The organism is Ruegeria sp. CE9 (genome assembly GCF_056537425.1).
In genome coordinates this window covers 1-56,365 of sequence record NZ_JBQFRO010000001.1, presented here as the reverse complement: position 1 = coordinate 56,365, position 56,365 = coordinate 1, and the positions used below count along the sequence as shown (strand labels likewise).

At 57.7% G+C, this 56,365-nt stretch carries 53 protein-coding genes and 1 pseudogene (1 of these 54 cut by a window edge); 37 read left to right on the top strand and 17 right to left on the bottom strand.

What is annotated here, in order from left to right:
- On the bottom strand, window positions 1-367 hold the 5' portion of the coding sequence (locus tag ACR0B3_RS00270; protein WP_480807360.1) for a cobalt-precorrin-6A reductase. It extends 365 nt beyond the left edge of the window; only the first 367 of its 732 coding nucleotides appear in the window; it begins with the start codon at window positions 365-367; its stop codon lies off the left edge, out of view.
- On the opposite strand from ACR0B3_RS00270, the gene cbiE reads away from it, so the two are divergent.
- From cbiE to mdoH, 13 genes are all read left to right on the top strand, one after another.
- On the top strand, window positions 366-1,565 hold the full coding sequence (cbiE, locus tag ACR0B3_RS00265; protein ID WP_480807359.1) for a precorrin-6y C5,15-methyltransferase (decarboxylating) subunit CbiE: 1,200 nt from the start codon (window positions 366-368) through the stop codon (window positions 1,563-1,565). The two genes, ACR0B3_RS00270 and cbiE, sit on opposite strands and share 2 nt — an antisense overlap.
- Window positions 1,562-1,930, top strand: a complete 369-nt coding sequence (locus ACR0B3_RS00260; RefSeq protein WP_480808001.1) for a cobalamin biosynthesis protein — start codon at window positions 1,562-1,564, stop codon at window positions 1,928-1,930. Before cbiE ends, ACR0B3_RS00260 begins: the two co-directional genes overlap by 4 nt.
- Complete coding sequence (cobM, locus tag ACR0B3_RS00255) at window positions 1,927-2,721, top strand: precorrin-4 C(11)-methyltransferase (RefSeq protein ID WP_170720047.1); 795 nt, start codon at window positions 1,927-1,929, stop codon at window positions 2,719-2,721. The genes ACR0B3_RS00260 and cobM overlap by 4 nt, the downstream gene beginning before the upstream one ends.
- Window positions 2,714-4,042, top strand: coding sequence for a cobyrinic acid a,c-diamide synthase CobB (locus tag ACR0B3_RS00250; protein WP_480807358.1), 1,329 nt, complete (start codon window positions 2,714-2,716; stop codon window positions 4,040-4,042). Before cobM ends, ACR0B3_RS00250 begins: the two co-directional genes overlap by 8 nt.
- On the top strand, window positions 4,039-4,767 hold the full coding sequence (gene cobA / locus ACR0B3_RS00245) for a uroporphyrinogen-III C-methyltransferase (protein ID WP_480807357.1): 729 nt from the start codon (window positions 4,039-4,041) through the stop codon (window positions 4,765-4,767). Before ACR0B3_RS00250 ends, cobA begins: the two co-directional genes overlap by 4 nt.
- Complete coding sequence (cobF, locus tag ACR0B3_RS00240; RefSeq protein WP_480807356.1) at window positions 4,760-5,503, top strand: precorrin-6A synthase (deacetylating); 744 nt, start codon at window positions 4,760-4,762, stop codon at window positions 5,501-5,503. Before cobA ends, cobF begins: the two co-directional genes overlap by 8 nt.
- Before the next feature lie 78 nt (window positions 5,504-5,581).
- Window positions 5,582-6,046, top strand: coding sequence for a DUF302 domain-containing protein (locus tag ACR0B3_RS00235; RefSeq protein ID WP_480807355.1), 465 nt, complete (start codon window positions 5,582-5,584; stop codon window positions 6,044-6,046).
- 79 nt (window positions 6,047-6,125) lie between these two features.
- The gene (locus tag ACR0B3_RS00230) at window positions 6,126-7,745 is read left to right on the top strand and encodes a thiamine pyrophosphate-binding protein (RefSeq protein ID WP_480807354.1); all 1,620 of its coding nucleotides are present in this window, start codon (window positions 6,126-6,128) and stop codon (window positions 7,743-7,745) included.
- Window positions 7,732-8,916, top strand: coding sequence for a CaiB/BaiF CoA transferase family protein (locus tag ACR0B3_RS00225; protein WP_480807353.1), 1,185 nt, complete (start codon window positions 7,732-7,734; stop codon window positions 8,914-8,916). Before ACR0B3_RS00230 ends, ACR0B3_RS00225 begins: the two co-directional genes overlap by 14 nt.
- A 180-nt stretch (window positions 8,917-9,096) precedes the next feature.
- Window positions 9,097-10,467 (top strand): tetratricopeptide repeat protein, encoded by a 1,371-nt coding sequence (locus ACR0B3_RS00220; protein WP_480807352.1) that lies wholly within the window; start codon window positions 9,097-9,099, stop codon window positions 10,465-10,467.
- 32 nt (window positions 10,468-10,499) lie between these two features.
- Window positions 10,500-11,717 carry an OpgC family protein gene (locus tag ACR0B3_RS00215; protein WP_480807351.1) on the top strand — a complete coding sequence of 406 codons (1,218 nt, stop codon included), beginning with the start codon at window positions 10,500-10,502 and terminating at the stop codon, window positions 11,715-11,717.
- The gene (locus ACR0B3_RS00210; protein ID WP_480807350.1) at window positions 11,714-13,213 is read left to right on the top strand and encodes an OpgD/OpgG family glucan biosynthesis protein; all 1,500 of its coding nucleotides are present in this window, start codon (window positions 11,714-11,716) and stop codon (window positions 13,211-13,213) included. Before ACR0B3_RS00215 ends, ACR0B3_RS00210 begins: the two co-directional genes overlap by 4 nt.
- The gene (mdoH, locus tag ACR0B3_RS00205; protein ID WP_480807349.1) at window positions 13,210-15,081 is read left to right on the top strand and encodes a glucans biosynthesis glucosyltransferase MdoH; all 1,872 of its coding nucleotides are present in this window, start codon (window positions 13,210-13,212) and stop codon (window positions 15,079-15,081) included. The genes ACR0B3_RS00210 and mdoH overlap by 4 nt, the downstream gene beginning before the upstream one ends.
- Here the strand turns inward: mdoH and ACR0B3_RS00200 are convergent, their stop codons facing one another.
- Window positions 15,082-15,906: a CE1 family esterase gene (locus ACR0B3_RS00200; RefSeq protein WP_480808000.1), complete on the bottom strand. Its 825-nt coding sequence runs from the start codon at window positions 15,904-15,906 to the stop codon at window positions 15,082-15,084.
- Complete coding sequence (locus tag ACR0B3_RS00195; protein WP_480807348.1) at window positions 15,906-16,376, bottom strand: rhodanese-like domain-containing protein; 471 nt, start codon at window positions 16,374-16,376, stop codon at window positions 15,906-15,908. Before ACR0B3_RS00195 ends, ACR0B3_RS00200 begins: the two co-directional genes overlap by 1 nt.
- Before the next feature lie 219 nt (window positions 16,377-16,595).
- Here ACR0B3_RS00195 and ACR0B3_RS00190 point away from each other — a divergent pair, with 219 nt between their 5' ends.
- The 7 genes from ACR0B3_RS00190 to selD are packed head-to-tail and all read left to right on the top strand — an operon-like array spanning window position 16,596 to window position 24,688.
- Window positions 16,596-19,466: a monovalent cation/H+ antiporter subunit A gene (locus ACR0B3_RS00190; RefSeq protein ID WP_480807347.1), complete on the top strand. Its 2,871-nt coding sequence runs from the start codon at window positions 16,596-16,598 to the stop codon at window positions 19,464-19,466.
- The gene (locus ACR0B3_RS00185; protein ID WP_170683154.1) at window positions 19,466-19,825 is read left to right on the top strand and encodes a Na+/H+ antiporter subunit C; all 360 of its coding nucleotides are present in this window, start codon (window positions 19,466-19,468) and stop codon (window positions 19,823-19,825) included. The genes ACR0B3_RS00190 and ACR0B3_RS00185 overlap by 1 nt, the downstream gene beginning before the upstream one ends.
- Complete coding sequence (locus ACR0B3_RS00180) at window positions 19,822-21,363, top strand: monovalent cation/H+ antiporter subunit D (RefSeq protein WP_480807346.1); 1,542 nt, start codon at window positions 19,822-19,824, stop codon at window positions 21,361-21,363. The genes ACR0B3_RS00185 and ACR0B3_RS00180 overlap by 4 nt, the downstream gene beginning before the upstream one ends.
- Complete coding sequence (locus tag ACR0B3_RS00175) at window positions 21,363-21,860, top strand: Na+/H+ antiporter subunit E (protein WP_480807999.1); 498 nt, start codon at window positions 21,363-21,365, stop codon at window positions 21,858-21,860. The genes ACR0B3_RS00180 and ACR0B3_RS00175 overlap by 1 nt, the downstream gene beginning before the upstream one ends.
- A complete protein-coding gene (locus tag ACR0B3_RS00170; protein WP_480683970.1) occupies window positions 21,857-22,129 on the top strand; it encodes a K+/H+ antiporter subunit F in 273 nt (90 codons plus the stop codon). Before ACR0B3_RS00175 ends, ACR0B3_RS00170 begins: the two co-directional genes overlap by 4 nt.
- Before the next feature lie 7 nt (window positions 22,130-22,136).
- Entirely contained in the window at window positions 22,137-22,523 is a 387-nt protein-coding gene (locus ACR0B3_RS00165) for a Na+/H+ antiporter subunit G (protein ID WP_170720081.1), read from the top strand.
- 5 nt (window positions 22,524-22,528) lie between these two features.
- Complete coding sequence (selD, locus tag ACR0B3_RS00160) at window positions 22,529-24,688, top strand: selenide, water dikinase SelD (RefSeq protein ID WP_480807345.1); 2,160 nt, start codon at window positions 22,529-22,531, stop codon at window positions 24,686-24,688.
- Here the strand turns inward: selD and mnmH are convergent.
- Both mnmH and ACR0B3_RS00150 read right to left on the bottom strand, forming a co-directional pair.
- Window positions 24,679-25,731: a tRNA 2-selenouridine(34) synthase MnmH gene (gene mnmH / locus ACR0B3_RS00155; RefSeq protein ID WP_480807344.1), complete on the bottom strand. Its 1,053-nt coding sequence runs from the start codon at window positions 25,729-25,731 to the stop codon at window positions 24,679-24,681. The genes selD and mnmH overlap by 10 nt on opposite strands.
- A 177-nt stretch (window positions 25,732-25,908) precedes the next feature.
- Window positions 25,909-27,492, bottom strand: coding sequence for a bifunctional metallophosphatase/5'-nucleotidase (locus ACR0B3_RS00150; protein ID WP_480807343.1), 1,584 nt, complete (start codon window positions 27,490-27,492; stop codon window positions 25,909-25,911).
- A gap of 108 nt (window positions 27,493-27,600) precedes the next feature.
- Here ACR0B3_RS00150 and ACR0B3_RS00145 point away from each other — a divergent pair, with 108 nt between their 5' ends.
- Genes ACR0B3_RS00145 through arsC form a run of 4 tightly spaced genes read left to right on the top strand, consistent with a single transcriptional unit; the run spans window position 27,601 to window position 29,760 of the window.
- Window positions 27,601-27,939, top strand: coding sequence for a DUF952 domain-containing protein (locus ACR0B3_RS00145; RefSeq protein WP_480807998.1), 339 nt, complete (start codon window positions 27,601-27,603; stop codon window positions 27,937-27,939).
- Window positions 27,936-28,367 carry a DUF1330 domain-containing protein gene (locus ACR0B3_RS00140; protein ID WP_480807342.1) on the top strand — a complete coding sequence of 144 codons (432 nt, stop codon included), beginning with the start codon at window positions 27,936-27,938 and terminating at the stop codon, window positions 28,365-28,367. The genes ACR0B3_RS00145 and ACR0B3_RS00140 overlap by 4 nt, the downstream gene beginning before the upstream one ends.
- Complete coding sequence (locus tag ACR0B3_RS00135) at window positions 28,364-29,422, top strand: quinone-dependent dihydroorotate dehydrogenase (RefSeq protein WP_480807341.1); 1,059 nt, start codon at window positions 28,364-28,366, stop codon at window positions 29,420-29,422. The genes ACR0B3_RS00140 and ACR0B3_RS00135 overlap by 4 nt, the downstream gene beginning before the upstream one ends.
- Window positions 29,419-29,760, top strand: a complete 342-nt coding sequence (gene arsC / locus ACR0B3_RS00130) for an arsenate reductase (glutaredoxin) (protein ID WP_480807340.1) — start codon at window positions 29,419-29,421, stop codon at window positions 29,758-29,760. The genes ACR0B3_RS00135 and arsC overlap by 4 nt, the downstream gene beginning before the upstream one ends.
- Here arsC and ACR0B3_RS00125 read toward each other — a convergent pair.
- Genes ACR0B3_RS00125 through ACR0B3_RS00115 form a run of 3 tightly spaced genes read right to left on the bottom strand, consistent with a single transcriptional unit; the run spans window position 29,757 to window position 32,012 of the window.
- A complete protein-coding gene (locus ACR0B3_RS00125) occupies window positions 29,757-31,073 on the bottom strand; it encodes an MATE family efflux transporter (RefSeq protein WP_480807339.1) in 1,317 nt (438 codons plus the stop codon). The two genes, arsC and ACR0B3_RS00125, sit on opposite strands and share 4 nt — an antisense overlap.
- Window positions 31,074-31,075: 2 nt before the next feature.
- Window positions 31,076-31,591 carry a PaaI family thioesterase gene (locus tag ACR0B3_RS00120; RefSeq protein ID WP_170683164.1) on the bottom strand — a complete coding sequence of 172 codons (516 nt, stop codon included), beginning with the start codon at window positions 31,589-31,591 and terminating at the stop codon, window positions 31,076-31,078.
- Window position 31,592: 1 nt separating this feature from the next.
- Entirely contained in the window at window positions 31,593-32,012 is a 420-nt protein-coding gene (locus ACR0B3_RS00115) for a PaaI family thioesterase (protein ID WP_170683165.1), read from the bottom strand.
- 117 nt (window positions 32,013-32,129) lie between these two features.
- On the opposite strand from ACR0B3_RS00115, the gene ACR0B3_RS00110 reads away from it, so the two are divergent.
- The 8 genes from ACR0B3_RS00110 (at window position 32,130) to ACR0B3_RS00075 (ending at window position 39,769) form a co-directional block, all read left to right on the top strand.
- Window positions 32,130-32,498: a MerR family transcriptional regulator gene (locus tag ACR0B3_RS00110; RefSeq protein WP_480807338.1), complete on the top strand. Its 369-nt coding sequence runs from the start codon at window positions 32,130-32,132 to the stop codon at window positions 32,496-32,498.
- A gap of 173 nt (window positions 32,499-32,671) precedes the next feature.
- Window positions 32,672-33,073, top strand: coding sequence for a MerR family transcriptional regulator (locus ACR0B3_RS00105; protein WP_039536426.1), 402 nt, complete (start codon window positions 32,672-32,674; stop codon window positions 33,071-33,073).
- Window positions 33,074-33,110: 37 nt separating this feature from the next.
- Complete coding sequence (locus ACR0B3_RS00100; RefSeq protein ID WP_480807337.1) at window positions 33,111-34,892, top strand: acyl-CoA dehydrogenase C-terminal domain-containing protein; 1,782 nt, start codon at window positions 33,111-33,113, stop codon at window positions 34,890-34,892.
- A gap of 53 nt (window positions 34,893-34,945) precedes the next feature.
- Window positions 34,946-35,158, top strand: a complete 213-nt coding sequence (locus ACR0B3_RS00095) for a hypothetical protein (protein ID WP_010438892.1) — start codon at window positions 34,946-34,948, stop codon at window positions 35,156-35,158.
- A gap of 66 nt (window positions 35,159-35,224) precedes the next feature.
- The gene (locus tag ACR0B3_RS00090; protein WP_480807336.1) at window positions 35,225-35,863 is read left to right on the top strand and encodes a glutathione S-transferase family protein; all 639 of its coding nucleotides are present in this window, start codon (window positions 35,225-35,227) and stop codon (window positions 35,861-35,863) included.
- 12 nt (window positions 35,864-35,875) lie between these two features.
- The gene (locus ACR0B3_RS00085) at window positions 35,876-37,087 is read left to right on the top strand and encodes an acetyl-CoA C-acetyltransferase (RefSeq protein ID WP_480807335.1); all 1,212 of its coding nucleotides are present in this window, start codon (window positions 35,876-35,878) and stop codon (window positions 37,085-37,087) included.
- Window positions 37,087-37,575 carry a cupin domain-containing protein gene (locus ACR0B3_RS00080; RefSeq protein WP_480807334.1) on the top strand — a complete coding sequence of 163 codons (489 nt, stop codon included), beginning with the start codon at window positions 37,087-37,089 and terminating at the stop codon, window positions 37,573-37,575. Before ACR0B3_RS00085 ends, ACR0B3_RS00080 begins: the two co-directional genes overlap by 1 nt.
- Window positions 37,568-39,769 (top strand): 3-hydroxyacyl-CoA dehydrogenase NAD-binding domain-containing protein, encoded by a 2,202-nt coding sequence (locus ACR0B3_RS00075; RefSeq protein ID WP_480807333.1) that lies wholly within the window; start codon window positions 37,568-37,570, stop codon window positions 39,767-39,769. Before ACR0B3_RS00080 ends, ACR0B3_RS00075 begins: the two co-directional genes overlap by 8 nt.
- A gap of 53 nt (window positions 39,770-39,822) precedes the next feature.
- Here ACR0B3_RS00075 and ACR0B3_RS00070 read toward each other — a convergent pair whose 3' ends face one another.
- Both ACR0B3_RS00070 and ACR0B3_RS00065 read right to left on the bottom strand, forming a co-directional pair.
- The gene (locus tag ACR0B3_RS00070) at window positions 39,823-40,599 is read right to left on the bottom strand and encodes a Hint domain-containing protein (RefSeq protein ID WP_480807332.1); all 777 of its coding nucleotides are present in this window, start codon (window positions 40,597-40,599) and stop codon (window positions 39,823-39,825) included.
- A 219-nt stretch (window positions 40,600-40,818) separates the two neighbouring features.
- Window positions 40,819-41,757, bottom strand: coding sequence for a DMT family transporter (locus ACR0B3_RS00065; protein ID WP_480807331.1), 939 nt, complete (start codon window positions 41,755-41,757; stop codon window positions 40,819-40,821).
- A gap of 148 nt (window positions 41,758-41,905) precedes the next feature.
- Between ACR0B3_RS00065 and ACR0B3_RS00060 the strand changes: the two genes are divergently transcribed.
- Window positions 41,906-42,919, top strand: a complete 1,014-nt coding sequence (locus ACR0B3_RS00060) for a hypothetical protein (RefSeq protein ID WP_480807330.1) — start codon at window positions 41,906-41,908, stop codon at window positions 42,917-42,919.
- 3 nt (window positions 42,920-42,922) lie between these two features.
- Here ACR0B3_RS00060 and upp read toward each other — a convergent pair whose 3' ends face one another.
- The 6 genes from upp to ACR0B3_RS00030 all read right to left on the bottom strand — a co-directional run bounded on the left by upp (window position 42,923) and on the right by ACR0B3_RS00030 (window position 48,654).
- On the bottom strand, window positions 42,923-43,555 hold the full coding sequence (upp, locus tag ACR0B3_RS00055; RefSeq protein ID WP_170591381.1) for a uracil phosphoribosyltransferase: 633 nt from the start codon (window positions 43,553-43,555) through the stop codon (window positions 42,923-42,925).
- Window positions 43,552-44,538 (bottom strand): adenosine deaminase, encoded by a 987-nt coding sequence (locus ACR0B3_RS00050; protein WP_480807329.1) that lies wholly within the window; start codon window positions 44,536-44,538, stop codon window positions 43,552-43,554. Before ACR0B3_RS00050 ends, upp begins: the two co-directional genes overlap by 4 nt.
- Window positions 44,535-45,746 (bottom strand): phosphopentomutase, encoded by a 1,212-nt coding sequence (locus ACR0B3_RS00045; RefSeq protein WP_480807328.1) that lies wholly within the window; start codon window positions 45,744-45,746, stop codon window positions 44,535-44,537. The genes ACR0B3_RS00050 and ACR0B3_RS00045 overlap by 4 nt, the downstream gene beginning before the upstream one ends.
- Window positions 45,743-47,050 (bottom strand): thymidine phosphorylase, encoded by a 1,308-nt coding sequence (locus tag ACR0B3_RS00040; protein ID WP_480807327.1) that lies wholly within the window; start codon window positions 47,048-47,050, stop codon window positions 45,743-45,745. Before ACR0B3_RS00040 ends, ACR0B3_RS00045 begins: the two co-directional genes overlap by 4 nt.
- Window positions 47,051-47,054: 4 nt before the next feature.
- On the bottom strand, window positions 47,055-47,447 hold the full coding sequence (locus ACR0B3_RS00035; RefSeq protein ID WP_480807326.1) for a cytidine deaminase: 393 nt from the start codon (window positions 47,445-47,447) through the stop codon (window positions 47,055-47,057).
- 103 nt (window positions 47,448-47,550) lie between these two features.
- Window positions 47,551-48,654, bottom strand: a complete 1,104-nt coding sequence (locus ACR0B3_RS00030) for a cupin domain-containing protein (RefSeq protein ID WP_480807325.1) — start codon at window positions 48,652-48,654, stop codon at window positions 47,551-47,553.
- Between the two features lie 346 nt (window positions 48,655-49,000).
- On the opposite strand from ACR0B3_RS00030, the gene ACR0B3_RS00025 reads away from it, so the two are divergent.
- The 3 genes from ACR0B3_RS00025 to ACR0B3_RS00015 all read left to right on the top strand — a co-directional run bounded on the left by ACR0B3_RS00025 (window position 49,001) and on the right by ACR0B3_RS00015 (window position 54,976).
- Window positions 49,001-51,274, top strand: coding sequence for an NADP-dependent malic enzyme (locus ACR0B3_RS00025; RefSeq protein WP_480807324.1), 2,274 nt, complete (start codon window positions 49,001-49,003; stop codon window positions 51,272-51,274).
- Between the two features lie 285 nt (window positions 51,275-51,559).
- On the top strand, window positions 51,560-53,449 hold the full coding sequence (gene prpE / locus ACR0B3_RS00020) for a propionate-CoA ligase PrpE (RefSeq protein ID WP_480807323.1): 1,890 nt from the start codon (window positions 51,560-51,562) through the stop codon (window positions 53,447-53,449).
- A 93-nt stretch (window positions 53,450-53,542) separates the two neighbouring features.
- Window positions 53,543-54,976 carry an amidase family protein gene (locus tag ACR0B3_RS00015; RefSeq protein WP_480807322.1) on the top strand — a complete coding sequence of 478 codons (1,434 nt, stop codon included), beginning with the start codon at window positions 53,543-53,545 and terminating at the stop codon, window positions 54,974-54,976.
- A gap of 280 nt (window positions 54,977-55,256) precedes the next feature.
- On the opposite strand, the gene ACR0B3_RS00010 is transcribed toward ACR0B3_RS00015, so the two are convergent.
- Entirely contained in the window at window positions 55,257-56,018 is a 762-nt protein-coding gene (locus ACR0B3_RS00010) for an NAD kinase (protein ID WP_480807321.1), read from the bottom strand.
- A 168-nt stretch (window positions 56,019-56,186) separates the two neighbouring features.
- On the opposite strand from ACR0B3_RS00010, the pseudogene glyA reads away from it, so the two are divergent.
- Window positions 56,187-56,365, top strand: a pseudogene (glyA, locus tag ACR0B3_RS00005) (serine hydroxymethyltransferase); the annotation flags it as partial.

Sequence of the window (56,365 nt, the reverse complement as noted above, 5' to 3'; positions counted from 1 at the left end):
AGGCGCTGACCGCTGCGTCGATATCCGGCACGTGCAGCCAGTTGTCTCCATTTTCCGCGGTCCAGGCAGGCCGTGTCAGCACCGCCAACGGCGTCGCGGATTTAGTACAGGCTTCAATCGCGTTGCGGCTCATCTGCGCGGCAAAGGGATGAGTTGCGTCAACAACATGGCTGATCCCATGGTCGCGAACATAGCGTGTCAGCCCGTCTACACCGCCGAAACCGCCCACACGCGTTGGCACTGGCTGATGGCGGGGCGCGTCAACACGACCTGCATAGGAGTAGGTCGCCGGAATGCCTTGTTCGGCGACAGATTTTGCCAGAGCATTCGCCTCGGTCGTGCCACCAAGAATCAGGAGGTTGGGCATGTCTAAAGCTCCGTGGCTGACCGTTCTGGGTTTGGGCGAAGATGGACTGGATGGCCTGTCACCCGCAAGCCGTCAAGTGCTTGATCGGGCCGAAGTCATCATGGGCCCACCGCGCCATCTATCGTTGATCCCGGACAGCACGGCGGAACAGATTGAATGGCCGGTTCCGTTTGCTGATGGACTGCCTATCCTGACCGGGTTGCGTGGAAGACGCACCGTTGTTCTTGCTTCGGGCGATCCGTTCTGGTTCGGGGCCGGCTCGGTGATTGCACGAAATTTCGACGCGGGCGAATGGACCGCCCTGCCCGGGCAATCGACCTTTTCGCTGGCCGCCGCTCGGCTGGGCTGGCCGCTTGAAAGCACGTTGACCTTCGGATTGCATGCCGCCCCCCTGACGCGCCTGCGTCCACATCTGGCGCCCGGCCTGCGCGCGATACTGCTGCTGCGCGACGGTAAAGCTGTGGCTGAGCTTGCAACATATCTTGGCGAAACAGGTTTCACCGATTGCGCGCTGCACGTAATGGAGGCCCTTGGAGGCCCGCGTGAGCGCGCGCGCAGCGTATCGATGACCGAGGCGCTGTTAGACACGTTCGAACATCCCGTCTGTGTCGGGCTGGACGTCGCGGGTGCCGGGCGTGCGTTTCCCAAAGCCTCAGGTAAACCGGATGATATTTTCGAGACAGACGGTCAGATCACCAAGCGCCCCATTCGCGCGCTAACCCTATCGGCCCTCGCGCCCCAACGCGGTGAGCATTTGTGGGATATCGGCGGAGGCACCGGATCGATCAGCATCGAGTGGCTGATGTGTGACCCCACGCTGACCGCCACCACCATTGAGCCGCGCGCAGATCGCGCCGAGCGTATTCGCCGAAACGCCGATGCGCTTGGGCAAGATCGACTGAAGGTAGTCCAAGGCACTGCGCCCGAGGCGCTGGCAGACCTTGACCAACCCGATGCAGTCTTCATCGGTGGCGGTCTAAGTGTGGATCTGCTGAACTGGCTGCAAGAGAACCTTAGTGCGGGCACCAGGCTTGTCGCCAATGCGGTAACGCTGGAAAGCGAAGCTCTATTGGCTGAGTGGCAGACCAAACTGGGTGGCGACCTTCTTCGTATCGAACTATCGCAGGCTTCGGCATTAGGCGACCGGCGCGGTTGGAAATCTGCCTATCCGGTGGTGCAGTGGAGCGCGAGGCTATGATCGTGGCCGGGTTCGGGTTTTCTTCATCGGCGACGGTGGCGAGCCTGCGGTCTGCGCTGGAACAGGCCGCGGATGGGCAAAGCGTCGACGCTTTGGCGACCGTCTCAGACAAAGACGGTCACGCGGCGCTTTCAGCTTTTGCTGAAACGGTCGCATTAAGAATTCACTTCATCCCGGCAGATCAACTCGCCGGGCAACGCACCCTCACCTGCTCGCCCAGCAGCCGTGCCACATATGGCACCGGCAGCGTGGCCGAAGCATCCGCTCTTGCTGCAGCCGGGCACGGCGCGCGGCTGATTTCACCCAGACAAATCTCGGACGACCGGCTTGCGACCTGCGCCGTCGCCATCGGAGGACAAACATGACCGTTCATTTCATCGGCGCCGGGCCGGGTGCCGCCGACCTGCTGACCTTGCGCGGGCGCGATATCATCGCATCTTGCCCAGTGTGCCTCTACGCAGGTTCATTGGTTCCTGAGGAGATTTTGGGCCATTGCCCCGAAGGCGCGAAGATCGTGAACACCGCTCCGCTGGATTTGGATCAGATCATGGCCGAAATCGAAGCGGCTCATAGTGCGGGGCAAGACGTAGCGCGGCTGCATTCCGGCGATCTGTCTGTCTGGTCGGCTATGGGAGAACAAATCAGGCGGTTGAAAGAAATGGGTATCCCGGTCAGCGTCACGCCTGGTGTTCCCTCGTTCGCGGCTGCGGCTGCGGCGCTCGGGACCGAGCTTACACTTCCCGGACTGGCGCAATCGGTTGTGTTGACCCGGACGCCCGGACGCGCATCTTCGATGCCTGCCGGTGAAACGCTGGAAAACTTCGCGCGCACAGGGGCCACGCTGGCGATCCATCTGTCGATCGGCAATCTGGATACCGTTATCGCAGACCTGACGCCCGCCTATGGCGCCGACTGCCCGGTTGCTGTGGTTTATCGTGCCAGTTGGCCGGATGAACAGATCATCCGGGCGACGCTGGCCACCTTAAAAGATGCACTGGATGAACGCATTTCGCGTACGGCGTTGATCATGGTTGGTCCGGCGCTTGCAGGCGAAGGGTTTGATGAAAGCTGTCTGTATTCCAAAACATACGACCGCCGCTATCGCCCGCAAAGCGCTGATAGCCCGTGGTCGAGTTGGAGCCCCGAGAATGAATGAATCGATCACTAACCCCCCGGGAATACTAATTTCCGCGCCGTCTTCGGGCACGGGTAAGACCACGGTCATGCTGGGATTGCTTAGGGCGCTGGCCGAGGACGGACTGACGGTACAGCCGTTCAAGAGCGGGCCAGACTATATCGACCCAGCGTTCCACCGTGCTGCGGCGGGCCGAGCCTCGTTCAATCTGGATAGCTGGGCGATGGGAGAGCCCCTGCTGAGCGCGATCTCTGCACAGGCGACGGGCGCGGATATTGTGGTGGCCGAAGGCTCGATGGGCTTGTTCGACGGCGTCGCCAAGCCCGGAGAACTGGGCCATGGATCGAGCGCTGAAACAGCGCTGCGCATGGGATGGCCGGTGGTGCTGGTTCTGGATGTCGGAGGACAAGCACAATCAGCAGCCGCGACGGCGCTGGGGTTTCGGATGTATAATCCTGATCTACCTTTTGCAGGTGTGATCCTGAATCGCTGCGCCAGTCCGCGCCATGAACGTCTGACGCGGTTGGGCATGGAACGTGCCGGATTGCCGGTACTTGGGGTTCTGCCTCGCCGGGGTGATCTGACCTTGCCCGAACGGCATCTGGGCCTGATCCAGGCGGTTGAGCATCCCGATCTGGAAACAGCAATCGCCGGATACGCCGCATTTCTGCGCGAGCACGTCGATCTCGAGACAATCAAAACGGCGGCTTCCTCATGCCCCGATGGGCCATCGTCAACCGCGCTGCCGCGCCCTCCAGCCCAGCGTATTGCCTTGGCTCAGGATGCCGCATTTTCGTTCACCTATCCGCATCTTCTGGAAGGGTGGCGCAGTGCTGGCGCCGAGATTTCGCCCTTTTCTCCGCTGGCAAACGAAGCACCTGCTGAAGATGCCGATCTGGTCTGGCTGCCAGGCGGCTATCCTGAGCTACATGCCGGGACATTGGCTTCAGCGGATAACTTCCTGACTGGGCTGCGGAAACACGCAGATAGCCGACCTGTACATGGCGAATGCGGGGGCTACATGGCGTTGGGAGAGGTCCTGATTGATAAGGATGGCACCCCGCACCAGATGGCAGGATTGTTGGGTCTGCAGACTTCATACCAAAAGCGCAAATTCAATCTGGGCTATCGTAAGGCAGAACTTTTGACTCCGATGCCCGGCTTTGCGGCAGGTACAGCCTTGCGGGGGCACGAATTCCACTATTCTTCGATTGTCGAACAACCGGATGCGCCGCTGGCTCGCGTGTTCGATGCCGAGGGCGCAGAAGGTCCACAGACAGGGTCACGGCACGGCAATGTCACCGGCACGTTCTTTCATTTGATTGCTGAGGCCTCGGCATGAGCGGGTTTGTCTCTTTCATCGGCTCCGGTCCGGGCGATCCGGAACTGTTGACTCTCAAGGCTGTGGACCGGATGCAGAAGGCAGACGCGGTGCTGTTTGATGATCTCAGCAGTGGGCCGATCCTGACCCATGCGCGTGACGATGCTGATCTGGTTGGTGTTGGCAAACGCGCCGGTCGCCCCTCGCCCAAGCAGGATCATGTCAGTCGACTACTGGTCGAATACGCGCAAACCGGTCAGCGGGTGGTGCGGCTCAAATCCGGTGATGGCGGGTTATTCGGACGGCTGGAAGAAGAATTGGTCGCATTGCAGGCCGCCGGTATCGAATATGAGATCATACCTGGCATCCCCTCGGCGATCGCCGCAGCTGCAGCGGCTGGTATCCCTTTGACCCGACGGCTGACTGCACGTCGTGTGCAGTTCGTCACAGGGCATGACGTAAGTGGCAAACTGCCGGCTGATCTGAACTTGCCCGCTTTGGCTGACGCGACGGCGACGACCGTTGTCTTCATGGGCAAGCGCACATTTCCACTGCTTGTCGAAGCCCTGCATGCGAACGGGCTGCCGCTGGATACACCTGCGCTGATGGCCGAGTCCGTCTCGACCCCCGAACAGTCTTTGCATCGCTCGACGGTCGGAGAGTTGTCCGAGAAGCTTCAGGCCGAGATCGGAACCGCCCCGGCGTTGATCCTCTATGGCCCGCTAGCGGAGTTCGAAGATGTTTGACCTGACCCTGATCGGGATTGGGACCGGCAACCCGGATCACCTGACATTTCAGGGCGCGCAGGCGATCAGGACTGCTGATCTGATCCTGATCCCGCGCAAGGGTGAGAACAAAGCCGATCTAGCCGGGCTGCGCGAAGACATCATCGCGCGGGTCACCGAAACGCCTCCTCAGATCACGTATTTCGACGTACCCAAACGTCGGGCCGATGATGGCTATCTGCAAGGTGTCGACGACTGGCACGACGCAATCGCGCTACGTTGGCAAGAGGCGATCTCGGCCCACCCAAATGCGCGGAACATAGCGCTGTTGATTTGGGGCGATCCGTCGCTTTATGACAGCTCGTTGCGGATTGCGTCGCGCCTTGACCCGCAGCCGAATGTCACAGTTGTGCCGGGCATTACGGCGTTGCAGGCGCTGACGGCCGCCCATGCGATTCCGATCAACGATCTGGGGGCTCCTTATGTTGTGACAACAGGCCGCCGCATCCGCAATGAGGGCTGGCCTAATGCGGCTTCAAAGGTGGCTGTTATGCTGGATGGCGAATGCTCGTTTCAAAGCCTCGAGATGACCGACTATGACATCTGGTGGGGGGCCTATGTGGGCATGAAAGAGGAAATCCTGATTAAAGGCCCACTTGCGGATGTGGCGCAGAAGATTTTGGAAACGCGTGCACAGGCCCGATCAGATCACGGCTGGATCATGGACATCTATTTGCTAAAGAAACGCGCCGCCTGACTTGTATGCACAGGATTGTGAGGACGGTTTCAACGCTTTTCTGCCAATTATTGCCAATCCAACAGGGAAGGTAAGTTGATGAAAGCGTTCTGGGCCATGATGTGTCTGCTGGCGTTACCTGCATGGGCTGACGGCATTGAACCCCTTTCTGGGTGGGCGGTTTACTCGAGCAACAAAAGCTACGAGAGCCTTGTTGAAGACACAAAAGCTGCCGTCAAGGAAAACGGCCTGATTGTTGTAACGCAGGCCGGGCCAACCAAAGCGGCGGCTTCGCGCGGCATTACCATACCGGGCAATCGTGTAATCGGCGCGTTCAACAATGACTACGCTGTTCGGGTTCTTGAAACCTCGACCAACGCAATGATCGAAGCGCCTATCCGGTTTTATGTGACCGAGAACAAGGACGGCACCGCGACCTTGTCTTACAAAACACCCGGCTTTGTATTTGCTCCCTATGCAGATGAGGGCGGTGAAGCGCTGCACGAAATTGCCGTTGAACTTGACGCAAAGTTTCAGGCCGTGGCGGAAAGCGCCGTCAAATAGTCACACTGACGTGAAGCTGCTTGCGTCCGGGCGCGTCCTCCGCAATCTGCTGAAAGATAAACTTGTCGGAGCTTGATTGATGCAGGACCTGTCCCCCCGCGCTGCGGATCTGTTGGCACAACGCCTTTATGAGGCCGGATGCCGCCACGCGTTCGGAATGCCCGGTGGCGAGGTCCTGACCTTGGTGGATGCGCTGGAAAATGTGGGCATCACCTTTCATCTGACCAAGCATGAAAACGCAGCCGGTTTCATGGCCGAAGCCGTTCACCATCGCGATGGCGCGCCCGCGATTCTGGTGGCAACCCTTGGCCCGGGTGCGATGAATGGGATCAATGTGGTCGCGAACGCACTGCAAGATCGAGTGCCGATGATCGTGTTGACCGGATGCGTCGATGCCGATGAGGCGCTGACTTACACCCATCAGGTAATGGATCACGCGCAAGTCTATCGCTCAATCACCAAGGGTACCTTCATGCTGACGGCGGATGGGGCACATATCATCGCCGACAAGGCGGTATCGCTCGCCAATCAGCCGCGCCCGGGCCCGGTGCACATTGATGTGCCGATCTCGGTGGCCGATACGCGCGTATCAGGGGTTAAACGTCGTCGACTGGCGAAAGTCGCCCCTGTTGCACCCGGCGCGGAATGTCTGGAAAAGGCCCGCCGCTGGATGGCTGAGGCCGAGCGCCCTTTGGCTATCATCGGTCTTGATGTTCTGTACGACGACTCTCGTTGCGTTGTGCGGGCGTTTTTAGAGCATTTCAACATTCCCTTTGTCACCACCTACAAGGCCAAAGGGGTGGTGCCTGAGGATCATCCGCTGTGCCTGGGCGGGGCGGGCTTGTCTCCGCTGGCCGATAAACATCTGATCCCGCTGATAGAACAGGCTGATCTGGTGCTGTGTCTGGGCTATGACCCCATAGAAATGCGCCCTGGCTGGCGCGAGATCTGGGACCCCGAAACCAAACGCGTGATCGACATATCAGCCGTCGTGAATGATCACTACATGCATCAGGCCGGTTTGAATTTGGTGGCAGATACCGGTGCAACGCTTGAGGCCATCGCCAAAGGCAACCCTGCCCGCAAGACATGGCCGAGCGGTGAACCGGAACTGGTCAAAGCCGCGCTGGCGAAAGCCTTCCCGACAGATGAAGACTGGGGACCAGCCGCTATCATCGCAGAGACCCGTGCTGCGCTGCCTGCCGAAACACTCGCCACCGCTGACAGCGGTGCGCACCGTATCCTGCTCAGCCAGATGTGGGAGTGTTCAGAGGAACGCGGTTTGATCCAGTCTTCGGCGCTTTGCACAATGGGCTGCGCCGTTCCGATGGCCATCGGTTTGAAGCTGGTCGAACCGGACCGCCCGGTGATCAGCTTTTCCGGTGATGCCGGATTTCTGATGGTCGCCGGAGAGCTTTCGACCGCCGCCGAAATGGGTGGCAACCCGATTTTCCTCGTGTTCGTTGACGCCAGCCTGGCTCTGATCGAGCTGAAGCAGCGCCAGCGCCAGATGGGCAATCGCGGAGTAGACTTTGACCGCCACGACTTTGCCGCCATGGGCCGTGCCTTTGGTGGGTACGGTCACACTGTGCGCAATCGCAAGGAATTGCGTGCCTCGCTGGATCAGGCGTTGAAAGCCGACAAATTCACTGTCATTGCTGCGGAAATTGACCGTGGAGGATATGATGGCCGCATCTGAAGGACCGCTGAAAGGCGTCAAGGTACTGGACTTGTCGCGCATTCTGGCGGGGCCCACTTGCACACAGCTGCTGGGCGATCTCGGGGCCACCGTCATCAAAATTGAAAACCCGGCGACCGGAGGCGATGATACACGGCAATGGGGTCCTCCTTACGTTGAGGATGCGGATGGCAACCGCTCGGATCTGAGCGCTTATTTCATGTCGTCCAACCGCAACAAGAAATCGGTTGCTTTGGATATCGCAACACCAGAGGGTCAGGCGGAAATCAGGCGGCTGGCGTCGCACGCGGATATTCTGATCGAGAATTTCAAGCCCGGTGGGCTGGCAAAATACGGGCTCGATTATGCGAGCTTATCCAAGGAGTTTCCCAGTCTGGTCTATTGCTCGATCTCAGGCTACGGACAGACAGGCCCGAATGCGTCGAAACCCGGTTACGACCTGATGGCGCAAGGCTATGGCGGGATCATGTCGCTGACTGGTGATCCCGACGGCGCACCAATGAAAGTGGGCGTGGGAATCGCTGATGTGATGTGTGGTATGTATGCCTGCGTCGCTATTCTGGCTGCTCTGCGTCACCGCGACCTGACCGGCGAAGGTCAGCAGATCGATCTTGCGCTGGTGGACGCCCAGATCGCCTGGTTGATAAATGAAGGCGTGAACTATCTGACCTCGGGCGACGTACCTCAGCGGCGCGGCAATGGGCATCCCAACATTGTGCCTTATGAGGTCTACCAGACAGCTGATGGACATGTCATTCTGGCGGTCGGAAATGACAGCCAATTCCGACGGCTCTGCGGCTTTATCGAGAAACCGGAGCTGGCCGACGACCCCCGATTTGCCACAAACCCGGCCCGCATTGAAAACCGCGATGCTTTGAATGTGTTCCTGCGTCCCGCCATTCATGCGCTGGAGACCGTTAGCGTCATCGCAGGGCTGGAAGAGCTGAAAGTACCTGTTGGCCCGGTGCGTACACTCGATCAGGTTTTCGCCTCTGATCAGGTCGCCGCGCGGCAAATGCAGATCTCGATGCAGGCCGCACCCGGCGAGGTACAACTAATCGGGAATCCCCTGAATCTGTCGCTCACGCCTGTAACATATCGCAGTGCGCCTCCCGTCTGTGGGGCTGATACACAGGCGGTTCTGAACGCGGAAAACCCCTTCGAAGATTGAAACACTCTGCCCGTTTAGGCGGCAAGTTGCTGAAACATGCCCTTGAATCGGCGGTTTTTTTCGCTTTTCCCACACACGTGTTTTCACCAATTCGAGAGCAGGGTCGATACTGTTACGACCCCGCTGCACACTCTGTTACATCGAACAGTAGAGAATATCGCAACCAGATTGGACCCGAGCATGAAACAAGACGTCTTTGGACAGATGAACACCCTCAGCCAGCCCGCAAGCGTCGAGGCGTGGGATGGTGTTCTGCTTGGGTTCATGGCGCACGCAGCCGTCACGCCGCAACATCTGGGCAAGGTGCTGGAGCTTGAGCCGGATTTTGCACTGGGTCACGCGATCAAAGGTTTGTTCATGGTCCTACTGGGCCGGCGCGAAATGATCCCGGTCGCAGCCGAGGCTTTGACAGCAGCAAATGCGGCGATGGAACGCCAACCGATTTCGGCCCGCGAAAAGCTCTATGTTGAAGCGCTGGCATTGTACATGGCCGACCTGCCCTCTCAGGCCATACAAAAATTCGAAGAAATTCTTCGTCAACATCCCACGGATACGCTGGCGATGAAACTCAGCCATGCCACCCGTTTCGTTTTGGGCGATTCACACGGCATGCGCCGGTCGATCGAGCGCGTGATGCCTGCTTACGAACCAGATCACCCCGGGCGCGGATATCTGCTTGGTTGCCATTCCTTTGCACTTGAAGAGACAGGTGCCTATGAAAAGGCCGAGATTGCAGGACGTCAGGCCTTATGGATGGTTTCAGACGATGCGTGGGGATTGCACGCCGTCGCGCATGTGCACGAGATGACCGGAAATGCTCAGTTGGGTCTTGACTGGCTCGCCGGGCGCGAGGACGCCTGGGCGCATTGCAACAACTTCCGCTATCACGTGTGGTGGCACAAGGCGCTGATGCATCTGGATCTGGGTCAGGTCGATCAGGTGATGGCGCTGTATGACCACCACATCCGTCAGGACAAAACTGACGATTACCGCGATATTTCAAACGCGACATCACTGCTGTCACGGCTTGAGCTTGAAGGCGTGGACGTTGGCAATCGTTGGGAAGAACTGGCCGATCTCAGCGCCGCGCGCACTGAAGACGGCTGTCTGATCTTTGCAGACTTGCACTATCTGCTGGCGCTGACCGGCGACAACCGAACGGATGCGACCGCGCAGTTGCTACAGCGTATCCAGAAGGACGCTCAGCGCAATCAGGGTGATACTCCGATCCGCATGTCCGACCCCGGCATTGCAGCGGCCAAAGGTCTTGAGGCCTTTGGCGACGGCCTTTATGGCCAAGCCTTTGATTTCTTGTCGAATGCGAGGGGCGGCATGCAATTGGCGGGTGGCAGCCACGCCCAACGTGATGTATTCGAGCGCATCACCATCGATTCCGGCCTGCGTGCCGGCCGTCTGGATGCTGTCGAGCGCATTCTTGACGACCGCCGCGCCAAGCGCGCCGGAGGTGAGGATAACTACGCCCTCGCCCGCCGCGCATTGATCGAGGCCGCACGCGATGGCGGCGACGCACAAAGCGTCCCTGCCGAGTAACAACAAAAAAGACCAAGAAGGACAGAAACCGTATGGCGACTGCATCGCCCGCTTCTGATTTTGCTCCGGTGGCGTCTCAGGTCGCTGCCCCTGCCCATACGCGCGATCCGCGTCTGGACTTCTACCGCGGCATCGCGATGTTCATCATCCTGATCGCGCATATCCCGAATGATCCGTGGGCCAAATGGATTCCCGCCCGGTTCGGTTTTTCCGACGCCACCGAGATCTTTGTGTTCTGTTCGGGCATGGCATCCGCCATCGCCTTTGGCGGAGCGTTCATGCGCAAGGGCTGGTGGCTGGGAACCGCACGCGTTTCCTTCCGCATCTGGCAGGTTTACTGGGCGCATATCTGCCTGTTCTTTTTTGTCGCCATGTCCATGGCCGCGCTGGATCAGTCCGGGTTGTTCGAGAAAACCTATATCTCGTCGCTCAACCTGCAGCATTTCTTCAATGACCCTGCACCTCAAATTGTGGGGCTGTTCACCCTGACCTATGTGCCGAACTACTTTGACATTCTGCCGATGTATCTGGTGGTTCTGGCGATGATGCCGCTGTTCATGGGGCTGCACCGCATTGGGTTCTGGGCAGTTGCGCTGGCCTCGGTCACCATCTGGCTTATCGCACAATTCGATTATTTGGACCTTCCGGCCGAGCCATGGTCTGATCGCCAATGGTTCTTCAACCCATTTGGTTGGCAATTGCTGTTCTTCACCGGATTTGCATTCATGCGCGGCTGGATACCTGCGCCTCCGGTTTCGAAAGCCCTGATCTGGGCGGCTGCACTGTTTCTGATCTTTTCGATGCCATTCGGCTCGTGGAAAGTGTTCACGTGGATCAACACCGCGGCACCTGATCTTGGGGAAGAAATCCGCAAGGTTTGGCCGGTGACCAAAGAGTTCCGCAACAAGTCTGACTTTGGCCTGTTCCGTTATCTCCATTTCCTGTCGCTGGCCTATCTGGGCTGGGTCGTCGCGGGTGAGCATGGTCACCGACTGATAGCCACCGGTCAGGGTGCTGCGGCCAAAGTCTGGCGGTTTCTGCTGACAGTCATCACCAAGGTCGGGCAGCAATCGTTGGCGGTGTTCGTATTTTCCATGGCAGCGGCACGACTTATCGGTGTTGGTCTCGACCTGAGTGGGCGGGATGTTGCCAGTGTCTTCGCCGCCAACATGATTGGTTTTGCCATGATCATCGGCGTGGCTTATCTGGCCGCTTGGTTCAAGTCTCAACCTTGGAAATCTAAGAAATGAATTTTACACGTCGTGCATTTCTCGCCTCATCTACGGCACTGGCATTCGCCCCAGCAGCGTATGCAACAGGTGGCGAGACCCCGTTCAGCCGCGAAGATGTTATCGCTATGGCCCGCGATCTGGCCAGTCGTGATTATGCCGAGCGTGAGATGGTGCCACAGGAATGGCAGGACCTGACGTATCAGCAGTACCGTTCGATCCGGTTCCGTTTGGATCGCGCCTTGTGGTACGAGACAGAGACGCCCTTCAACGTGGATTTCTTTACACCGGGCCTCTATTTCCCGCGCACGGTCAAAGTGTCGACTGTCGAGGATGGCATGACCAAGCCGGTCACCTTCGATCTGGACATGTTCGACAAGTCCGAAGATGTTCCCAAGCTTCCGATCGACGATACTCTGGGCTTCTCAGGCTTACGACTGCGCACCGAGATGCACCGCCCCGGTGAAACGGATGAGTTCTGCGTCTGGCAAGGGGCCAGCTATTTCCGTGCCATCGGCTTGCACGAGGTCTATGGCCTCTCGGCCCGTGGTCTGGCGCTGAAAACCGGCGATCCGGATGGTGAAGAATTCCCCGAATTCATCCGTTTCTGGCTGGAACGTCCCAAACCGGGCCAGCGTAACATGGTCGTACATGCGCTGATGGACAGCCCCAGCGTCACCGGGGCCTACCGCTTCAACGTCACCGCGGGTGCGGATTGCGTGATGGATATCGAAGCGACGCTCTTCCCGCGCACCGAACTGCCCCATGTCGGCATCGCGCCCGGAACGTCGATGTTCCTGTTCGACCAGACCAACCACAGCCGGTTCGACGATTTCCGCCCCGCCGTGCATGACAGCGACGGCCTGTTGATCCGCAATGGCGCTGGCGAAGTCTTGTGGCGTCCGCTAGCCAACCCGACCCGCCTGCAGATCTCATCCTTCGTGGATACGAACCCGCGCGGCTTTGGCCTGATGCAGCGTAAGCGCGAGTTCTCGGACTATGCCGATCTTGAGGCCAATTATCACAAGCGTCCCGGCCTGTGGGTCGAGCCGAATGGCGATTGGGGCAAAGGCACCGTCACGCTGGTGGAAATCCCGGCGGATCAGGAGATTTATGACAACATCGTCGCGTATTGGCGCCCGATGGAACCCTACACCGCAGGCAGCCAGATTGACCTGTCCTATCGTCTGATCTGGGGTGAAGAACCCCAACGCACCCCGATGGCCCGCGTGATCAACACTGCGATGGGTGACAATACCTTTGGTGAAGGCCGTCTGGCCGTGATCGATTTCGAAGCCAGCGAGCTGTTCGACGACCCCGAGGCGATCACCATTTTCGTGGACTCTCCCCATGCCGAAACCTCTGACGGCGTTCTGCAGCGCAACCCCGACACAGGTGGAATGCGGCTGGCGTTTTCGTTTGAGCCGGGGGAACGAAATCACGTGGAACTGCGCGCGCAACTGCTGAAAGACAAACAGCCAGCCTCTGAGGTCTGGCTTTACCGTTGGACCACATGAGCCGCGATCTTCATATCATGCCGCCCGAGGCCCCTCTGGCGATGCCAGCGCAAAACTTTGCGCAAGGGTTCCGCGATGCGCAGGTGCCGGCCGGGGGCCGGAAACCCTCGGCTGGGTTCTGGCGCGCGCTGGCGTTTTCGCCTGCGATGGCGGCGACGTTGGGCTTGCTTTGGGTCATGTCCGATTGGTTCAGCGCCGAAGGGATCAATCTGATCGAAGGTATCCTGCTGACGCTGATCTCGTTCAACTTCTTCTGGATTTCCTTTACGGTCTGCACCGTGCTGCTGGGCATGGTCTCGCTTTCGCGTCAGGAACCGCCCAAACGCGAGGTCCGAGCACAACCGCTACGCGTGGCACTGCTGACCCCGGTCTATAACGAAGTTCCATGGAACGTGCTGGGCAACGCCCGCACGATGCTGGAAGACCTGCAAAAACGCGGCGATCAGCATCACTATGCCATGTTCATCCTGTCCGACACGCGCGACCCCGAGATTGCAGCGCAAGAACAGGCCAGTGTTGAAGCGTTACGCACTACGCTAGCACCAGGGCTTGAACTCTATTACCGCCGCCGACCTGAGAATACGGATCGCAAGGTTGGCAATATTGCCGATTGGGTCAGTCGCTGGGGCGCTGACTGGGATGCGATGCTGGTTCTGGATGCCGACAGCTTGATGACTGGCCGCGCGATCACCCGCCTGACTGATGCGCTGGCGCGTGATCCGGGCGCGGGCCTGATCCAAAGCTATCCGCAATTGATCGGTGCACAATCGGTCTTTGCCCGGATGCAGCAGTTTGCAAACGGCGTCTATGGCATTGCCTTTGCCGAAGGTCTGGCGCGCTGGTGCGGGCAAGAGGGCAACTATTGGGGTCACAACGCCATCATTCGCACCCGGGCCTTCGCCTCAAGCGCTGGCCTGCCCAAGCTCCGGTCGTTCAACGGGCAGGACAAGCTGATCATGAGCCACGATTTCGTCGAGGCTGGCCTGCTGCGCCGCGCCGGTTGGGCCGTCCGCTTTCTGCCGCGCATTCGCGGGTCATATGAAGAAACACCACCCACCCTCATCGACCATGCTATGCGGGATCGCCGCTGGTGTCAGGGTAACTTGCAGCATCTGAAACTGCTTGGCTCGACCGGATTCCGAGCGGTCTCGCGGTTCCACATGTTCCACGGTGCGGTCGGCTATTTGATGTCGCCGCTGTGGTTTGCCTTGTTGGTGATGTGGGCGCTGATTGGTCAGGGCGAAGAGGCTTCGGTTCTGCACTACTTCAGCCCAGACAACCCGCTGTTCCCGCAATGGCCCGAGATGTCCGAGACACGGCATGTACTGATCATTCTGGTGATGTACGCGATGCTGCTTGCGCCCAAGGTTCTTGGCGTTGCCGCCCTGCCGCTCAGCGGTGTGCGCTATTCCGACTTCGGCGGAAAGGTAAAGTTTTTCACTTCGTTCCTGTCTGAGGTTGTTCTGTCGATCCTCTATGCTCCGATCCTGATGGTGCAACAGATGATAGCGGTGTTCCGCACTGCTCTGGGTATTCAGAAAGGCTGGTCTCCGCAGGCGCGTGACGGCGGCAGCTATGGGCTGCATACCTTGGTTCTGTGCCACACGCTGGAAACCGTCAGCGGTGTTGCGCTAAGCGTGGGCATCCTCGCCGGTCTGGTATCGATTTGGCTGGCTCCGATTGCGATCAGCCTCGCACTGGCGATCCCGCTCTCGGCGCTCAGCGGAGTGTCCGCCGGTGCCGCGCGCCGCATGGTCGGAATGCGTGAGGATGTCAGCGAACCTGCCATAACCCGTTCGGCCCGGCGTTATCGCGATGAATTAAAGCGTTTGATCGAAGGCAAAGGCGTCGTCACCCCGGCAGAATAATCAGCTGCCGGGCAGACCTTCGTACCAGTCCACCATCATGTCGGCCCATCCTTGTGGCACTGTATGCCCACCTGGAAAAAGCGCAAATTCCAGCGCACTGCCTTCGGCGCATCCCATCCAATTCCGACGCATGAAACGACCGGTGGTCGAAAACCCGCTTGGCTTGGTATCGACGCACCCGTTGGCAACACGCCAGATTTCGAGACCCGCGAAGATATCACCTTGATGAAAGCGGCCACCGCCAAGCAGACGTCCTTCCAACGGGACCACGTTGTCCGTCCAGCCATGGGTGTGGAACATACGGATCGGTCCCTCGCACGCCTCGGGGTGCGGGCGCCAGAATCCGCCGGAAACAGGCACATAGGCCGAGAATGTCTCGGGCGCGTCACAGGCGAGGTAATAGACCATAAAGGCACCAGCCGAGAAGCCACCCAGAACCACACGCTCGTCATCGATTCCGAACCGTTCTGCCGCGTCTTGTACTGCTTCGGTCAGGAACGCGGTCTCATCGCGTTCGCCGAAGCCCGGATAGAAGTTCCAGCTTTTAGTGCCGCCCCTGTCTGGGCGCTCCAAGCCTTCGGGCGCCATGACGGCATAACCGCGATCGAGCAGGGGTTCGACCATACTGCGGTTCTTCATCGTGCCGGAGCCACTGCCGCCATAGCCGTGCAGGAATACCACCAATGGGGGGTTTTCAGTGTTTGGAAGTTCGATGTGATATTCGCCTGAAGCCGTCTCGCACGTACCCTCCTCCGGGCCGCACGCTGCGATAGCTGATTGTCCCGCAATCGTACAGCAAAATGCCAACCAATACTGCGTCTTCATCATGTTCCCTCTATGAAAGCCTCAACCGGCAAACCGGCGCGCACCCAACCCGGCCCGGCGGCAGAGCCAAGCATTCCTTCGGGCACATCGATGATATTCATAAATCCTGCTTCAGTCAGTTGGTTGCTCAGCCGTGCCGACCGAACCCCTCGGGCACAGATCAACGCAACGGGGGCAGCGCTGTCACCCCCGGTGAGTTGCATCAGGGCCTGCACGAAATCCTCGCGTCTCATATCCAATGGCAGCGCGCCCTGTCCAACTCCCGTCGCCCGCCATTCGCGTGGTGTTCGGATATCGACCAACAGGATGTCCTTTGACGCGGCCTTCTGATGGGCCTGTGCGACATCCAGTTGTCCGCCTGAATAGTCCTGCGGGATCAAGCGGTACTCGCGTATGGCGAACCCGGCGGCGATCGCTGTTCCACCGCCAATCAAAACCCATCTGCGACTTCGATTTTTAACGTCCGCCATGCGGGGTTCTCCTGCAATCTCAGTTTGGTTCTAACATAAGCCAATTCGCTGTGCTTTCGGGAAATCCGTGCCTCAGATCAAGTTCGCGTCATTATTACGCAGATAATCGCATCTAATATGTATGTTCTAGCGCTTGTCGGAACCTTGCAATTTCCGCGCAGTCAATAAATTATCCCTAGCAATTCAGTCATATTGACCGCACAGACCGGAGTATCGCACTTGTCCCTATTCCTTATCGCGGCCCTTCCCTTCCTCGGAGCTGTTTTTCCAGCCCTGCTGATCCGGGCAGGACGAAACGCAGCCGCCTCCGCGGCCGGGTTGACCACCTTCCTCGCACTCATGGGATTACTGATCCATATTCCTAGCGTCATTCGAGGTGATGTGGTGACCGCTCGGTTCGACTGGATTCCGGGTCTGGGACTGAACGCGAATTTCATGCTGGACGGTCTGGGGTTCCTGTTCGCCCTACTGATCTTGGGGATCGGTCTCCTGATCATTCTCTACGCCCGGTTCTACCTGTCACGCGAAGATCCGATGGGCCAGTTCTACACGTATCTGCTGCTGTTTCAGGGCGCGATGGTTGGGATTGTACTGTCCGACAATATCCTTCTTCTGCTTATATTCTGGGAACTTACATCGCTAAGCTCATTCCTTCTGATCGGGTATTGGAAGCACCTTCCCGAAGGACGGCAAGGCGCGCGTATGGCGTTGGCTGTAACCGGCTCGGGTGGTTTGGCAATGATTGCGGGGATGCTGATCCTCGGCAATATCGTGGGCTCGTATGACCTGAGTGTCATTCTTCAGAATAAAGAGCTCATCCAGGCCTCACCCTACTATCTGCCCGCTTTGATCTTGATCCTTCTGGGCTGTTTCACCAAGTCCGCGCAGTTCCCATTCCACTTCTGGCTGCCTCATGCAATGGCGGCGCCAACGCCGGTTTCGGCCTACCTGCACTCGGCCACCATGGTTAAGGCAGGCCTGTTCCTGATGGCGCGGATGTGGCCGGTTCTGGCAGGTACAGAGGCGTGGTTCTACATCGTCGCCACAACCGGCCTTATCACCATGCTGCTGGGCGCGGTGATTGCGCTGTTCAAGGACGATTTAAAGGCGCTGCTGGCCTTTTCGACGGTCTCCCACCTGGGATTGGTGACCATGCTCTTGGGCTTTGGCACCAAATTCGCGGCCGTTGCTGCCGTGTTCCACATCATCAACCACGCGACGTTCAAGGCGGCCTTGTTCATGACCGCTGGGATCGTCGACCACGAAACCGGAACGCGCGACATCAAACGGCTGGGAGGTTTGCGGCACCTGATGCCGATTACATTCACCATCGGTACCATCGCTGCGCTATCGATGGCAGGCCTGCCGCCGCTGAACGGGTTCCTGTCGAAAGAGATGATGCTTGAGGAAACGGTTCACACAACCTGGCTGAACTCGCATTATTTGGTACCTGGTCTTGCACTATTGGCGGCGCTGTTCTCGGCGGCGTACTCTTTCCGTTTCGTGAGCCATGTGTTTTTGGGCCCCGAGCGTGACGACTATCCTGCGCATCCGCATGACCCACCGGTCGGGCTATGGCTGGCTCCGGCCTTCCTCGTCGTACTGGTTGTTCTGATCGGTCTCTACTCGGCGGCAATCGTCGGTCCGCTGGTCGCCGTTGTCGCCAGTGCGGTAATTGGGGGCGAGAAGCTGCCCTATTACTCGCTGAAACTGTGGCACGGCTTTACGCCTGCGCTTTACATGTCAGTCGTCGCAACGCTTGGCGGTTTGTTCTTGCTATCGCTACACAAACGTGGAGATCAAATCTGGAACGCCCTGCCCCGTCCCGAGGCAAAGGTCATCTTTGAAGCAATCATCGAGGCGTTGACCCGCGCAAGCCGCTGGATCACGGATGAACTACATAACGGCGTGCTTAGTCGCTATGCGATCATCTTCGTCGCATTCACCGTCGGGCTTGGCTATTACGCCTACTCCACCGGCACGATTGGTGTTGAAACGCGCGTGCCCTTGCCTGCGCAGATCATCCCGATCATTGGCTGGGTCTGTCTGGTGGGCGCGACACTGGCGATCATGTGGTTCCACCGCAACCGTCTGCTCTCGCTGGTGCTGATCGGTGTAGTCGGCCTGATCGTGTCCATGGCGTTCAACTATCTCTCGGCCCCCGATCTGGCGCTGACACAAATCTCGGTCGAAGTGGTAACGATGATCCTGTTGTTGCTGTCGCTGAACTTCCTGCCAACCGAGACACCGTGGGACAGCAGCGCGGCGCGGCGCTGGCGCGATGCGGCGATATCGGTTGTTGCCGGGATCGGCTCGGGCGCGTTGATCTATGCGCTGATGATGCGGGACTTTGCCTTCCCGACGATCTCGGAGTTCCATCTGGCCAACTCGTACAAAGGTGGCGGCGGAACCAACGTCGTGAACGTGATCCTCGTCGATTTCAGGGGGTTTGATACCTTTGGCGAGATCATCGTGCTGGGGATTGCCGCACTGATCATCTATGCCCTGACCGAGGCAGTCTTGGGCACAAATGTGCGTGGTTATCTGCTGAACCGCAAACCGCATTGGCCGCAGTCAGGGGATTCACATCCGCTGATGATGGTGGTCGCCACCCGCGTGATGATGCCCATCGCGCTGATGGTGGGCGCTTACATCTTCTTCCGCGGCCACAACCAGCCCGGAGGCGGCTTTATTGCTGGCCTCATCGTCGCCATAGCCTTCCTGATGCAATACATGGCCAGTGGCTATACCTGGGCCATCGAGCGTCAGAGGTTCTATTACCACGGCACCATCGGCTGGGGCGTGCTGATCGCTGCGGCAACGGGCATTGGCGCATGGTTCAATGAACGCCCGTTCCTGACCAGTGATTTCGGCTATATCAACTGGCCTCCATTGGAAGAATTCGAGTGGGCAACCGCAATCCTGTTTGACACAGGTGTATTCCTTGCCGTTCTGGGCGCGGTGATGCTAGCGCTCGACAGCTTGTCGCGGTTCGCTTGGCAACCGGGTATGGCGCAAGAGTTCCCGATGGATATCAACCCGCTGCGGGATGAACCTCAGGATGAAGACAACGAGAAGGTGCAGGCCTGATGGAAGCGCTGGTAGCCTCTGCCGTAGGCGTCATGACCGCCGCCGGGATTTTCCTGATCCTGCGCCGCCGAACCTTCCCAGTGATCCTGGGCCTGTCGCTGATCACCTATGCGGTGAACGTGTTTCTCTTTGCCACCGGACGGCTGGCACTGAACGCGCCTGCCGTGCTGAACAAGTATGAAGATGTCGCCTATACCGATCCGCTGCCGCAGGCGCTGGTACTGACGGCAATCGTGATCTCGTTCGGGATGACAGCGGTGATCGTGATGATCGCACTGTCGGCCTATCTGTCCTCGAAAGATGACCATATTGACATGAGCGCAAGCGACAGTGTGGACGCGCCGGGAGAAGACGCATGAACCACTGGATCGTTGCGCCGATCGTCCTACCCGCGATCCTGGCCCCGTTCATCATCATGGTCCTGCGCTATCACCTTGACCTACAGCGCATTTTCTCGATCGCGGGTGTCGTGGGGCTTCTGGGCATCGCCTTGACCATTACGGCGCAGGCGACAACCGGTGATATTCAGGTCTATGAGCTGGGTAATTGGCCTGCTCCGTTTGGTATCGTCATGGTATTGGACAAACTGTCTGCCATGATGGTGCTGCTGACGGCGCTGCTGGCCTTGCCCATTGTGCTCTATGCCATAGGGTCTGGCTGGGACGAGCGGGGCAAGCATTTCCACGCGCTGTTCCATTTCCAGCTTATGGGGGTCTGCGGCGCGTTCCTGACCGGTGACGCCTTCAACCTTTTCGTGTTCTTCGAGGTCTTATTGATCGCGTCTTATGGCCTGATGACACATGCAGGCGGCTCGGTTCGGTTGAAATCGGGCGTGCAGTATGTGGCGTACAACCTGCTGGGTTCGACCTTGTTCCTTTTTGCGTTGGGAACGCTTTATGGCGTCACCGGTACGCTGAACATGGCTGATTTGGCTGTGCGCGTGGCAGAAATACCGCCAGAAGACACAGCCCTGCTACGCGTTGGAGCGGTTCTGCTTTTGCTTGTGTTCTGTATAAAGGCAGCCGTGTTACCTTTGCACTTCTGGCTACCGGCCAGCTATGCCAACGCTCCGTTACCGGTTGCAGCCCTGTTTGCGATCATGACCAAGGTTGGGGCCTACTCGATCCTGCGGGTCTATACACTGGTGTTCGGACCGGATGTTGCCGCGACAGACGGGCTGGTTGGAACATGGCTACAACCCGCAGCCTTGCTAACTCTGGCTGTTGGGGCCATCGGTATTCTCGGCTCACAGCATATTGCTAGGATGGTAGCCTTCTGCGCCATCGCCTCGATGGGCACTCTTCTGATTGCAATCTCGCTGTTCGACGAAGCCGCAACAGCCGCTGCGCTCTACTACATCTTCCATTCGACACTGGCGACCGCATTGCTGTTCCTCGTCGCGGATATGGTCATGGAACGCCGAGGTGGGGTCATCTCACCCACAGCACCCATGGCGCAATCTGGGCTGATATCTGCCCTCTTCTTTGTCGGAGCCATTGCGATGGCAGGGATGCCACCCCTGTCTGGCTTCATTGGTAAACTGCTCGTGCTCGATGCATCACGCGGGGCATCGGATGCCACAGCCGTTTGGGCCGTTATCCTGATCGGCTCATTCGTTACCATTGTGGGACTGGCGCGCGCAGGTACGCTGATCTTCTGGAAAAGCTACGACGCGCAACTTAATGTTGAGCCCGAGCGAGCCGAGGAAGACGTCAGCCCTCCAACCGCACCCGAGCCCTATCCCGGGCTTGCATTCACATCAGTCTTTGGTGCGGTTCTTGGGCTGGTATTGCTGACGCTCTTTGCGGGTCCAGCACTTGAATACGCCGGAGGCACCGCAGCGCAACTTTTCACACCGGATGATTACATTTCGGCCGTGCTGGGAGGGGAAGAATGATGAAGCTTCTGCACCGGATATTTCCGCACCCACATCTGACCGCACTGCTGACACTGGTGTGGGTGCTGCTGGCAAACAATGGCTCGTTGAATTCGTTGGTGTTTGGACTTCTCTTGGGGATCATCATTCCATTCATCACCCAACCCTATTGGCCTGATCGCCCAAAGTTGCGCAATTGGCCGATGGTGGTGGAATACATGCTGGTTGTCCTGTGGGACATCGTGATGGCCAATATCGCTGTGGCCCAGATCATCCTGTTCAAGCGCGACGCAGACCGCCTACCGACTTTCGTCAGCATACCACTGGAACTGCGCACGCCCGAAGCCATCACCGTTCTGGCGGGGACCATCACCATGACACCAGGCACCGTCAGTTGCGACTTGTCCGCTCAGGGGCATTACCTTCTGGTCCACTGCCTTGACGCACCCAATCCTGAAGAGGTGCGTGACCAGATCAAGCAACGCTATGAGCGCCGCCTGAAGGAGATTTTCGAATGATCATCACCTATTCAATTTACTTTACATTTGCCTGTTTCGGCGCAGCGGTCATGATGTGCCTGTGGCGGATCATCACAGCCGAAGGGGTCGGCACCCGTGTTCTGGCCTTAGATACGATGGTGATAAATACCATCGCTTTGATGATCCTCTATGGCCTAAGTCTGGGCACAGAGATTTTCTTTGAGGCCGCGATGATCATCGCCATGCTGGGTTTCGTTTCAACGGTTGCCTATGCGCGCTTCATGCTGCGCGGCAATATCATCGAGTGAGGGCGGCATGACATTTATCTTCGAATTGCTCATCGCCTTCTTCCTGATCGTCTCGGGCATTTTCGGCTTCGTCGGCTCATTTGGCATGATCAAACTGAAGGACCCCATGTCTCGACTGCATGCCCCGACAAAGGCAACCACGTTGGGCGTGGGCGGCGTTCTTCTGGCCTCGATCGCGCATTCGGTCCTGCTGGAAGGGAAACTGTCGCTGCACGAGTTGCTCATCACGTTGTTCCTGTTCCTGACGGCTCCGATCACGGCCCTGTTCATTGCCAAATGGCATATTCACCGCCATGAAAAGCCCAGCGATCTGCCGGATGCGGGCGAGGATGAGCTTTGGGCCACCCACGCCGTCGAGCAGGTCGAGGACGTCCCGGACCACAGCACGAACTGAGACCCATGCACACACCTCCGCTGCCCCTGACCCGTGATCTGGTTCTGATTGGCGGAGGCCACACCCACGCTCTGCTGCTGCGCAAATGGGGTATGAACCCTTTGCCCGGCGCACGGGTCACCGTGATCAATCCCGGCCCCACTGCGCCCTATTCCGGGATGCTACCGGGTTTTGTCGCCGGGCACTACAATCGGTGGGAGCTGGATATCGATTTGGTCAAATTGGCACGGTTTGCCGGTGCGCGCGTTATTCTGGGCGCTGTCGACGGGATAGACCCGGATAAGCGACTTATCCACGTGCCAGAACGTCCGCCTGTGGCGTTTGATGTGGCCTCGGTCAATGTCGGGATCACATCTGATATGCCTGCCGTGACTGGATTTGCCGAACACGCGGTTCCAGCCAAACCTCTTGGCCCCTTTGCGGCCCGATGGGAGGAATATCTTGCCGAGACCGGGCCAGCCTCGGTCGCTGTGATTGGCGGCGGTGTTGCTGGTGTCGAACTTGTAATGGCGATGGCCCATGCCCTGCGGTCCAAAGGACGCAAAGCTCGGGTCACATTGATCGACAACTCAACGGTTTTGACTGCCACAGTCCCAAAGGCCTCCGCCACCATCCGACAGGCAATGCAGCGCCTCGGTGTCGAGGTTTTGGAAAACACGACGATCCAGAAAATTGAGGCGGGACAGATCGAGCTGGATGATGGCGGTCAAATACAGGCCGATTTCATCACAGGCGCGGCAGGTGCGCGGCCCTATGACTGGTTGGCCGAATGTGGCGTCGAACTGCACGAGGGCTTCATCAAAGTAAATACAGACCTACAGTCGAGCGATCCCGCAATTTTCGCGGCAGGAGACTGTGCTCATCTGTCCGATAACCCACGCCCCAAAGCCGGGGTCTATGCAGTGCGCGAAGCGCCTGTCCTTTATGACAACCTTCGTGCAGCGCTTGGGGCCGGGAAAATGCGGCGCTATGTGCCGCAGAAGGACTATCTGAAACTGATTTCGCTGGGGGGAAAGTCCGCTCTGGGTGAACGATTTGGAACTTCGTTCAGTGGACCACTGATGTGGCAATGGAAAAACCACATCGACCAAAAATTCATGAACCGGTTTCGCGACCTGCCCCCAATGCCCACCCCTGCATTGCCTCAACAGTACGCGGCAGGTCTGCAAGAGACACTTGGGGAAAAGCCAATGTGCGGGGGATGTGGTGCCAAGATTGGCCGAAGTGCTTTGCAAGCAGCATTGAAGGAATTGCCGCGATTAGATCGGTCGGACATCACTCCGCTGCCCGGTGACGACGCGGCGCTGCTGAAAACTGGTAGCGTGCGCCAGGTTATGACCTCGGATCATCTGCGCAGTTTCATCGATGACCCTGCTTTGATGACGCGTATTGCCGCCGTTCACGCGCTTGGCGATATCTGGGCGATGGGCGCAGAGCCTCAGGCTGCGACGGCGACAATCATCCTGCCACGGATGTCGGCAGAGTTACAGCAACGGACAATGGCCGAGATCATGCAAATCGCCAGCGACGTCATGCACAAAGCCGGGGCTGAAATCGTTGGTGGCCATAGCTCGATGGGTGATGAAATGACCATTGGCTTCACGCTGACTGGGATTTGTGAGGCCGAGCCCATCACGCTAAGCAGTGGGAAACCCGACGATGCGCTGATCCTGACGAAGCCCGTGGGAAGCGGCGTGCTTATGGCTGCCGAAATGGCGGGAAAGGCCAAAGGGGCTTGGGTCGCCGCGGCAATTGAGGAGATGGCAAAGCCGCAGGGCGATGCATCGCGCATCTTACGCAATGCCCACGCTATGACCGATGTGACCGGATTTGGTTTGGCAGGCCATCTGCAAGGTATCTGCGAGGCGTCGGGTTGCGGGGCGATGCTGTCTCTGAGCTCGATCCCGATCATGACGGGTGCGGAAGACCTAAGCGATCAGGGCATCCGGTCCACGATTTACGTCGATAACCGAGCTATCGCTCCGGGCCTTCCAACCGGAGGCAAAGCAGACCTGCTGTTCGATCCCCAGACTGCGGGGGGGCTTTTGGCTGCTGTTGATCCCGAGGATGCCGAGCGGTTGTGCTCGGAACTGCGCGCTGAGGGTTATCCGGCGGCCATAATTGGTCAGCTCACCGAAACTCCTGGCTTACGCGTTCAAAGCTGATCCAACGCATTCGCGATCCGCGTAGCAGTCGCTGAAAGCCCAGCGTCATCAAGAGACTGCGCGTGAACATGAGCCACCACATCGGCGCGCTGCGCCTTGCGCGATTTAGCGTAGGCCGGATCATAGTGCTGCTCCATCAATGCTTTTGTAAGCCCGGGCTTATCCCCGGTGTCGATTAATTCCAGCCAACCATCGACGACCTCGTGCCCACGGTGAAACCGCAAATGCGACAGCCGATCACGCAGCCGTTCACGGTCAGAAAGGATATCGTCGTATGCAGAGACCAGGTAGGTCGTGCGCGCATCGATTGGTGCGGTGATCTGAATGCGGGGTGCTGAACACAATGCGGACCAGAGGCTGGGTGGCAGGATAAGGCTGCCTATCTTGGACGATTCCGCCTCAACGACGACCGGCTGTGCAACGTCAAACTCGCTCAAAGCAGCGGCGATCGCTGATTCAAACGCCTTTTGGCATGGTTGACCACCCGGCATCTCTCCCAACAGCGATCCTCGGTGATTTGCGAGCCCCTCAAGGTCCAGAACCTGGACGCCCAGCGCTTGCAAATGCGCCAATAGTTCGGTTTTGGCGGTGCCTGTGTAGCCATCCAGCGCGACCAACTGATAAGGCAGCGCATCATCATACAAAAACCGCTTTACCAGCCGCCGATATGAGCGATACCCGCCATCAATCACTTCGGCGCGCCAGCCGATTTGCTGCAGCATCCAGCTAAACGAGCCTGACCGTTGCCCGCCGCGCCAGCAATAGACCAGCGGCTTCCAATCGCCCTCATGATGACTGAGGTGTTTCTCAATATGGTCAGCCGCATTGCGGAATACCAACGCGGCACCCAGTTTACGAGCAAGAAATGGGCTTTCCTGCACATAGATTGTGCCAACCCGCGCGCGTTCTTCATCGTTTAGAACTGGCAGATTGATGGCACCAGGTATGTGGTCTTCGTTGAACTCGGCCGGGCTGCGCACGTCGATAATCGTATCAAACGCATGGCCGTAGAACTGCGGCAAGCTGGAAACGTTTTGAACCATTTCAGCGATCTATCGTGTATGTTGTTGGAAGAAAAGCCAGATAGACCTTGATGAGTTTTCACTCGTGGCAACTTGTGATGTCTCTACATTAAGCCAATGCCTACCGGTAGTATCTGTAATTACCTTTGAATGAAGAAGGCCGCCCCGAAAGGCGGCCTCGTTGCTTTCAAGATCGCATCATTTCTGTTTGATGCGCCCGTCCACGTAGGGTTGGTATGGTGCGTGTTCGGCAAGGTATTCAGCGGTGACATCCGCCAGATCGGGGCCGAAATCATAGGCGTTTTTATCATCGCCCGAGAATACGCTGTAACCGTCACCGCCATTGCGGACATAGTTGTTTGTGACGACAAGATAGGTCGCTGCCGGGTCGATAGGCTCAAACCCGTCACCATTGGCAACCATGACTTCGACGATACGGCCTTCATTCGGGGCAACCGAGGGGTCCCAGGTAAATGTCATGCCAGCCACTTGCGGGAAACGACCTTTGACTTCCTCGACCTGGCTCACTCCATTTTCAAGCGCATCGATGACGCCCTGCCCGCTGATCTCAAAGGTCGAAAGCGTGTTCTGGAATGGCAGAACTGTCAGAACCTCGCCCATAGTCACCTCGCCCTCGTCGATCGAGGCACGCAGCCCGCCCGAGTTGGCAATCGCGATCTGTGCCCCTTGATCCGCAACGCGCGCAAGCATCGCGTCCGCGACCAGATTGCCCATCTCGCATTCCTGAACACGGCAGATATCGCGAGAGCCTTCGATAGCAGCGCCCGAATTGGCCACGACGCGCTGTTTCATCTCTTCAATCGGGGCACCCATTTCAGCGACACGCGCTGCGATATCTGCGTCTGGCGTAACCGAGGCATCCAGCAGGATCGGCTCACCCTCTGCCGAAATCAGATTGCCGTCATCATCAAATGTCAGCATGATTTCACCCAGGTATTTGGAATACGCATAGGCCTGAACCACCGGAACATCGCCCACCATTGTCGGATAGGCACCTGCGGCGTCCTCATTCGTGTTCGACAGCAGCGTGTGCGAGTGGCCGCCAACCACGAGATCCAGACCCGGCACTTTCTCGGCGATCTCGATATCTTTTGCCAGGCCCACATGGGTAAGCGCGATAATGATGTTCACGCCTTCATCTTGCAGAGTCGCAACATCCGCCTTCAAGCTTTCGATCTCATCCTGAAAGACGACATCTTTGCCGGGGCTCGAGGTTTCGACGGTATCCGTCGCCAGTGCCGAGATGATGCCCACTTTCTGGCCGCCAACGTCCAGCACAACGTGGTTTTCCACTTTGCCTTTCAGCTCCGCCGACGATGACAGATCCAGATTGCCCGACACCACGGGGAAACTGACCGCGTTGATGAAAGCGGCCAGACCTGCCGGGCCGTCATCAAATTCGTGGTTGCCAACTGCCATCGCGTCATATCCGATGGCTTCCATGAACTCAGCTTCGGCGGCACCCTTGTAGGTGGTGTAGAACAGCGAGCCCTGGAATGGATCGCCTGCATCAAGCAGCAGAACATTTTCATCAGCCAATTCGCCGCGCTTTGCATCCACAATGGTCTTCAGACGCGCAACGCCACCAAAGCATTTACCTTCCGCCTCTCCTTCAGCGTCACAGGTCGAATCGTATTTGTTTATCGATTCGATCCGGCTGTGAATGTCATTGGTGTGCAGAATCGTTAGCTTGTATTCGGCAGCGGCCATACCTGCGGTCAGGCCCAATACGGCTGCTGAGGCAAGAAAACGGGTGAACATCTTATTACTCCCTATCGTTGATTGCGGTGATCGTGCGCCGTGCATCGCAAAGAGTCAAAGGGGGAAATCCGGCTTGATTCCATCGTCCGCGCGGGGCATCAGACCGTTATGCTGATTTACAAGATATTCCGGGCCGATGAATGGGCCGAATTGCAGGCAAACGGTGCCACGAACGGTGCGCCGATTGATGTAAGCGACGGGTTCGTCCACTTCTCAACCGCCGAACAAGCAGCCGAGACAGCCGCCAAACATTTCGCTGGTGTCGAAGGGCTTACCTTGCTGGCTTGTGACGCAGACGCGATGGGAGATGACCTGAAATGGGAAGTCTCGCGTGGTGGTGCGCTCTTCCCTCATCTCTACCGGCAGATTCGCATGTCTGACGTGCTCTGGTCTCAGGATCTGCCCTTTGATGGGACGGTCCACCTGTTCCCGGCGGAGATGAAATGACCAGCTACGTCGATCCCGAGCGTGACCAGTTTGAAGCGTTCAAGACCCTCGACCGGGACCATCCGATCGAGATGCTCAATCTGGTGAAGTTTCGTAGAGCGGCTCAGTATCCTTTCGATCACCCATTGGCCGATGCCGGACTTACCGGCGCGCAGGCCTATCGAAACTATGGGTCCGAGACCACACCCATAGTCGCCCGTATCGGTGCATCGATTCTCTGGCGCGGTACATTTCAGACAACCCTGATCGGTCCGCAGGATGAAGCTTGGGATGAAGTGTTCATTGCCCGCTATCCCACCGCTAACGCATTCCTGGAAATGGTGACTGACCCACTCTATCGCGCTGCGGTCATTCACCGGCAGGCCGCCGTTGAAACCTCGCGCTTGATCCGCTGCGCGCCAACAGAAGGTGGGGATTCCTTCGGATGAAACTGACCGAGAAACTGGCGCTGGCCGCATTGCACCGCCTTGACCCTGAAACCGCACATGGGCTTTCGATCAAGGCTCTGACCGCGGGCCTTGCCCCGACACCGGGGCCGGTCACATCGGATCGGTTGAAAACCCAGATCGCGGGTCTGGATTTGCCCAACCCTGTTGGCCTCGCTGCAGGGTTCGACAAGAACGGTGAGGCCTTGGGCCCGCTCTCGCGCGCGGGGTTTGGGTTCATCGAAGTCGGTGCCGTCACCCCCCGCCCGCAGCCCGGCAATCCAAAGCCGCGCCTGTTTCGCCTGACCGAAGATCGCGCTGCGATCAACCGCTTCGGGTTCAACAACGAAGGGATGGAGGTCATGGCCGGGCGTCTCGCCCATCGCCCCAAGGACGCGGTGATCGGGTTGAACCTTGGCGCAAACAAAGACAGTGACGACCGGCCCGGAGATTTTGCCAAAGTGCTCGCCCATTGTGCTGCGCATTTGGATTTTGCCACGGTCAATGTCTCATCACCCAACACCGAAAAGCTGCGTGACCTGCAAGGCAAAGCGGCGTTACGCGCATTGCTAAACGGTGTGATCGAAACCCGAAATGCCGTGCCCCGTCCAATCCCGATCTTTCTGAAGATCGCTCCGGACCTGACTGACACTGAATTGCAGGACATCGCCGAAGTCGCCCGCGAAACCGGCGTGGACGGAGTGATAGCGACGAACACCACCCTGTCCCGCGATGGATTGGACAGCGCGTACAAGGATCAGGCCGGCGGTTTATCCGGAGCGCCATTGTTCGAGAAATCAACCCGAGTGCTGGCACAGCTAAGCCAGTTGATCGGCGGAGACATCCCATTGATCGGGGTTGGCGGCGTCAGCACTGCCGAACAAGCCTATGCCAAAATCTGCGCCGGCGCTTCGGCAGTGCAGTTCTACACGGCGATGGTCTATGGCGGCATTTCACTTGCCGCCGAAATCCCGACAGGTCTGGACGCATTGTTGGCGCGAGATGGTTTCGCTTCGGTTGCGGAAGCTGTGGGCAGCAAAAGAGAGGACTGGTTATGATCGAGTACTGGCACAATCCACGCTGCTCCAAATCCCGTACCGGGCTGGCGTTGCTGCAGGAAAACGGCGTTCAGCCTGATATTCGCAAATATCTCGAAGATGCGCCTAAGGCTGCTGAAATCCGCTCGTTGCTGGCCAAGCTGGGTACTCCGGCGATCGCTATGATGCGGACGGGTGAGAAGACGTTCAAAGAGTTGGGTCTGACCAAAACATCACCCGATGAGGTACTGATCCAGGCCATGGCCGATCACCCAATTCTGATCGAACGTCCCTTGGCCATCGCAGGCGACAAAGCAGCGATCGGGCGCCCGCCGGAAAACCTGCTGGATTTACTTTAAACGACCTGCGCCTCGAGTTTTGGATAGCGCCAGCCCAGCGTGACACCGCGCGTTATGTTCAGCACCATCAGCGCGGCCCAAAGGCCGTGATTACCCATGCTCGGCACCAGCAAGAACAGAGCCACCACATAGATCGCGACCGACTGGATCATCGCGTTGCGCATAGCCCGCGTCCAGGTCGCGCCGATGTAAATACCGTCGAACATCCAGCTTGCGACCCCGATAACCGGGGCCAACGCAGCCCAAAATAAGTATTCTCGCGCAGTCATGCGCACCTCGGGTGATGTTGACATCAGGTCAATCAGCGCTGGACCGGCCAGATAGAACACGAGCCCAAGCCCGACCGCCCCACCTACGCCCCATTGCGAAGCCATCACCGACGCGCGTCTGACCTTTTGCCGATCCCGCGCACCAACGGCACCGCCAACCAGCGCCTCGGCGGAAAATGCGAAACCATCCAATGCAAAGGCTGTGATTTCCAAAAACTGCAAAAGCACCTGATTGGCCGCCAAATTCACGTCACCCAGATCAGACCCTACAAACAGAAACGTAGTGAAGGCCCCTGTCAGCAGGACCGAACGTACCATGATATCCCCGTTTACCTGCATCATCCGACGCAAACGTGTTGGATCAAAAATTCGCGGCCAGTCCCGCCATTGTTTGCCTCCAAACGCGTCGCTGCAAAGCCAAAGACCCAACGCTAGGCCCGTCCATTCGGCGATCAGAGTCGCGATGGCGACGCCTTCGACGCCCCATCCAAGACCCAGCACAAACCAAAGATCCAATACGATATTCAGCCCGTTCATCCAGATTTGCAGAACGAACACACCGCGTGTGCGTTCGACGGCAATCAGCCATCCCGTCACCGCATAAAGGGCAATTGTGGCCGGAGCACCCCAGATACGAATTTCCAAATAGGCGCGAGTCAACGACTCGACTTCGGCGCTGGCTGGCGAAAGCGCAAAGGCCCCAAGAAACACCCAGACTTGCGTTGCGATAAAGATCAGGCCCGCTGATCCGCCCAAAAGCAATCCTCGCATCAGCAAGGCCCCGGTTTCAGCCGTATCACCCGCGCCACGTGCCTGAGCGGCCAGCCCGGTAGTTCCCATCCGCAGAAAGCCAAAAATCCAATAGATCGCCGACAGGATCACCGCACCCATCCCCACCGCTCCGATGGGGGCTGCCTGCCCCATCTGGCCAACGACTCCGGTATCGACTGCCCCAAGGATCGGCACGGTGGCGTTCGACAACACGATCGGTACAGCGATCTTCAGAACGCGCCGATGCGTTATGGGCGCGTTGGCGTCCTCCACCCTCACGCCATGACCGGAGGTTGCGGCATCAGGAAATGTCCGGTGCCCTGCGCAAACAGTTTGGCGTGATTGTCTTGCCAGGCCTCAACCCGGACCGAGGCATAGCGCCGACCCGAGCGGTTGATGAATGCGCGCGCATATGCGTCGCGTGGCAAGCCCGAGCGCAGGTAATCGACGGTAAAATCGATTGTCTTGGGGAAACGGATACTCTCGTCGGTCAAAATATCTTCAGCACCGATCTCTCCGCTTTCGATTCTTGGAAACATATGCTCCCAGCTCAGCGTGATGACGGCTGTGACTTCCAGAAAAGCTGCTGTCACGCCTCCGTGGATGGCGGGAAGGAAGGGGTTGCCGATCAGCTTTTCATCGAAATTCAGAACCCCAGTCAGCTCATCCCCACGCCGGTCGAACGTGATGTTGAGGAACCGAATATACGGCACTCCTTCAACTAACGCAGTCAAAGCGGCATCGCGGCGTTGTTTGACAATCTGCATAGGCTCAGGACGAGGTCGTGCCATCTCAGCTCCCCTCCACGGTGAATGCGCCCGAGGCGGTCGCAACAGGCCGATCGCTGTCATCATCCGTCGCCGTAGCACGAACAAAGGCCACGTTGCGCGTGATGTGATAGCAGGTCGCGCGGGTCCGGATGCTTTGCCCCGGCGTCGCAGCGCGCATGTAATCAATGCGCAGATCGATGGTCGCCGTGGCGCCGGGTGCCGAGGGATGGCTCATCACCGCAGCACCACAGCAGGTATCAAGCATCGCCGAAACCGCGCCGCCATGGATCACTCCGGTTCTGGGGTCACCAATCAGCTGCTCATTGTAGGGCATCGAGATTTCAGCCTCACCTTCTCCGATTTGGGTCAGTTCCAGCCCCAGAGCTTTCGCATGCGGAATCGCCTCGATGAATTGCCGTGCTAAAACTGTCTTATCAACCATGGGGTTGGGTCCTGTCTTTGTACCTGCCCCTTTATGGGCCCGCGTTTGTGCCAAGGGCAAGCCTGCCTGTTGCGCTTGCCGCGACGACGCCCTAGGTTGCAGCCGAGGAGACCCGGAATGTCCGACACCCGTTTGTCATTCAAAGAGATGTGCGCCGAGTTTGATGTAACCCCGCGCACCTTGCGCTATTATGAATACATTGAATTGCTGCAGCCTGACCGCGAAGGCAGGTCGCGGTTTTACGGGCCTCGAGAATGCGCCCGGATGAAGCTGATCATGCGGGGTCGCAAGTTTGGATTTCCTCTGGAAGAGATTCGCCAGTGGCTGTTGATATACGAGGATCAAGGCAATCAGGCCCAGATGGCGACCTTCATCGAGATGGCAGATCGACAAATGGAAGAGCTACGTCAGCAACGCGCGCAGTTGGATGAGGCGATGGATGCGTTGCAGCAATTGCGCGATCAGACTGTCGAATTGCTGAAATAGCCCCCTTCCCTTACGGCAACAAAATTGCCGAAACCCCTGTTTACGCGACCGGATGTTACGTCAACTTATTTGTGACGCAGCGTCCGCATTACGTAAACGTCACTTGTGTGTTGTAAAACGCTCATCGACTGCGCAACTCAGGTTGCATGACGCCAGTGATGAGAGTTTGAACCATGACCGAAGATCTGCTGACCATCCGCGAAATGTGCGAGACATATGATGTCACGCCCCGCACATTGCGGTTCTACGAGGCCAAAGAGCTTTTGTTTCCAATTCGCGAGGGCCAAAAGCGCCTGTTCACCAAACGGGATCGTGCACGCCTGAAGCTGATCCTGCGCGGCAAGCGCTTTGGCTTCAGCCTCGAAGAAATCCGCCAGCTTCTGGACCTGTATCACGTGGGTGACCAGCAGCTGACACAGATGTCCCGCACCTATGAAATCGCGTGCGAGCGCCTTGCTGACATGGAATCGCGCCGCGAAGAGCTGACACAGGCCATCGACGAGTTGAAAGAGCAGTTGCGCTGGGGCGAGAAGGTTATCGCCTCGATGAAACAGGAAAAGAAGGCGGCTGAATAAACCCGCCTTTCGGACATATGAATTAAGGGAGCTTCACATGCCCGTCTACAACGCGCCAACCAAAGACACGCAGTTCATCCTGCACGACGTTCTGAAAGTCTCGCAGTCGGATATCCCCGGCTATGACGAGCTGGAAGCCGAATTTACCGGCGCGGTTCTGGAAGAGGCCGGCAAGGTTGCCTCGAACGTATTGCACCCGCTGAACGTGGTCGGCGACACCGAAGGGTGCCGGTTGGAAAACGGGATTGTGTACACCCCTACTGGCTTCAAAGACGCCTTCGAGCAGATGAAGGAAGGTGGCTGGACAGGTCTCGACATGCCGGAAGAGTATGGCGGCCAGAACATGCCCTACGTGATGGGCACAGCGGTGGGTGAGATGTTCTCGGGCGCGAACCAGGCGTTTGTGATGTATCAGGGCCTGACCCACGGCGCAGCTTCAGCCATTCTGGCGCACGGTACCGACGAGCAGAAGAACAAGTACCTGCCCAATATGGTCAGCTGTGAATGGACCGGTACCATGAACCTGACGGAACCACATTGCGGCACCGATCTGGGGCTTATGCGTACCAAAGCCGAACCGCAGGGCGACGGCAGCTACAAGATTTCCGGTCAGAAGATCTTTATCTCGGCTGGCGATCACGACATGGCCGACAACATCATCCATTTGGTGCTGGCCAAAATCCCTGGCGGCCCCGAGGGTATCAAGGGCGTATCGCTATTCATCGTGCCCAAATTCATCGTGAACGAAGACGGTTCGCTGGGCGAGCGTAACGGTGTTTCGGTCGGCAAAATCGAAGAGAAGATGGGCATCCACGGCAACTCGACCTGCGTCATGAATTATGACGAGGCAACCGGCTGGCTGCTGGGCGAAGAGCACAAAGGTATGCGCGCCATGTTCACCATGATGAACGAAGCGCGTCTAGGTGTGGGCATGCAAGGCCTGTCTCAGGCCGAAGCGGCCTATCAAAACGCCTTGGAATACGCAAAAGATCGCCTGCAAGGCCGCGATGTAACAGGCGTAAAAAACCCGGACGGCCCTGCCGATCCGCTGATCGTACACCCCGACATTCGCCGCAACCTGATGGATCAGAAAAGCTTCACCGAGGGTGCGCGTGCGTTCATCCTGTGGGGCGCGACCATGATCGACAAGGCGCACCGCTCGGGAGACAAAGACGCGGACGGGCTGATCTCACTGCTGACGCCAGTCATCAAAGGCTTCCTGACTGACGAAGGCTACGACATGACTGTTCAGGCGCAGCAAGTCTATGGCGGCCATGGCTACATTGAAGAATGGGGCATGTCGCAATACACCCGCGACGCCCGCATCGCGATGATCTACGAAGGCGCGAACGGCGTTCAGGCGCTGGACCTCGTGGGTCGGAAGCTGGCCCAGGACGGCGGCAAGCATGTCATGGCCTTCTTCGAGATGGTCAAAAGCTTCTGCAAGGAGAACGGTGGCAAGGACGAAGCTTATGATAAAGCCTTCATCGAACCACTGAAGGCCGCTTCCAAGGACCTGCAGGCCGCCGGCATGTATTTCATGCAGGAAGGTATGAAGAATCCAAACAACGCTCTGTCCGGGTCATACGACTTCATGCACATGTTCGGCCATGTCTGCCTGGGCCTGATGTGGGCGCAGATGGCAAAGGCCGCTCAGGACGCGCTGGACGGCGGTGCCTCGGACAAAGACTTCTACGAGACCAAGATCAATACCGGTCGCTTCTATATGGCCCGCCGCCTGCCCGCGACAGCCATGCATCTGGCCCGCATCCAGACCGGAGCAGACACGGTAATGGCACTGGACGCGGCGGACTTCTGATCTCAGTGTGGGCTCGGTTAAAGCAACCCGAGCCCACCAACGGAGGAGACAAGATGCCAAAACGCTTTCGCCTGACCCGCCGATTTCCGGTCGCGATGACTGAGGACGGCTATCGTAAGCTCCGCGGTTTCGCACGAGAGGCGGGATTGGATGAAGGTGAGGCCTTGTCGTTCCTTTTTGAGAACTTCAACAGCGTGATCGATCACGAAAACCTGACGCATAGGCTGCGCATATTTAATTCAGAGCTGGAAGCTCGAAAACGTTAAAACTTCGTGCTGGCCACTGAAGGTAGCACAGAAAACATATCTTTATGCCTTGGGAGGGGCGCGTTCATGACCATTCAACTGCATTGCTTTGGTGAAAGCGGAAACAGCTACAAAGCCGCGCTTGCGTTGGAAATGTCCGGTCTGGACTGGGAGCCGGTCTTTGTTGATTTCTTCGGGGGTGTGACGCGCACCCCTGAATTTCGCGCAGAAGTGAATGAGATGGGTGAAGCCCCCGTGATGGTGGACGGTGATTTTCGCACCAGTCAGTCCGGCGCGATTCAGGCTTATGTGACCGAAAAATCCGGAAAATTCGGCGGCAAAGATCGTGACGAAAACTACGAGATTTTCAGATGGGTTCTGTGGGACAACCACAAGCTTAGCTCGATGGCCGGTCTGACCCGTTTCCTGATCAACTTCTTGCCCGAAAAGCACCGCAACCCAGATGTCATCGCGTTCAATCAGGGTCGCCTCAAGGCTGCTTATCAGACACTTAACAGCCATCTTGAAGGCCGTAACTGGATCGTCGGCGACGGCGTAACCAATGCCGATATCAGCTGCTGTGGCTACCTTTATTACCCCGAACCATTCGGCTTTGATCGTGCTGACTGGCCCAACATTGACGCCTGGTTGACACGCCTTAGCGAACAGCCTGGTTGGAAACACCCCTACGACCTGATGCCCGGCAACCCGTCGGATCGAGCTTAAGGAGAAGACCCCATGACCGAAGCCTATATCTATGACGCCCTGCGTACTCCGCGCGGCAAGGGCCGCAAGGATGGCAGCCTGCACGAGGTAACCTCGGTGCGTCTGTCGGCCCTGACTCTGAACGCAATGAAAGAGCGCAACAATCTGGAAGGCCACGCCGTTGAGGATGTGATCTGGGGCAATGTCACGCAGGTGATGGAGCAAGGTGGTTGTCTTGCGCGTTCGGCAGTACTTGCTTCGGATCTGGATGAATCGATCCCCGGTCTGGCGATCAACCGATTCTGCGCCTCGGGCATGGAGGCCGTGAATTTGGCGGCAAACCAGGTCAAAGGCGGCGCGGGTGAAGCCTATGTCGCAGGCGGTGTCGAGATGATGGGCCGTGTGGCCATGGGCAGCGATGGTGCGGCGATCGCCGTTGACCCGTCTTTGGCGATGGAAACCTATTTTGTGCCGCAAGGTATCTCGGCCGACATTATCGCAACCGAATATGGGTTCAGCCGCGATGATGCTGATGCGCTTGCCGTTGAGTCTCAGAAACGCGCTGCTGCGGCCTGGGAAGACAACCGGTTTGAAAAGTCGGTGATCACCATCAAAGATCAAAACGGTCTGACCATTCTGGATCGCGACGAGTACATGCGCCCCGGCACGGACATGCAGTCCCTTGGCGCGCTGAACCCGTCTTTCGCAATGATGGGTGAGCAGATGCCGGGATTCGACAAGGTCGCGATGATCAAATACCCGCATCTTGAACGGATCAACCACATCCACCACGCAGGCAACAGCTCGGGCATTGTGGACGGTGCGGCGGCTGTGCTGATCGGCAACAAGGAGTTCGGCGAGAAATATGGCCTGAAGCCGCGCGCGCGCATCAAGGCGACCGCAAAAATCGGCACCGACCCGACCATCATGCTGACAGGTCCGGTTCCGGTGACCGAAAAGATTCTGGCCGACAATGGCATGAAGATTGGCGATCTGGACCTGTTTGAAGTTAACGAAGCCTTCGCCTCGGTCGTGTTGCGGTTCCAGCAGGCGTTTGATGTTGATCCGGCTCTGGTCAACGTCAACGGCGGCTCAATCGCGATGGGTCACCCGCTGGGTGCAACCGGTGCGATGATCATCGGTACGCTGCTGGATGAGCTGGAGCGCCAGGACAAGGAAACCGGTCTGGCCACACTCTGCATCGCATCCGGCATGGGTGCGGCAACTATTATCGAGCGTGTCTGATGCCCAAGATTGATCTGTCCAAACTACCCTTTCAGAACGGGTCGGGCTATCCTGGAAAACTGGCGCGCGCATGCGATGAACGCTATGTGCAGCGTCTCGGTGATCCGAATGGTTTGACCCAGTTCGGCGTCAATATCGTGCGGCTGGAACCCAATGGCCTGTCCTCGCTGCGCCACTACCACATGGAGCAGGACGAGTTTGCGATCATGCTAAGCGGTAAATGCGTGCTGATCGATGATGATGGCGAGCATGAAATGCTACCCGGTGACTGTGCGGCTTGGCCCGCAGGAGAAGCCAACGGCCACCACCTTGTGAACAAGACCGATGCGCCCGCGACCTTTCTAGTGGTGGGCACACGGACCCCGACCGAGACCGGCTATTACAGCGACATAGACATGATGGTGAAGTTTGAGGGCAACGACTTTCGCTTTACCCGCAAAGATGGCAGCCCGCTGACGGCTGACCAGATTGGAGACGACAATGACTGATTTCACGCTGAGCAAAGACGCAGACGGCGTTGCCTTCATCACATGGGACGTTCCGGGCAAATCCATGAACGTTTTGTCGCGCGAAGCGCTGACTCTGGTTGGCGAATTGATCGACCAAGCGCTTGCGGATGACGAGATCAAGGGCATCGTCATCACCAGCGGCAAGGAAGGCTCATTCGCGGGCGGCATGGATCTGAGCACACTTGCAACGATCCGTCAGGAAGCTGGCGACCAACCCGCGCAGGCACTGTTCGATTTCGTCATGACCGGCCACAACATCCTGCGCCGGCTGGAACTGGCAGGCATGGACCCCAAGTCCAAGAAAGGCGGCAAGCCAGTGGCCTGCGCCATCAACGGCACCTGCGCCGGGATCGGGACCGAGCTTGCATTGGCCTGCCATCACCGTGTGATGACCTCGAACGCCAAGGCCAAGATCGGCCTGCCCGAGATTCTGCTGGGCATTTTCCCCGGCGGCGGAGGCACCATGCGCTACAGCCGTATGGTTGGTGCAATGGCGGCGGCTCCGGTGTTGCTGGAAGGCAAGATGATGGACCCGAAAAAAGCCAAAGGCGCGCAGCTGATCGACGACATTGCGGATGATCCGGTTGCTGCGGCCAAGGACTGGGTTCTAAATGCCAAGGATGCTGATCTTGTTAAACCGTGGGACGCCAAGGGTTATAAAATGCCCGGCGGCGCGCCGTATCACCCCGCAGGGTTCATGACATTCGTCGGTGCCAGCGCGATGGTGAACGGCAAGACCCAGGGTGCCTTCCCTGCAGCCAAGGCTTTGCTGAGCTCAATCTACGAAGGTGCTCTTGTCGATTTCGACACTTCGCTGAAGATCGAGGCACGCTGGTTCACCAATGTTCTGATGAACCCGTCCTCGTCAGCCATGATCCGGTCGCTGTTCCTGAACAAGGAAGCGTTGGAAAAAGGCGCGGTGCGGCCCAAGGATGTGCCCGATCAGCGGGTCAAGAAGGTCGGCGTTCTGGGCGCAGGTATGATGGGGGCTGGTATCGCTCTGGTCTCGGCTCAGGCCGGGATGGAAGTTGTGCTGATCGACCGTGATCAAGAGGCAGCTGACAAGGGCAAAGCCTATTCCGAGGCCTATCTGGAAAAAGGCATCAAACGCGGCAAGGTCACGGCCGAGAAGAAAGAGGCCATGCTGGGCGAGATCACGGCGACCCCCGATCTGGATCACCTCAAAGGCTGCGATCTGATCATCGAAGCGGTATTCGAAGACCCGGGTGTGAAGGCCGAGATGACCAGACGGGTCGAGGCGATCATCCCAGAGGATTGCATCTTTGCCTCGAACACCTCGACCCTGCCGATTTCCGATCTGGCTATGGCAAGTGTACGGCCCGAGCAGTTCATCGGCATCCACTTCTTCTCACCAGTTGAGAAAATGTTCCTGGTCGAAATCATCAAGGGCAAGGAAACCGGAGATCGTGCGGTGGCCAAGGCTCTGGACTATGTGCGCCAGATCAAGAAGACGCCGATTGTAGTGAACGACGCGCGCTTCTTCTACGCCAACCGCTGCATCATCCCATACATCAATGAAGGTTTGCGGATGATCACCGAAGGCGTCAGCCCCGTGCTGATCGACAATGCCGCGCGCCAGTTGGGCTTCCCGGTGGGTCCGATCCAATTGAACGACGAGACTTCGATTGATCTGGGGGCCAAGATTGCCCGCGCCACCAAGGCTGCGATGGGTGATGCCTATCCTGAAAGCCCTGCAGATGACCTGATCTTCTGGATGGAAGCCGAGGGCCGTCTGGGCCGCAAGGCCAATGCCGGGTTCTTTGACTATGACGACAAGGGCAAGCGCACCGAATACTGGAAAGGCTTGCAGGATAAATACCCGCACGCCAAAGACCAGCCGGATCTGATCGAAGTGCAGGAACGTCTGATGTTCGCACAAGTCCTGGAAGCAGTTCGTGCGTTGGAAGAAGGTGTTCTGGAAGACATCCGCGAAGGCGATGTGGGTGCAATCCTAGGTTGGGGTTTTGCCCCTTGGTCCGGTGGCCCGCTCAGCTGGCTGGATATCATCGGCACGCCCTACGCCGCCGAACGTTGCGACCAACTGACCGAGGCCTATGGCGAGCGCTTCACCTGCCCGCCACTGCTGCGTGAGATGGCTGAAAAGGGTCAGAGTTTCTATGGCCGCTTCAATCCCGAAGCACAGGCCGCCTGAACAGAACAAAGCAGGCGCATGAATTCATGCGCCTGCGTCTGCTATTTAGATTGTTAGTGTAACTGCCATTCCGGCCGCAAAAACAACGCAGGCATGGTAGGCCGCCCCGGACGCCCCGGTCGACGCACCCCTATCGCAGGTCGGATTGGAAAGATCGGCTCTTGCGGAATTGGCGCAGGCAAGGCGGCCAACGGATTGGCCAAAGCCGAGATATCCCCTTTGGTGGCAACAGCCTCGATCAGCAGATCGGCGTGTTCGGCATCTGCGACTTGATATAATTCTGAATTCCGGCTGGACCCGACATTCATTCGGCCAGATGGGCAATATGTTTGAAAGCCGCCTTCGATGAAGACCAGTTCATCCTCGTCAAAGAACAAAGACGTGACATCGAATGATTGCGCGGGTGTGCTGGATTCCAGACGCCCTATCCCGCTTAGCATTCGCGCGGGGATGATAGATGTCCCCTCGATGCCAACACCCAGTTTGCCTTGGTCCAACGCCATCCCCTGTTCTGGCATTAGCCAGACAGGACGCGCGTTATATGCTGCACGAGACGGAACCAAAACCGGCAGATGCTCGGACCTGCGTTCGTCTCCCGGCACCACGATTCGGTCCACACATACGCGCCTTAATTCTTGGAACCCGTGATCCAGTGTTCGCACCAGATCACCTGCAACCAGTCTTTCGACCCGCTTCCAGCCCCCTGTTGTGGATACTTTTGTACCGTGCAGCAATCCCCCACGCCGCGCTGACGCAGTCATTCCTGCAAAGCCCTGCGGGCCTTCGACGTCACGTTTCGAATACCCCGAAACACTCACTAACTCTAACACGTGCCTTCCCCCTGTTGGCACCTTCAAACAACTCAGAAGGTCTTAATGTTGTGCCTCAGGAAGACTTAGTTCTGCCACATTTAGGGCCAATTTCGCCCTATTTCGCTTCAAAACAGCGAATATCGGCAAACAAAGCTATATTTATTCGGCGCTTTTGCCACAAACCGGAAACGATAATGCACCGAATGATCGGAATAAGGCTACGAATCTACGCCGAGATCATTCTGCGGTATGCGGCACCCGGCTCACTCGGCTTTCACGCCAACCCAAAAGCGCTCCGGCCGATGCGATCATGCCTATTCCGATGATCTGCATCGGCCCCAAGGTCTGCGCAAATACGATCCAAGCAAAGAGTGGCCCAAAGATCATGACCGAGTATTCGAAGACGGCGACGTAAGATGGCTCACCCAATTGATACGCCTTGATCAGCATGAATACGGCGATCGTCGAGCCCACCGCCTGTACCGCAACCCAAGGCAACGCTTCTTGCATCGGCCAGACCAAACCGCGCATTGCGAAACCATCGGGCCCGTCTGGTGCGCCAATCGGGAAGAGGGCCAACCAGATCAATCCAATCGCCCCTGCAATCCCCAGCGTGACAACCATCGCCGCCAGCAGCGCAACGGTGCTTTCATTGGCGCAGTGTGTGCGGGTTACCACCGCGCTGAGCGCATAGAAGAAACCGCCAGCGACCGGCAGTAGTGTCTTGAGGTCAAACGCTGTCGGGTCTGGTTGGAGAACACAGAGAATTCCCGAAAAGCCCAGAATGACAGCAGTAATCCGCCAAGGCCCGATGCGTTGTTTCAGTAATAGGGCCGAGATCAGCAGCACAAAGATCGGCGATGTAAACAATCCTGCCAGCGCCTGCGCAATCGGCATCAATGCCAACGCACTGAAATAGAAAAGCATCGCCAGAGTGATCAGAACGCTGCGCACGGCCACGATGCCATACCGTTGCGGCCCGAGCGTCCCAAGGCCCAAAATCGAAAGTACCACGATCAGTGGCAGCATCAGCAAAGAGCGACTCAGGTGAAACTGCCAGAGCCCGATGCTTTCTGCCACGCGGATCACAAAATTGTCGATGACCCCGATAATGGCCATCGACGCCACCATCAGCAAAGACGCCATCACCGACTGGGTTTGTGGTTGTGACTGCATTCGCGCCTCTGCCTTCGAAATACACGCGCCGAGATACTCTTGGCCCGGCCCACTCAGCACAATTCATAATCCAAGCGCAACAGGTTTGCGCCGCAGCTTTTCGCCATGCTAAGCTTGGGACAAAATAATATTCGAGCAGCATTACCCGATGACCGCACTGAAACAGTACCAGCGGATTGAGGCCACCGGTCTGTGGCGCCCTTCGCCCGATGAGCAGCGGCGCGAGGTTGTGGTTTCAATTGGTGAAGCTACGCTGACTATCTCGGATTTCAACGATAGCGCGCTTACCCACTGGTCGCTGGCGGCGTTAGAGAGGCAAAACCCCGGATCCTACCCAGCTGTGTTCAATCCGGACGGTGATCCAGGCGAAACGCTGGAGCTTGCGGAATCTGAGACCACGATGATCGAAGCGATTGACCGGCTGCAGCGCGCGATCGAACGCGCCAGACCGCATCCGGGTCGCCTGCGCTGGCTCAGCGTTGCAGGGGTCGTACTTGCGGTTTTGGCGGTTCTTTTGCTCTGGCTGCCCAGCGCATTGCAGCGCCACGTTGTTTCTGTGGTGCCAGAGGTCAAGCGACAAGAGATTGGCGATGCAATACTCCAGCGGATCGAGCGGGTCTCAGGCAAGGCTTGTTCATCACCTGACGCGCAGGAGTCATTGGATCGGCTCGCGCGCCGCACAGGTGTTCGGCAAATCGTGATCCTACCGGCCGGACTGCCAGACAGCCTGAGCCTGCCGGGTGGAACCGTCTTGTTGAATCGCGCCTTGGTCGAGGATTACGAAGATCCTGCCGTTGCAGCAGGATATGTGATCGCTGCGCGCGCACGCGCAACGCAGCAGGCACCGTTGGACGATTTGTTGGATCGGACAGGCCCAAGTGCCGCCTTTCGATTGTTGACCACCGGGGAATTGACGCTCGAGATCGTGGATACCTATACCGAACTGGTCCTGGCCACCCGACCGCCAGAACTAAGCGATGACGTCCTGTTGGCGATCTTTGCGCAGGCGGCGCTGCCCTCGACACCTTACGCTTATGCGCTTGATATCACGGGCGAGTCTGTTCTGGGATTGATCGAAGCCGACCCGATGGCAGGGCGCACGCTAGAGCAGGTATTACCGGACCGCGATTGGGTCCGGCTGCAGAATATCTGCGGACAATAGCGCCTATTTGGTGCCAAACATCCGATCCCCGGCATCACCGAGACCTGGCATGATGTAGCCCTTTGAGTTCAACTCGCGATCCAATGCCGCCGTGACTATTTTCACATCCGGATGCGCCTCTTTCATGCGCGCGACCCCTTCCGGGGCGGCCAGAAGGCAGAGAAAACGAATATCGCTCGCCCCCTGCTCTTTCAGCAGATCAATGGCCGCAGCCGAGCTGTTGCCGGTTGCCAGCATTGGATCAACGGCAATGACCAAGCGGTCTTTCAGCCCTTCGGGGGCCTTGAAATAGTACTGGACCGGCTTCAGCGTTTCTTCGTCCCGATAAAGCCCGACAAATCCAACACGTGCCGAAGGGATCAGTTCCAGAACCCCGTCCAGCATCCCGTTCCCGGCCCGCAGGATAGAGACCAGCGCCAGTTTCTTGCCCGCCAGAATCGGCGCGTCCATCTCTTCCATCGGGGTTTCGATGTGGCGCGTGGTCAGCGGCATCTCGCGGGTGACCTCATAGGCCAGCAGCAGCGTAATCTCGCGCAGCAGTTGCCGGAACACGGCGGTCGAGGTTCCCTTGTCTCGCATGAGCGTCAGTTTGTGCTGCACCAGCGGGTGGTCGACGACGGTCAGGTGATCGCTCATGATATCTCCAGTCTTTTCTTGACGCTTGCGCGGGTCTCTTCATCGCAAAAAGCCGCGTTCAGGGCCGTTTCATTGAGGGCTGCAAAGTCTTCGGCTTGCCAGCCAAATGCTTCGCCTAACATCTCATATTCGCGCCGCATGGTGGTATGGAAAAACGGCGGGTCGTCGGTGGATACCGTGACCTTCACACCCGCATCGCGCAACTTCGAGATTGGATGGGCTGCGAAATCGGGAAACAGGCCCAGCACCACATTCGAGCCCGGACAGACCTCAAGTGTGATGTCCCGGTCGACAAGTTCGAGCACTAGGTCGGGGTCTTCAATGGAACGAACGCCGTGACCGATGCGCTCAACGCCCAGATCGCGGATGGCATCGCGCACGCTTTCGGGGCCGCCAAACTCTCCCGCATGGGTCGTCAGTTTCAAACCTGCCTCACGCGCGCAATCAAAGGCCCATTTGAAATCGCCTTGCGTGCCAATGGATTCGTTGCCGCCCATGCCAAAACCAGTGATCCAGTTCCCCGCGGTTTCCGCCGCGCAATAGGCACTGCGCTTGGATTGCTCGGGCCCGAAATGGCGGACACAAGTTACGACCCCGCGAAGTGTAATCCCGAATTTGCGCTCGGCCTCATCCGCGGCGTCCTGAATGGCGGTCAGGTAATCCTTCCAGGCATGCAAATCGCCGCCACCGCAGAAATCCGGGCTTAGGAAGGTTTCCGAATAAACCACTCCATTCGCAGCGCTTTCTTCCAGAATTGCCAACGTCAGGCGGCGAAAATCCTCGGGTGATTTCAATACCTCTGAGGCAGCCTCATACACACTGAGGAAGTGGGCAAAGTCGCGAAAGTCATATGAGCCATCGGGCTTGAATATCCCGCTCAGGTCCACGCGCTTTTCATGGGCAAGCTGCCGAATGAAGTCGGGCGGTGCAGCCCCTTCATGGTGCAAATGCAACTCGATCTTCGGTAGGTCGGCGACAGTCATAGAAAGTTCCTTCCCGGCCCTTGTGCCGGTATGTTCAGATGGTGTGCAACGCTGGCCGCGATGTCGGCAAAGTTCACCGAACCAATCTCGCCCGTTCCTTGCCCTGCGATCAGCACTGGAACTTGTTCACGTGTGTGATCAGTGCCGCTCCAACTCGGGTCGTTGCCATGGTCTGCGGTTAGAAGCAACAGATCATCGGGGCGAAGCTTTTGCAGGGTCACCCCAATCTCACGGTCGAACCATTCCAGCGCACGGGCATAGCCGCTAATGTCACGACGATGACCATAGAGGCTGTCGAACTCAACAAAGTTGGCAAAGGTCAGGCTGCCCTCTTCCGCCTCATCTACGAGTTGCGACAGGTGGCGCATCAACTCTGCATCCGAGCCCTTTCGCAGCGTGTCGATCCCTTGCATCGAGAAGATATCGCCAATTTTTCCCACCGCATGCACACGGCGACCGTCATCCTGCGCCCAATTCGTCAGCACGGGGGCCGGGGGAACGATGGCAAAATCCTTGCGGTTGGTTGTCCGGGTAAATCCAGTTTCGGGCGTCCCGACAAACGGCCGGGCGATAACGCGGCCCACTTTCATCTCGTGCAGGTGGGGCGCAAGGGTGCGGCACATATCCAGCAAGCGATCGAGCCCAAAGCTGTCTTCGTGCGCGGCAATCTGGAACACGCTGTCTGCCGAAGTATAGCAGATCGGCCAGCCGCTCTGCATATGCTCGGCCCCAAGTTCAGCAATAATTGCCGTGCCTGAGGCGTGGCAATTGCCTAAGATGCCTTCGGTTCCCGCTGCTTCGGCAGCGGCTCTACCAAGGCTTTCGGGAAACGCTGGTTGGGAGTCCGGGAAATAATGCCAATCCCAGGGCACCGGCAAGCCCGCCAATTCCCAATGGCCCGAAGGAGTATCCTTGCCCGGTGATTGTTCATGCGCACAGCCCCACAATCCAGTGGGCACAGCCTCTAGCCCCGGCGTCGGCGCGCCCGAAGCCAAACGGGTCGCTGCACCCAGCCCCAAGGCATCCAGATTGGGCAGGTGCAATGGACCGGCTCGCCCTTCTTCCGCGCGCCCCTCGGAACAGGCCTGCGCAATATGGGCTACTGTATTCGCACCCGTATCGGGCTTTGTCCCGTTGAAGAACTGATCCGCATCCGGTGCGCCGCCGATACCGACCGAGTCCATCACTACAAGGAAAGCGCGGCTCATGCGCTGATCCTTTCGTGAACCTGCGGCGGTTGGGTGACCGGTGTATCGCTTAGGGTAATTGCGCTCAAAACCGCCGCCGCAGCCTGCTGCGCTGCATCTTCGCGGCCCGCATGGACAACCGCCAGCGGGACACCTTTGGCCACCTTGTCGCCGAGCCGCAGAATGCCCGACAAACCGACCGCCGGATCAATCTCATCGCTTTCGACCTGACGCCCACCGCCCAGCGCCACGACCGTTAGGCCCAGCGCTTCGCCATTAATGGCAGAGACATATCCATCTCGGGGGGCGTGCACCTCTTGAATGACATTGGCCTCGGGCAAAAAGCGCGCCCAAGTGTCAACGAAATGGACCGGGCCACCGACAGCGGCCATCATGCGTCCGAACCGTTCGGCGGCGCGGCCATCGCGGATGACCTCGGTGATCGTGGCTTGACCTTCATCTGCGGTTGCACACATTCCAGCATCCGCCATCAGAACACCACCCAACTCGGCAGAAATCTCTGCCAGCCGTGACCCCTGCCCGCTGGTCAGCGCTTTCATCACCTCGGCCACTTCCAGCGCATTGCCCAGCGCCGACGCAAGGGGTTGGTTCATATCGGTGATAACGGCGGATGTCCTGCAGCCAGCGGCGTTTGCTGTTTCGGTCAGGGCCTGCGCCAAGTTGCGCGCATCATCGAGAGTTTTCATGAACGCACCGCTGCCCACTTTGACGTCCAGCACCAGCGCATCCGGGCTGGCCGCCAGCTTCTTGGACAGGATCGATGCCGTAATCAGATCGAGGCTTTCCACCGTCGCCGTCACATCGCGCACTGCATACAGACGCTTGTCCGCTGGTGCTATCTGACCGGTCGCCCCGACAATGGCCGCCCCTGTGTCTTTCAGCACTTGAGTAAGCCGCGCCTGCCCGATCTGAGTGGTCACACCCGGTATAGCCTCCAGCTTGTCCAGCGTGCCGCCGGTGTGACCAAGGCCGCGCCCCGAGATCATTGGCACGTAAGCGCCGCACTCGGCCAAGGCAGGGGCCAGCAACAGGCTGACGCAATCGCCCACGCCGCCGGTCGAGTGTTTGTCGACCACAGGCCCGTCCAGATCCCAAGTCAGCACCTCGCCGCTGTCGCGCATGGCAACGGTCAGATCTGCCCGCCCTTGGGCTCCCAATTCGCCCATGCAAACAGCCATCGCGAAGGCACCGGCCTGTGCGTCACTAACGCCGCCATCGGCGAGGCCTTGAGCAAACCAATGCAGTTCGACACCAGTCGGCACCTCTTGGCGGCGAAGCTTGGCGATGATCGAGCGCGCATCCATGCGGTTAGACATCCTCTATATGTGAAGCGTCGAATGCACCGGGCAACAGGTCGGCGATTGTGGTCTTGGTTTCAACTCCATCAACCGTTGCCATGGTGACGACCACATCGCCCTTGCCGAACTCGGCCAGTTTTTGTCGGCACCCGCCACATGGCGGTACAGGCTGCGGGCTGCTGGCAACCACATAGACCTCGGTCAGTTCCGTTTCACCGGCAGCAACCATTGTTGCAATCGCGCCAGCTTCGGCACAGGTGCCCTCGGGGTAAGCTACGTTCTCAACGTTGCAGCCGCGATAGACCACACCCGAACCAGACCGGATAGCCGCCCCAACCTTGAAATTTGAATACGGCGCGTGGGCGTTTTCCCGAACGGCCAAAGCTGCATCTTTCAAAGACATGGCGAATCCCAATTTTTGATCATCTGGTCAGAATATCATACCCTAATGGAAAGCACCGGAGGATTTGAAGCCCCCCAGCGCCTTTATCCGCGTCTTCTTTGCCCTAACCCAGCGTTGTGTTGAAGGTCCCTGGCAAAGTCACTTCCAGCAGCTCAATGTCCTCTGAGGGATCCGACAGCCGGGTTCGCATCCCCGGCGGGATAACGAAAGCATCTCCCTGCTCCAGCCGATAAGGCTCACGCCCTTCACCTTCAAGCGTCACCTCACCATTCATCACAAAGGTAAAGTGTATGTCGGTATCGTGGCTGGCCCATTGCGGGCTCCCCTCGCCACGACGCACGACCTGAACGCCCGCCACGCCTTTGGTATTCTCGGCAATCGTCGTGTCGCGGCAGATGTAACCGGGCAAACGGAATGGCACCCAGCCGGCATCATTTGCCTGATTGTAAACGAACCGCTGACCCTGCCATTCTCGATCCGGCCGAAAATGGGGCGTCGGCAATTCCATCTCATGATCGATCTCGGTGACATGCTCGGCTGGCACACCAATCTCAATCACTTGCACATTATCCGACGCTTCCAGCACGCGGTGGCGTATTTCGGGTGGCTGGATAAAGCAATCGCCTGCCGTCAGGCGCATCTTGTCGCCCTGATCCTCGTAAACCACATCGACCCAGCCATGAATGCAGAAGATGAGCTGAAACCCTACTTTGTGAAAATGCACCATATCCGGTACCGGACCGCCGTCAGGGATACGGATATGGCTGGCGATGATCGACCCGCCCAACCGATCCGGCACAAGGTCGCGATAATGCATGCCCGCCCGCCCAATGATCCACGGCGCTTGATCCTTGAGCCTGCGCACCACGTAAGAATGCACTGTGTCAGGCATGACCAACGGTGGGTCCAATTCGTCAATCTCGATCCGGGTACCGTTTGGGGCTACCAGACTGCGCTGTCCATCTGCAAACTCATCTGGGTTTGAGGTCAGAATGCGCAAAGTGCCCGCTGCCTCGGGCGCGTCTTTCTCGACCCGCAATCGCAGACCATGGCCTGAAAAGACTGCAGTGCGGGGATCATCTGCTGGATAGATCATGTCCATCCGCATGCCCAGAACCTTGGTATAAAATGGAATATCGTTGCGCAGCTCTTGCGTCGGAAGTCGGATTTCAGCGCGCGTCTGGGTCTGGCTGGGATTGCTGTTCATTCTGTGTCTCTTCGGAACGGGGTTTTGGCCATCCGATCAGAACCGATGCAAAAACGCCAACCGAAAAATGCGTCAATCGGGCACGATTTGGCTCCAATTAATTGGCAACTCAGTGTCAAAGGCGCAAAGTGATGACATTCATTGCCCGTACTCGACTGAACTATAGTCCGTTCACGGCTCGTGACTGTGCGAATCTGTTGAAGCTTTGTTAAGGAAAAATAATACCTCAAAGGGTTTATCTTGGTCTGCATGAAGGCAAAGATCGACTGTGAACTGTCATTACATAGCCAAGCCACAAAAAATAGCTTAACCATCAAACAAATTTTGGAACGGAGTTGAATTGCCCATGTCTGACACACCGAACCTGCGACAGGCCGCGCTTGATTATCACGCTCATCCAAAACCCGGAAAGCTTGAAATCAAGGCCACCAAACCGATGGCAAACGGTCGTGATCTTGCGCGGGCCTATTCCCCGGGTGTCGCCGAGGCCAGCCTTGAAATCAAAAGCGATGCGGCGAATGCCGAGAAATATACTGCCCGCGGGAACCTTGTGGCTGTTGTCTCAAACGGTACAGCGGTTTTGGGGTTGGGCAATATTGGAGCTTTGGCGTCGAAACCTGTGATGGAAGGCAAGGCCGTCCTGTTCAAGAAATTCGCAGGTATCGATTGCTTTGATATCGAGGTCGACCAACCCGATCCCGAAAAGCTGGCTGATATCGTCTGCGCGCTTGAGCCGACATTTGGCGCGATCAACCTTGAAGACATCAAGGCACCGGATTGTTTTATCGTCGAAAAGCTGTGCCGGGATCGGATGAACATTCCCGTTTTTCACGATGATCAGCACGGAACCGCCATTGTCGTTGGCGCCGCAGCAAAGAATGCACTGCACGTGGCGGGCAAGAAATTCGAGGATATCAAAGTCGTATCCACCGGTGGCGGTGCTGCTGGGATTGCCTGCCTCAGCATGTTGGTGAAGCTTGGCGTCAAACGTGAAAACATCTGGCTGTGTGACATACACGGGCTGGTCTATGAAGGTCGCACCGAAGACATGAATCCGCACAAGGACCAGTTTGCGCAGAAAACGGATCTGCGTACGTTGGATGATGTGATCGGAGATGCCGACCTGTTTCTAGGACTCAGCGGGCCGAACGTTCTGAAACCCGAGATGGTCGAGAAGATGGCCAAGGCCCCGATCATCTTTGCTTTGGCCAACCCTACCCCGGAAATCCTGCCCCAAGCCGCGCGCGAGGTTGCCCCTGATGCGATCATCGCAACAGGCCGCAGCGATTTTCCGAACCAGGTAAACAACGTTCTGTGCTTTCCGTTTATCTTTCGGGGGGCGTTGGATGTTGGCGCGACCGAGATCAATGATGAGATGCAGATTGCCTGCGTCGACGGTATTGCAGACATGGCGCGCGCGACGACCAGCGCCGAGGCGGCTGCAGCTTATAAAGGCGAGCAATTGACCTTTGGTCCTGATTATCTAATCCCCAAACCCTTTGACCCGCGCCTTGTAGGGGTGGTTTCCTCATCGGTTGCGCAGGCCGCTATGAAAAGCGGTGTCGCGAAACGGCCCATAGAAGATTTGGAAGCCTATAAAGAGCGGCTGAACCAGACCGTGTTCAAATCCGCTCTTCTAATGCGGCCCGTGTTTGAAGCTGCCGCCGCGGCCTCGCGAAGGATCGTTTATGCCGAAGGCGAGGATGAGCGTGTATTGCGCGCAGCGCAGGCGATCCTTGAAGAAACTACTGAAACACCGATCCTGATCGGGCGACCCGATGTTATCGATGCACGCTGTGAACGACTAGGGCTAACGGTTCGGCCGGGACAGGATTTCCAGATCGTGAACCCCGAGAACGATCCGCGTTACTACGATTATTGGAACTCGTACCACCAGATCATGCAACGCAGAGGCGTCACCCCCGATCTGGCCAAGGCCATCATGCGCACCAACAACACCGCCATCGCTGCGATCATGGTACATCGTGGAGAAGCCGATAGTATGATCTGCGGGACATTCGGTGAATATCGCTGGCATCTTAACTATGTCGAACAGGTGCTGGACGATGGCGATCTGCGTCCTCATGGCGCGCTGTCGTTGATGATTTTGGAAGATGGCCCCCTGTTCATTGCGGATACGCATGTCAGACAGTTGCCATCGCCGGAAGAATTGGCCGAAACAACAATTGGTGCGGCCCGTCACGTGCGCAGGTTCGGTCTGGAACCCAAAATCGCCTTCTGTTCGCAATCTCAGTTTGGCAACCAGGCCGAAGGATCGGGCAAACGTCTGAGGGCCGCGCTTGAAATTCTCGATTCTGAACCACGTGATTTCACGTATGAAGGTGAGATGAATCTGGACTTGGCTCTGGATCCAGATTTGCGCGAACGCATCTTTCCAAACTCGCGGATGAAGGGCGCTGCGAATGTCCTGATTTTCGCCCATGCGGATGCCGCAAGTGGGGTGCGCAATATTCTGAAGATGAAGGCCGATGGGCTCGAAGTTGGCCCAATCCTAATGGGGATGGGAAACAAGGCCCATATTGTGACGCCGTCGATTACCGCCAGAGGTCTATTGAACATGGCAGCAATCGCTGGGACGCCGGTTGCTCACTATGGATAGTTGCGGGTGAAGCAGATCGATATCGAAAAGCGGGTGCCAGATCAGGTGCCCGTTTTGATTCTGTTAGCGTTGCCACTTTTGCACCATCAAGTTTGCAGATTTGCAACTTCTCATTTTTGCTGCTTAGATTATGCACGATGCCATAGGGTTTGCAAAAATTTGCAGGCAATTTTGAAAGGTTCTGCAAAGATTTTGCGATAAACTGACGCGCTGCAATCCGCATTGCTTGCCCGACGCAACCACGATGCCTAACACGATGCTGAGGGATTTTGGGAGGAGGCCATTATGGCATATCAAGACGTCTACGAGAGCTGGAAAAACGACCCCGAAGCGTTTTGGATGGAGGCCGCGAAAGGGATCGATTGGGTTCAGGCCCCCAGCAAGGCTCTGTTTGACGATAATGCCCCTCTTTACGAATGGTTCAGCGATGCCAAGGTGAATACCTGCTGGAACGCGGTAGATCGCCATGTTGAAAATGGTCGGGGTGAGCAGACCGCAATCATCTATGACAGCCCAATCGCCCACACCAAACGCGAAATATCATATGTTGAGCTGCGCAACCGCGTCGCCAATCTGGCAGGCGCGTTGCGTGCAAAAGGCGTCGAGAAGGGGGATCGTGTCATCATCTACATGCCGATGATTCCCGAAGCGCTGGAGGCGATGTTGGCCTGCGCCCGCCTTGGCGCCGTGCATTCGGTCGTGTTTGGAGGTTTTGCCAGCAATGAGTTGGCAGTTCGGATCGACGACGCGAAACCCAAAGCGATCATCGCCGCCTCATGCGGGATCGAGCCGGGGCGTGTTGTTCACTATAAACCTTTGTTGGACGGCGCCATCGACCTGGCCAGCCACAAACCCGAATTTTGCGTGATCTTCCAGCGCGAACAAGAAGTTGCACAGTTGATCGAGGGTCGCGATGTCAACTGGCATGGTTTTCAGTACGGAACCGAGCCCGCAGAATGTGTACCGGTCAGCGGCGACGATCCGGCCTATATCCTCTATACCTCTGGCACCACCGGTGCACCCAAAGGTGTTGTGCGCCCGACAGCGGGCCATCTGGTCGCGCTGAATTGGACGATGAAGAACATCTACAATGTTGATCCGGGCGACGTATTCTGGGCGGCCTCGGATGTAGGATGGGTCGTGGGCCATTCCTATATCTGCTACGCTCCGCTGATCCACGGAAACACGACGATCGTGTTCGAAGGCAAGCCCGTTGGAACGCCCGATGCGGGAACCTTCTGGCGCGTGATCTCTGAGCATAAGGTGAAAAGCTTCTTCACCGCTCCTACCGCCATTCGCGCCGTCAAACGCGAAGACCCGGGGGCGGAATTGATGTCGAAGTATGATCTGTCCTGCCTGAAGGCTTTGTATCTTGCCGGCGAGCGGGCTGATCCTGACACGATTATTTGGGCGCAGGATGCGTTGAACGTTCCTGTCATTGACCACTGGTGGCAAACCGAAACTGGCTGGACCATCGCAGGAAACCCACTTGGGATCGAGGAACTGCCAATCAAGCTGGGTTCACCTGCCAAACCCATGCCGGGCTATGACGTTCAGATATTGGATGAAGGCGGCCAACCAATGAAACCCGGTGAACTTGGGGCCATCGCAGTAAAGCTCCCACTGCCGCCGGGCACATTGCCGACGCTCTGGAACGCGGAAGAGCGGTTCAAGAAGTCTTATCTTGAGCATTTTCCGGGATACTACGAAACCGGTGATGCGGGCATGATCGACGACGATGGGTATCTTTACATCATGGCCCGCACAGATGACGTGATCAACGTTGCAGGCCACCGCCTGTCGACCGGCGGAATGGAGGAGGTTTTGGCCGCCCACCCTGATGTCGCAGAATGCGCTGTGATCGGGGTATCAGACCAACTCAAGGGGCAAATGCCCGTTGGTTTCCTGTGCCTCAATGCAGGTTCGGATCGCAGTCACGATGACGTCGTGACGGATGTCGTCAAAATGGTGCGCGACAAAATCGGGCCGGTTGCCGCGTTCAAGACGGCGGTTGTCGTAGATCGTCTGCCAAAGACGCGGTCCGGCAAGATCTTGCGCGGTACGATGGTATCGATTGCTGACGGCAAGGAATATAAGATGCCAGCGACGATTGATGACCCGGCCATTCTGGATGAAATAACAACAGCTCTGCGCAGCATTGGTTATGCGCAATAGCGCCTGAAGGGCGGCGTCCATCTATCCAACTCTGCTGTTACCCTTGCAACCCGTCTCAAGCCGCCTAATGTCGGCCTGAGACTGCGAGGGCCCATGACACAAAGCGACATCTGGCGGCTGAGCGCCACTGAACTGACCGAACTGACCCGCTCGGGTGAGATCAGCGCTGAAGAAGCGGTGCAAAGCGCACTGGATCGTATGCTCAACACCAACCCTGCTCTGAACGCGGTGGTCGAGGATCTGAGCTCGGAGGCGCTAGTACGCGCAAAGTCACTGGACACCGCTCGAGCAAAGGGCGCACCGGCGGGGCCTTTGCACGGTGTTCCCGTCACGATCAAAATCAATGTCGATCAAAAGGGCCACGCAACGACAAACGGCGTGGTCGCCCTGAAGGATACAATTGCGCCGAACGACGCTCCGGTTGTCTCCAATCTGCAGAAGGCGGGTGCCATCGTCATCGGGCGCACGAACACGCCAGAATTCTCATTCCGCGCGGATACTGACAATCCGCTTTATGGGCGTACGCATAATCCCTGGGGTCGTCATATCTCAGCCGGCGGGTCGTCGGGTGGCGCGGGGGCTGCTGTGATGGCTGGAATCGGCGCGCTGAGTCATGGCAACGATATCGGCGGCAGCCTGCGTTTTCCGGCAGCAGCCAACGGCGCGATTACCGTGAAACCGGGGCTCGGTCGTGTTCCGGCATGGAACCCCAGCCAAAAGGTCGAGCGTGGGATGCTCGCACAATCGATGTCGGTGCAGGGCCTGATTACGCGCACCGCCAAGGATTTGCACCTGTCGATGCCGAGCCTGATCGCCGCAGACGCGCGCGACCCTTTCCATGTTCCAATGCCTTGGCGCGGCGAGGAATTGGATCGGCCAATCAAAGTCGCCTTTACGAAAAACACCTTTGGTTATGCTTTGCATCCAGACGTAGACAAAGCGCTCGACACCGCGCGGGACGCATTGGTCGATGCCGGGTACGTGGTTGAGGAAATCGATCCGCCGGATGTATTCGAATGCGGCCGCGTCGGGTATCGCGCGCTGATGGGTGAAGTGCTGACCTTGATGAAAACTGATATCGAGGCGGCCGGTTCGCAAACCATTCGTGAAATCTTCGACGTCTATTTTCAGGAATTCCCACCGATCATTGGAGACGACCTGATACAAGCGCTGGCCAAGCGCAGCCACTATGCCCGCGAATGGTCTCTGTTCATGCAGGATTATCCTTTGGTTCTGTCCCCCTTCCTGCCGCAACCCTTCTTCAAGCCTGATCGTGATACCGAAGGTGCTGATGGTGTGCATGAAGTTCTGGGCTGCGCCGTGTATTCTTATGCCATGAATTTTCTCGGGCTGCCCGCGGCAAGCGTTCCTGCGCGACTCGCCGAATTGCCGAATGGGCCACAACCTATCAATGTCCAGATCGCCGCCAGGCGTTGGCGCGAAGACATGGCCGTCGATGCCGCAGCCGCAATTGAAGAACGCATAGGTTCGATGGCTTCGATTCTATGGGATCGAATGGACACCTGAATTGGCGCCCGCCAAGCCATCATCGCCTTAAAACGAAATCGACCCCGGGATTTTGCACCCGGGGTCCGCATAATAAAATAAGCCCGGATCAAGATGACGAGCGTAGCACCACCCACCCTCGCCAGCGCGTAAACTGCGCAATTATTAGAAAACACCGTCTGATGGCCACTCACTTCCACCTTGGCGTGTTCTCCGGGTAGGTCAAAGTTAACAAACCCTTATCGCGCTGCATGTGAACTGGTTCACACAAGAGACAGAAAAATCATCAACGTGCTGATATTTATGTAAATTGTTCTGAGATCAAGCGTTCTTCCAACCCATGCCCGGGGTCAAACAAGATGCGATGTTGGATTGAAGCTTCTGATCTGATCTCAACCCAGTCGATATCCGGGAACGATATAGAATCAGCAGCAACGATAACTGGACGCTTGTCGGCCTCGATCACATCGAACCTGACCTTCGCCACCTTCGGCAACAACGCCCCGCGCCAGCGTCGTGGACGAAATGCTGCGATCGGGGTCAAGGCCAAAACGTCTGCGCCAATAGGAACGATGGGACCGTGTGCCGAGTAATTGTAGGCGGTAGAGCCCGCTGGTGTGGCCAGCAGCGCGCCATCACACACCAGCTCGGCCATCCGAACGCGCCCATCCACACTGATCCGTAGCCGCGCGGCCTGAGGCCCCGCGCGGAGCAGGGAGACCTCGTTGATCGCCAGTGCTTCGTGCGTTTGACCAGATTGATCCATCGCAGTCATCGCAAGTGGGTTGATCACCTCTTCCTCGGCTTCCGCAAGCCGGGCCATCAGATCGGTTTCGGCATATTCGTTCATCAAAAAGCCGATGGTGCCGCGATTCATTCCATAAACCGGCGTGTCCAGATGTTGGATGCCCTGTAGCGTATGCAGCATGAAGCCATCCCCGCCCAGCGCCACCACCACATCCGCATCTCGCGGTGCCACATTGCCGTAGCGCTCGGTAAGCGTATCGCGGGCAGATTGCGCCACTTTGGCATCGCTGGCCAGAAAGGCGATTCTCTTGGTCATGTTTTGTGGTTTCCAGTGCTGCACATTTGGTTCCGAAACAAACATACCTTTCCACATTAGGCCAGAGTTGACGCCATAGCAGGCCATTTCGTCGCTTTACAGCCTTTCTGACATTCATCGTTTCCGATAGGAAATCCGCCAGATAAACCCCAGCCCTGTGGAGGCACTATGAACGCCAACCTTCGAGATACCGGTTTCTTCACCCAATCGCTTGCTGATCGTGACCCCGAGTTGTTCGGCTCGATCACTTCCGAATTGGGTCGCCAACGCGATGAGATCGAGTTGATCGCGTCAGAAAACATCGTCTCGGCCGCCGTGATGGAGGCGCAGGGCTCGGTGATGACCAA

Excerpts from the sequence above, each read along its gene's own strand:
- ACR0B3_RS00010 (WP_480807321.1), bottom strand. The coding sequence starts at position 56,018 with ATGACCAAGAGAATCGCCTTTCTGGCCAGCGATGCCAAAGTGGCGCAA.
- ACR0B3_RS00210 (WP_480807350.1), top strand. The coding sequence starts at position 11,714 with ATGAATTTTACACGTCGTGCATTTCTCGCCTCATCTACGGCACTGGCA.
- ACR0B3_RS00180 (WP_480807346.1), top strand. The coding sequence starts at position 19,822 with ATGAACCACTGGATCGTTGCGCCGATCGTCCTACCCGCGATCCTGGCC.
- ACR0B3_RS00250 (WP_480807358.1), top strand. The coding sequence starts at position 2,714 with ATGAATGAATCGATCACTAACCCCCCGGGAATACTAATTTCCGCGCCG.
- ACR0B3_RS00170 (WP_480683970.1), top strand. The coding sequence starts at position 21,857 with ATGATCATCACCTATTCAATTTACTTTACATTTGCCTGTTTCGGCGCA.
- ACR0B3_RS00200 (WP_480808000.1), bottom strand. The coding sequence starts at position 15,906 with ATGAAGACGCAGTATTGGTTGGCATTTTGCTGTACGATTGCGGGACAA.
- ACR0B3_RS00040 (WP_480807327.1), bottom strand. The coding sequence starts at position 47,050 with ATGGATGCGCGCTCGATCATCGCCAAGCTTCGCCGCCAAGAGGTGCCG.
- cobF (WP_480807356.1), top strand. The coding sequence starts at position 4,760 with ATGTTTGACCTGACCCTGATCGGGATTGGGACCGGCAACCCGGATCAC.
- ACR0B3_RS00075 (WP_480807333.1), top strand. The coding sequence starts at position 37,568 with ATGACTGATTTCACGCTGAGCAAAGACGCAGACGGCGTTGCCTTCATC.
- ACR0B3_RS00165 (WP_170720081.1), top strand. The coding sequence starts at position 22,137 with ATGACATTTATCTTCGAATTGCTCATCGCCTTCTTCCTGATCGTCTCG.
- ACR0B3_RS00110 (WP_480807338.1), top strand. The coding sequence starts at position 32,130 with ATGTCCGACACCCGTTTGTCATTCAAAGAGATGTGCGCCGAGTTTGAT.
- ACR0B3_RS00260 (WP_480808001.1), top strand. The coding sequence starts at position 1,562 with ATGATCGTGGCCGGGTTCGGGTTTTCTTCATCGGCGACGGTGGCGAGC.
- ACR0B3_RS00080 (WP_480807334.1), top strand. The coding sequence starts at position 37,087 with ATGCCCAAGATTGATCTGTCCAAACTACCCTTTCAGAACGGGTCGGGC.
- selD (WP_480807345.1), top strand. The coding sequence starts at position 22,529 with ATGCACACACCTCCGCTGCCCCTGACCCGTGATCTGGTTCTGATTGGC.
- ACR0B3_RS00030 (WP_480807325.1), bottom strand. The coding sequence starts at position 48,654 with ATGAACAGCAATCCCAGCCAGACCCAGACGCGCGCTGAAATCCGACTT.
- ACR0B3_RS00015 (WP_480807322.1), top strand. The coding sequence starts at position 53,543 with ATGACACAAAGCGACATCTGGCGGCTGAGCGCCACTGAACTGACCGAA.
- ACR0B3_RS00050 (WP_480807329.1), bottom strand. The coding sequence starts at position 44,538 with ATGACTGTCGCCGACCTACCGAAGATCGAGTTGCATTTGCACCATGAA.
- mnmH (WP_480807344.1), bottom strand. The coding sequence starts at position 25,731 with ATGGTTCAAAACGTTTCCAGCTTGCCGCAGTTCTACGGCCATGCGTTT.
- ACR0B3_RS00120 (WP_170683164.1), bottom strand. The coding sequence starts at position 31,591 with ATGGCACGACCTCGTCCTGAGCCTATGCAGATTGTCAAACAACGCCGC.
- upp (WP_170591381.1), bottom strand. The coding sequence starts at position 43,555 with ATGAGCGATCACCTGACCGTCGTCGACCACCCGCTGGTGCAGCACAAA.
- ACR0B3_RS00060 (WP_480807330.1), top strand. The coding sequence starts at position 41,906 with ATGACCGCACTGAAACAGTACCAGCGGATTGAGGCCACCGGTCTGTGG.
- ACR0B3_RS00175 (WP_480807999.1), top strand. The coding sequence starts at position 21,363 with ATGAAGCTTCTGCACCGGATATTTCCGCACCCACATCTGACCGCACTG.
- mdoH (WP_480807349.1), top strand. The coding sequence starts at position 13,210 with ATGAGCCGCGATCTTCATATCATGCCGCCCGAGGCCCCTCTGGCGATG.
- ACR0B3_RS00230 (WP_480807354.1), top strand. The coding sequence starts at position 6,126 with ATGCAGGACCTGTCCCCCCGCGCTGCGGATCTGTTGGCACAACGCCTT.
- ACR0B3_RS00115 (WP_170683165.1), bottom strand. The coding sequence starts at position 32,012 with ATGGTTGATAAGACAGTTTTAGCACGGCAATTCATCGAGGCGATTCCG.
- ACR0B3_RS00225 (WP_480807353.1), top strand. The coding sequence starts at position 7,732 with ATGGCCGCATCTGAAGGACCGCTGAAAGGCGTCAAGGTACTGGACTTG.
- cobA (WP_480807357.1), top strand. The coding sequence starts at position 4,039 with ATGAGCGGGTTTGTCTCTTTCATCGGCTCCGGTCCGGGCGATCCGGAA.
- ACR0B3_RS00235 (WP_480807355.1), top strand. The coding sequence starts at position 5,582 with ATGAAAGCGTTCTGGGCCATGATGTGTCTGCTGGCGTTACCTGCATGG.
- ACR0B3_RS00135 (WP_480807341.1), top strand. The coding sequence starts at position 28,364 with ATGAAACTGACCGAGAAACTGGCGCTGGCCGCATTGCACCGCCTTGAC.
- prpE (WP_480807323.1), top strand. The coding sequence starts at position 51,560 with ATGGCATATCAAGACGTCTACGAGAGCTGGAAAAACGACCCCGAAGCG.
- ACR0B3_RS00025 (WP_480807324.1), top strand. The coding sequence starts at position 49,001 with ATGTCTGACACACCGAACCTGCGACAGGCCGCGCTTGATTATCACGCT.
- ACR0B3_RS00035 (WP_480807326.1), bottom strand. The coding sequence starts at position 47,447 with ATGTCTTTGAAAGATGCAGCTTTGGCCGTTCGGGAAAACGCCCACGCG.
- ACR0B3_RS00195 (WP_480807348.1), bottom strand. The coding sequence starts at position 16,376 with ATGGCGGACGTTAAAAATCGAAGTCGCAGATGGGTTTTGATTGGCGGT.
- ACR0B3_RS00215 (WP_480807351.1), top strand. The coding sequence starts at position 10,500 with ATGGCGACTGCATCGCCCGCTTCTGATTTTGCTCCGGTGGCGTCTCAG.
- ACR0B3_RS00065 (WP_480807331.1), bottom strand. The coding sequence starts at position 41,757 with ATGCAGTCACAACCACAAACCCAGTCGGTGATGGCGTCTTTGCTGATG.
- ACR0B3_RS00045 (WP_480807328.1), bottom strand. The coding sequence starts at position 45,746 with ATGAGCCGCGCTTTCCTTGTAGTGATGGACTCGGTCGGTATCGGCGGC.
- ACR0B3_RS00105 (WP_039536426.1), top strand. The coding sequence starts at position 32,672 with ATGACCGAAGATCTGCTGACCATCCGCGAAATGTGCGAGACATATGAT.
- ACR0B3_RS00140 (WP_480807342.1), top strand. The coding sequence starts at position 27,936 with ATGACCAGCTACGTCGATCCCGAGCGTGACCAGTTTGAAGCGTTCAAG.
- ACR0B3_RS00090 (WP_480807336.1), top strand. The coding sequence starts at position 35,225 with ATGACCATTCAACTGCATTGCTTTGGTGAAAGCGGAAACAGCTACAAA.
- ACR0B3_RS00220 (WP_480807352.1), top strand. The coding sequence starts at position 9,097 with ATGAAACAAGACGTCTTTGGACAGATGAACACCCTCAGCCAGCCCGCA.
- ACR0B3_RS00150 (WP_480807343.1), bottom strand. The coding sequence starts at position 27,492 with ATGTTCACCCGTTTTCTTGCCTCAGCAGCCGTATTGGGCCTGACCGCA.
- ACR0B3_RS00095 (WP_010438892.1), top strand. The coding sequence starts at position 34,946 with ATGCCAAAACGCTTTCGCCTGACCCGCCGATTTCCGGTCGCGATGACT.
- ACR0B3_RS00145 (WP_480807998.1), top strand. The coding sequence starts at position 27,601 with ATGCTGATTTACAAGATATTCCGGGCCGATGAATGGGCCGAATTGCAG.
- cobM (WP_170720047.1), top strand. The coding sequence starts at position 1,927 with ATGACCGTTCATTTCATCGGCGCCGGGCCGGGTGCCGCCGACCTGCTG.
- ACR0B3_RS00085 (WP_480807335.1), top strand. The coding sequence starts at position 35,876 with ATGACCGAAGCCTATATCTATGACGCCCTGCGTACTCCGCGCGGCAAG.
- ACR0B3_RS00100 (WP_480807337.1), top strand. The coding sequence starts at position 33,111 with ATGCCCGTCTACAACGCGCCAACCAAAGACACGCAGTTCATCCTGCAC.
- cbiE (WP_480807359.1), top strand. The coding sequence starts at position 366 with ATGTCTAAAGCTCCGTGGCTGACCGTTCTGGGTTTGGGCGAAGATGGA.
- arsC (WP_480807340.1), top strand. The coding sequence starts at position 29,419 with ATGATCGAGTACTGGCACAATCCACGCTGCTCCAAATCCCGTACCGGG.
- ACR0B3_RS00185 (WP_170683154.1), top strand. The coding sequence starts at position 19,466 with ATGGAAGCGCTGGTAGCCTCTGCCGTAGGCGTCATGACCGCCGCCGGG.